Source organism: Thiomonas sp. 13-64-67, from assembly GCF_002282795.1.
Lineage (GTDB): Bacteria > Pseudomonadota > Gammaproteobacteria > Burkholderiales > Burkholderiaceae_C > Thiomonas > Thiomonas arsenitoxydans.
Window position 1 is genome coordinate 55,895 of the sequence record NZ_NCKP01000001.1, and the last position, 57,118, is coordinate 113,012.

Consider the following 57,118-nt stretch of genomic DNA (forward strand, 5'->3'; position numbering starts at 1 on the left):
CGGCCCGCCAGGGCGTGAGGGCGCCGGTCCATCTTGCGTAGGCAATGCGCTGATCGAGATGATTGGCGCGTTGGAGCACTTCGGCACGCGCCGGATGGGCGGCCTGCCAGGGTGTTTCGGCCATGGCCAGCGGTGCAGTGAGCAAGGCGCTGGCAGCCAGCATACCGAGCGCCAACGGCTTCCAGTGCCCGGCGTTTTCTTGAGAATGATGCAGAAAAGAGTGCATGATGGACTTCCTTTGAAATTCGACAAGAACAATGGCGGCCGTGTCGAATCAACGAAAGTCCTGCCTGCCCGGTGACAACTGCACCGCACGCAGTTGTCACCGCTTGTATCGCGTCAGCGGCTTGGTGCGGGCAGCCCCAGCACGCGCGCCCCCGGCCGGATGCCGTGCTGCGCAAACCAGTGCAGCGGGGTTTCCAGCGCATAGCGCACATCGGTCTGGCCGCAGTGCACGTCTTCGGTCTGGGGCTGCATGTCGGCGAGGTTGACAATGCGGCCGTCCGTGGTGATGAAGGCGACCGACAGGGGAATGAGCGTGTTTTTCATCCACATGCACACCGGCTGAGACTCGGCGAACACGAACACCATGCCGCGATTCGCGGGCAGACTGCGGCGGTTCATCAGCCCGGTCTGCTGCTGCTCGGGGGTAGAGGCCACTTCGGCGGTGAGGGTATGGCCGCCGATCTTTAGCTGCACGAGCGGCAGGCCGGTATTGACCTCGGGCTGCGCGGCCCAGGCCGCGCTGGAACTCGCCAGTACAAAAGCCAAGGCGATGCGGTGAATGAAACGAGACTTGTGCATGGTTCGGTCCTTGTTCGGTGGCGTTCGTCAATCGCGCTGCAGCAGGCACACCGCGCTGGCGGCGATGCCTTCGCCCCGGCCGACAAAGCCCAGACGCTCGGTGGTCTTGCCTTTGACGTTGACCTGCGCCGCGTCCAGTTCCAGCAGCGCGGCGATGCGCTGGCGGATGGCGTCGCGGTAGGGCGCGAGCTTGGGCGCCTGCGCGATCACGGTGCAGTCCACATTGCTGATCGCCCAGCCTTGTGCCAGCACGCTCTGGCGCGCCTGCCGCAGCAGTTCGCCCGAATCTGCGCCCTGGTAGCGCGCGTCGGTATCGGGGAAATGCTGGCCGATGTCGCCCAGCCCGGCCGCGCCCAGCAAGGCATCGGTGATGGCGTGCAGCAACACGTCGGCATCGGAATGGCCGAGCAGGCCGAGGGGATGGGGGATGGTCACGCCGCCGATGATGAGTTTGCGGCCGGGAACGAGAGCGTGGACGTCATAGCCCTCGCCGATGCGGATTTGCGTCATGTCGATACTCCTGCGCGCGCGGCGAGCAAGGCCTGCGCGAGTTCGAGGTCGGGGGAATAGGTGATCTTGAAATTCCACGACGCGCCAGGCACGAGCAGCGGTCGCGCGCCCTGGCGCTCCATCGCACCGGATTCGTCCGTAGGTGGCGCGTTGACAATGATCGCCGCCCGCAGCGCCTCGCGCAGCGCGCCGATGCGAAACATCTGCGGCGTCTGTGCCAGCCAACGGCCCTCGCGCGGCTCGGTGCAGGCCACGCGGCCTGCGGAATCGGCGGCCTTGAGGGTATCGGGCAGGGGCAGCGCCAGCAGGCCGCCGACGTCATCCTCCAGGCAGGCATCGATCAGGCGGTCGATCAGCTCGGGGGTGATGCAGCAGCGCGCGGCGTCGTGCACCAGCGCCCAGTCGCTCACGTCGGCGCCGGAAGCGAGCAAGGCCTCCAGCCCGCCGAGCACGCTGTGCGCCCGAGTCGCGCCGCCGCGTGGCAACAGATGCAGCCGGGGATCGGGCTGCAGGGCGTCGGCCGCCCAAACGTCGCCCTCCTGCACCACCACCGATACCGAGGCGATGCGCGGCGTCTGCAGAATAGCCCGCACCGTGTGCTGCACCACCGACTCGCCCAGCAGACGCCGGTATTGCTTGGGCGCATCGCCAGGCAGGCGCGAACCGCTGCCGGCGCTCGGAATCACGGCATGGCAACGGGAGGGTCGGGCGGGGGAGGCGGGCGGTATTTGCATCAAGACACACGGGCGCCCACGACTTTGGGCGAAAATTTGAACAATGTCTATTGTCCATGCCCTGCGCGCCCAAGTGCCCGCGCTCAAGCCCGGCCAGCGTGTGAGCTGGCCGCTTCCCGCCGGAAGTGCCGATGCCCTGCTGCTGGCCGAGTTGTGCGCGCCGCGCGATGAAGCCGCGCCTTGGCTCGTCGTCACCGCAGGCGCAGCCGATGCCCAGCGCCTGCTCGGCGAGTTGCAGTGGTTCGCCCCGCAGTTGCGCGTCGGCTTGCTGCCCGACTGGGAAACCCTGCCTTACGACAGCTTTTCGCCGCACCAGGATTTGATCTCCGAGCGGCTGGCCACCCTCTGGGCCATCCACAACCAGCAGATCGACGTGGTCATCGCCCCGGCCAATACCGCCATCCAGCGGCTGGCCCCGCCCGAGTTCCTCGCGGCCTACACCTTCGATTTCCGCCAGGGCGAGGCGCTCAACGAAGCCGCGCTGCGCGCCCAGCTGGTTCTGGCCGGGTACAACCACGTCAGCCAGGTGATGGCCCCGGGCGAATACGCGGTGCGCGGCGGTCTCATCGACCTGCATCCCATGGGCTCGCCCGTGCCCTACCGCGTGGACCTGTTCGGCGACACCATCGACGCCATCCAGGCCTTCGACCCCGACACCCAGCGCAGCCTCTACCCGGTCAAGGAGGTGCGGCTGCTGCCGGGCCGCGAATTTCCGCTCGACGATGCGGCGCAGAAGCGCTTTCGCGCCCGCTGGCGCGAGGTGTTCGAGGGCGACCCCAGCCGCAGCCCGCTCTACAAAGACATGGGAAGCGGCGTAGCCGGGCCCGGCATCGAGTACTACCTGCCGCTGTTCTTCGAGCACACCGCCACTCTGCCCGACTATCTGGGCGAACGTACCCGCGTGGTGCTGCATGGGGACATTTCCACCGCCATCCAGAAGTTCTGGGCCGATACCCAGGAGCGCCACCGTCTGTTGCGGCACGATCCGGAGCGCCCAGCCCTCGCTCCCGACCAGCTCTTCCTCAGTGAAGAAGCGTTTTTCAGCCGCATCAAGCCCCTCGCCCAGCTTGCGCTGCGGCCCAAGGCCGATGCGCCGCAGACCGACAAACCCTCCAGCGCCGAGCTGCCCGACATCAGCGCCGACCGCCGCGCCACCCGCCCGCTCGCGCGCCTGGCGCAATGGCTGGAAGAGGGCCGCCCGCAACACCGGCGCGCGCTGCTGCTGGCCGAATCCGCCGGACGTCGTGAAACCCTGCGCGAACTGCTGCAGGAGTCCGGCTTGTCGGCCCAGCCTGCGGAAAGCTGGGACGAATTCGTACAGGGCACCACCGGCTTCGCCCTGGCCGTCGGACCGCTGGCGCGGGGCTTCGCGCTGCCCGCCGACCGCTTGGCCGTGCTCACCGAGACCGAGCTGTTCGCCCTCAACCCGGCCCAGCGCAGGCGCCGCAAACAAGAGCAGGCCAGCAATGTCGATGCCCTGATCCACGACCTGGCCGAGCTGCAGCCCGGCGACCCGGTGGTGCATGCCAACCACGGCATCGGCCGCTATCAGGGCCTGGCCGAGCTCGATCTGGGCGACGGCCCGGCCGAATTCCTGCATCTGGTCTATGCGAACGATGCGGTGCTGTACGTGCCTGTGTCGCAACTGCATCTCATCGGCCGCTACAGCGGCGCGGCGCAGGAAGACGCGCCGCTGCACACCCTCGGCTCAGGCCAGTGGGACAAGGCCCGGCGCAAAGCCGCCGAACAGGTACGCGACGCCGCCGCCGAGCTGCTCAACATCTACGCCCGCCGCGCCGCGCATCAGGGCCATGCCTTCCGCTACTCGCCGCAGGACTATGAAGCCTTCGCCGCGAGTTTCGGTTTCGAGGAGACGCCCGATCAGGCCGCGGCCATCCATGCGGTGGTGCAGGACATGATCTCCCCCAAGCCGATGGATCGCCTGGTCTGCGGCGACGTCGGCTTCGGCAAGACCGAAGTCGCGCTGCGCGCCGCGTTCGTGGCGGTGATGGGCGGCAAGCAGGTGGCCGTGCTCGCCCCCACCACCCTGCTCGCCGAGCAGCACTGCGAGACCTTCCGCAACCGCTTCGCCGACTGGCCGGTGCGCATTGCCGAGATGTCGCGCTTTCGCAGCACCAAGGAGATCAGCGCCGCGCTCGACGGCCTGGCGCGCGGCACGGTGGACATCGTCATCGGCACCCATAAGCTGCTGTCGCCCACGGTCAAGTTCGACCGGCTCGGCTTGGTCATCGTCGATGAGGAGCACCGCTTCGGCGTGCGCCACAAAGAGGCGCTTAAGGCGTTGCGCGCCTCGGTCGATTTGCTCACCCTCACCGCCACACCCATTCCCCGCACCCTGGGCATGGCGCTCGAAGGGCTGCGCGATCTGAGCGTTATCGCCACCGCGCCGCAGAAGCGGCTGGCGATCAAGACCTTCGTGCGCAGCGAAAGCGGCGCGGTGATGCGCGAGGCCATCCTGCGCGAAATCAAGCGCGGCGGTCAGGTGTACTTCCTGCACAACGAAGTCGAGACCATCGAAAACCGCCGTCGTCAGCTCGAAGAACTGGTGCCCGAAGCGCGCATCGAAATCGCCCACGGCCAGATGCACGAGCGGGATCTGGAGCGGGTGATGCGCGACTTCCACGCCCAGCGCTTCAATATTCTGCTGTGCACCACCATTATCGAAACCGGCATCGACGTGCCCAGCGCCAACACCATCGTCATGGCGCGGGCCGACAAGTTCGGCCTGGCGCAGCTGCACCAGTTGCGCGGCCGCGTCGGGCGTTCGCATCACCAGGCCTACGCCTATCTACTGGTGCCCGATGTGCAGAGCCTGACCAAGCAGGCCGGACAGCGGCTCGAAGCCATTCAACAGATGGAAGAACTGGGCTCGGGCTTCTATCTGGCCATGCACGACCTGGAGATTCGCGGCGCCGGCGAAGTGCTTGGCGAGCAGCAATCGGGCAATATGCAGGAGATCGGCTTCCAGCTCTACAACGACATGCTGAGCGAGGCCGTGAAGGCGCTGCGCGCAGGCCGCGAGCCCGACCTGCTCAACCCGCTGGGCGTGACCACCGAGATCAATCTGCATGTGCCCGCCCTGCTGCCCAACGACTATTGCGGCGACGTGCATGCCCGGCTTTCGCTCTACAAGCGTCTGGCCAGCGCCACTACCAGCGCCCAACTCGACAGCGTGGCCGAGGAAATCGTCGATCGCTTCGGCCGCCTGCCGCCGCCCGCGCAGGCGCTGGTGGACACGCACCGTCTGCGGCTAATCGCGCAGGGCTACGGCATCACCAAGATCGATGCGGCCGAAGAAGTGGCCATCCTGCACTTCCGCAAGGACGCCCCGGTAGACGCCGCCCGCATCATCGACCTCATCCAGAAGAACCGCCACATCAAGCTCACCGGCAACGACCGACTGCGCATCGAACGCCCGACCAAAGACGCCATGCAGCGCGCCCAGCTCATCCGCGACACCCTCAAGCAACTCGGCGCGCCGCGGACCGAGGTGGCGATTGCCTGAGGCGCTGGCGTAAAGTCCGACGCAAACCTCCCAACAGCCCTATCGCATCCGCACACGCACACACCATGTACCACCTCGTCATTCAGCGCCACACCGCCCCGATCTCGCAAGAAAACCACGATCATCTCTGCCACATCGCCGCACCGATCAGTCTGGAAAAATTTGCCGACGACCACGGCCCCAACCGCGGCCATAACGGCGCGCGCCTGCGCGACATCCGCAGCGCCGGGCCCGGCATGCGCCGCGCACTCGATGCCTATTGCCGCGAGCACCATATCGACTGGGCCATTGTGCCCGCCGGGTTGCATCTGGGTGATTTCAAGCTGCTGGCGATGGACATGGACTCCACGCTGATCAACATCGAGACCGTCGATGAAATCGGCGCCGCCGTCGGCAAGAAAGACGAGATCGCCGCCATCACCGCGGCCGCCATGCGCGGCGAGATCGCCGACTACGCCACCAGCCTGCGCCAGCGCGTGGCCCTGCTCTCCGGGGTGCCGCTTGCCTCACTCGACAAGCTCTACACCGACACCCTGCTCCTGAACCCCGGCGCCGAAACCCTGCTGGCCGCCGCCAAGGCCGCCGGACTGAAAACCCAGCTCGTCACCGGCGGCTTCACCCACTTCACCGACCGGCTCAAACAGCGCCTAGGCTTCGACCGCGTTGCCGCCAATGTGCTGGGCGTGAAGGGCGAGGCGCTCGACGGCACACTCATCGGCGACATCATCGACGGCGAAGCCAAGAAAAAGGCCGTGCTCGCCTTCTGCGACGATCTGGGCTGCGATCCCGGCGAAGTGCTGGTGATCGGCGACGGCGCTAACGACCTGCCCATGATGAACGCGGTGGGCTTCAGCGTGGCTTACCACGCCAAACCCAAGGTGCGCGAAGCCGCCACCGCCGCCATCGACCATGGCGGCCTCGACAGTCTGCTGCACTGGTTCGAATAAACGGGCCTCAAAGCAGCATTACGGCAGCATCACGGCAGGCTGACTGCCGGATACTGCGATCCCGCCATCGCCCCCACGGCCGCGCCCAGCGCCGCCGCCGCCGTCTTGCCATTGCCGTGGCCGAAGCGTGATCCCACCAGCCCACCGACCACCCCGCCGATCACCGTACCCGGCGTGATCTGCGTGGCATAGGGATTGGCCGCATTGGCCCCCACCACAGCGCCCAGCGCCGCGCCCGTGGCGGCCATGGCCGTGCGGCCGTTGCCCGCGCCGAAGCGCGAACCGATCAGCCCGCCAGCCACCGCCCCCAGCGCCGCGCCCGGCAAAGCCGATTGCGCCACCGGCGCGGGTGCGTAGCCCGGCTGCGCCGCGTAGGCAGGCTGCTGCACATAGGCCGGTTGCTGCGCATACTCGGGCGGCGCCGACGCATAAGCCCCGGCATACCCCGGCTGGGCATACGGTGCGTAGCCCGGCTGCTGATAAACAGGTTGCTGATCGCTCGGCTGCTGCGCAGGCGCATACGCCGTGGAATAGGACGGCGGCACGACAGCGCAACCACCCAGTAATGACAACAACACTGCGCCGCTCATCAACAGACTTGGCCGAAACATGATGGGTTCCCCGTAAAGTTAGGTTATGGAGCCTCAACGGATTTTGGGCGCTGTTGGGTGACAACGTTCAGAACATTTGTTGCATCGCCTGCCGCAAGTCGTCGATCAGGTCTTGCGGGTCTTCGAGGCCGATGGCCAGGCGCACCAGGCCGCCTTGGTGCGGCCAGCGTCCCGCCGGACGCATGGCCTGCACGTCGTAGGGCACGGCCAGGCTCACCGGGCCGCCCCAGGAGTAGCCGATCTTGAAGAGCTGCAAGGCGTCGACGAAGGCATCGACCTGAGCGGAGGTGTAGCGCGCATCGAACACCACGCTGAACAGCCCGGCTGCGGCGGTGCAGTCGCGCTGCCAGTGCGCGTGGCCGGGGCTGCCGGGCAGCGCCGGGTGGAGCACCTGCGCCACCTGGGGCTGGTCTTGCATCCACAACGCGATGCGCCGCGCGCTGGCGTCGTGCGCGGCATAGCGCAGCGGCAGGGTATGCAGACCGCGCAGCACGCGGGCGACGTCGTCCGCGCCCACGCCCAGGCCGAGCCGCATGTGGGTGAGCAGCAGGCGTTCGTGCAGGGCATCGTCGCGGGTGGTCACGCTGCCCATGAGCAGGTCGGCGCCCCCGCTTTGGTATTTGGTAAGGGCCTGCATCACCACATCCACGCCGAGATCGAAGGGCTGCAGCGCGATGCCGGCAGCCCAAGTGGCGTCGATGGCGGTGAGGATGCCGTGCTGCCGTGCCACGGCAATGAGTCCGCGCAGATCGGGCATTTCCATCGTGACCGAACCGGGCGCTTCCAGCCAGAGGAGCTTGGTTTGCGGCGTGATCAGCTTGGCGAGTTCTTCAGGGGTGCAAGTGGCTTCGTAGATTTGGTGCTGAATGCCCCAGGCCCCGAGAAAGCGCTCGGCCAGTTCGCGGCTCGGGCCGTACACATTGCCCGGCAACAGCACCGTGTCGCCTTGCTTCAACAAAGCGAGATCGACCAAGGCGATGGCCGAAAGACCCGAGGGGCAGAGCACGCAGTGGCGCCCGCCATCGAGCGCGGCCAGACGCTCTTCCAGGATGAACGTTGTGGGGGTGCCGTGCAGCCCGTAGGTATAGCCGGCCTTGCTGCGCCAGTCGCGCGCGCGCATCGTCGCCACATCCGGGAAGATCACGGTGGAGGCATGGTGCACGCCGGGCTCCACCGCACCAAAACCGGCTGGAGGTTGATACGGGTGATGTTGCAAACGGGTGGACAAATGTTGCATTTCGGAGGGCGACTGGGGTTTTTGGTCTAATTGGGGCTCTTGTTGACTCGACATGGAATGGGCTCCGCGATGTTTGGATCTTGTTTTGCGGGTTTGCGTAGGCGATAAGCCCGCGGCGCAAACCAACGTGAAGCATAGGCCGAATGCCAGCCCGCTCCGACACCCACTCCTTGGATCCTGACCCTGCGTCTTTGTTACCCGGCCCTTTGTTCCCTAAGCTCTGTGCCGGGTTTGCAACCACCGCCCAGCGCTCTGCGCAGCCCTTGCGCACCCGCCGCCCCGCCTGCCCGATCTTGCCCGGTGCCTCTTTGCATCTTCGCTGGGCCGCAGCACAGGCGACTGCTTTTTTCCGTGTTTCGTCCGCTCTGGAGCGCCCGTCATGGAAGTGCTGATTCTGTTCGGTCTGATTCTGCTCAATGGTCTGTTCGCCATGTCGGAGATCGCGCTGGTCACGGCGCGCCGTGCTCGCCTGACCGCGCTGGCGGAGGCCGGCAATGAAAACGCCCGCACCGCGCTGCATCTGTCCGAGCAGCCCACGCGCTTGCTGTCCACGGTGCAGATCGGCATCACCTCCATCAGTGTGCTCAACGGTATTTTGGGCGAGGCGGCGTTTTCCGAGCCGGTGGCCAACTGGCTGATCTCGCTGGGTCTGCTGCCCAAGTTTGCCGGGGTGTCGGCCACGGCCATCGTGGTGCTGATCATCACCTTCGCCTCCATCGTCATTGGCGAGCTGGTGCCCAAGCGGCTGGGGCAACTCGCGCCCGAGCGCATCGCCATGGTGATGGCGCGGCCCATGACCTGGATCGCCCGCGGCGCGGCGCCCTTCGTCAAGCTGCTGTCCATTTCCACCGACCTGCTGCTGACCTTGCTACGCGTGCGCCACAACACCATGCCGCAGATGACCGAGGCCGAGATCAACGAGGTGCTCGAAGAAGGCTCGGACGCCGGGGTGATCGAGGAGCAGGAGCACGAGATGGTGCGCAATGTGTTCCGCCTTGACGACCGGCAGATCGCCTCGCTGATGACGCCGCGCAACGAGATCGAATATCTCGACGTCGATCAGCCGCTGAGCGAAAACCTGAACAAAATCGCGCAGTCGACTCATTCGCGCTTTCCGCTGGTCAAACGCGGGCTGGAGGAAGTGGTCGGCATCGTCTCGACCAAGGATTTGCTGGGCCGTTTCATCCGCCGCGAGGGTATCGACGATCTGAGCAAGGCCGCCGTACCCGCGACCTTCGTGCCCGAAAGCCTGACCGGGCTGGAGCTGCTGCAGACCTTCCGCCAGAGTCCCGAACACACCGCCGTGGTGATCGACGAATACGGCCAGACCATGGGCATCGTGACCGTGCAGGACTTGATGGAGGCCATTGCAGGCGAGTTCAAGTCGCATCCGTCCGAAGAACCTTGGGCGATACAGCGCGAAGACGGCTCTTGGCTGATGGACGGCCTCATCACCGTGGAAGACCTCAAGACCCGCCTGGGCCTGGCCCGTCTGCCCGACGAGGAAAAGCAGCGCTACAACACCCTATCGGGCATGCTCATGCTACTGCTCGCACGCCTGCCAGCCACTGGCGACATCGTGCACTGGGGCGACTGGACTTTCGAGATCGTCGATATGGACGGCAAGCGCATCGACAAGGTGCTGGTGCAGCGCCGCCCCACCGAAGCCGCAGACGAATTCTCCGATCCCGGCGAAGGACGCGACTCGCGGCTTTGAAAATAGGTGCGGCTCCCGCCGTCGTGGGCTGCCGCACCTGTGCTGCCTCTGACCCCACCCCATGCTGCACGACGCCCTGCTCCTGCTGCCGGACTTCATCCTGATCGTGCTGGGGCTGCTGCTCGTGCGCTTCACCGCGCTCAACCGCAACGTGTGGGACGGGGTGGAACGGCTGGTGTATTTCGTGCTGTTTCCGGCGCTGCTGTTTTCCACCACCAGCCGCGGCCATGCCAGTCTGGGCGACACGCGGGACTTCGTCATCGCCGGGGCGGCCATGCTGCTCATCGGCATCGGCCTGTCGTATCTGGCCTTCTGGTCGCGCAAGGCCGACCGGCGTTGCGTGGCCAGCGGCGTGCAGACCGCCTTTCGCTTCAATTCCTACATTGCCCTGGCCGTCGCCGATCGGGTGGGCGGCCCGCCCGCGGTGTCTTTGGTCGCGGTGCTCATCGCCGTGGGGGTGCCGCTGTGCAATGTCGCGGCGGTGTGGGCCCTGGCGCGTCATGCGCAAAGCAATGTCTGGCGCGAACTGTTGCGCACCCCCCTGCTCATCGCCACCGTCGCCGGGCTGACGGTACACAGCCTCGGCCTGTCGCTGCCCGAGCCCATCGTGCCCGCGCTGGATCGGCTCGGCCATGCCTCCATCGCACTAGGGCTGATGACCGTGGGCGCCGGTCTGCAATGGCGCGGCCTGCACCGGGAATTGCCGGTGGGCCTGTGGTTTTTGAGCATCCGGCACCTGCTGCTGCCCCTGTCTGCGATGGCGCTGGCTTGGGCGTTTGCACTGCCGCCGCTGCAGGCCTTGGTGCTGGTGCTGTTCGCCGCCATGCCCACAGCGTCGAGCGCCTACGTGCTGGCGGCCCGCATGGGCGGTGACGGCCCCTACGTGGCCGGCCTGGTCAGCCTGTCCACCGTACTCGGCGCCTTCTCCATTCCGGTCTTTCTCGCCGTGATGCAGCATTGATTTATTTCCGATTTTGAGCCTTGTGATGTAACGCATACTGAGTGTTTCAGTGTGGTTTACAGTGAGATGACATTTTTGCCATGTATCCTTCAAGGATTGAAATGACACTCACTTCCCTGTCTAACATGCCGAATTTCCACGTTATTTTCTGGAGACACGCCGAGGCCGAAGACGCCGCGGGCTCAGCGCAGGGCGACGAGGTCGATCTGCGCCGCAACCTCACCAAGCAAGGCCGACGCGACGCGGCCCAGGTCGCCGGGTGGATCAAATCGCAGTTGCCCAAACCCTGGACGGTGATTTCCAGCCCCGCCCAGCGAGCGCGCCAGACTGCGCAGCATCTCAACGACTATCCGGTGATCGACCTGCGCCTGCGCCCGGAATCGTCGATGGAGGAACTGCTCTCGGTCGTGTCCGAATTTCCGCGCGAAGGCGGTGCGCTGGTGCTCGTGGGCCATCAACCCATCCTCGGCCGCGCCGGGCTTTACTGGATCACCGGCTGCGACCAGCAGTTCTCATTGCGCAAAAGCGGCCTGCTCTGGGCGGTGGAACGCAGCCGCGAAGTCGGCATCCAGCGCAGTCTGCGCGCCTGCGTCAGCCCGGATTTGCTGGGCGATTGAGGCCCTGCTCACAACTCGTCAGCTTGCTTGCACTGTCACACCAAATTCACGAGACCTTCACTGAACTGTCACGGCGCGTTCTTATCTTTCACTCAAGAAAACGCAGGGCCGACCCAAGTTTTCTTGACCCCCACGGGGGGCGGGCTGGGCCTAGCCCTGCCCTGGGGGCTCCTATCCGATATGGAGGAAAGACCATGTTCGACGACGAACACGCGCGTCCGCTGGACAGGCGCACTGAGCACAACGCGGCGGGCCTGAACGCCGCAGCCGGACAAGCCTCGCAGAGTCTCAGCGTTGCCTGGGCGCGTCATGGCGATGAAGTGCGCGAGGCGCAGCGCCTACGCTACAAGGTGTTCGTCGAAGAAATGGGCGCGCAGATCAAAACGCCCGAGCCCGGCCTCGACATCGATCTGTTCGACGCCTACTGCGACCACCTGCTGGTACGCGACGGCGACGGACGCCTGATCGGCACCTACCGCGCCCTGCCGCCGCATCAGGCCAAGCGCGTGGGTACGCTCTACACCGAAACCGAATTCGATCTCACCCGCCTGTATCACCTCAAGCCCCGCCTGCTCGAAATCGGTCGCTCGTGTGTGCACCGCGACTATCGCACCGGCGCCGTCATCATGGCGCTGTGGGGCGGCATCGCCACCTATATGCAACGCCACGGGCTCGATGCCCTGATCGGCTGCGCCAGCATGTCGATGCACTGCGGCGGACACACCGCCGCCAGCCTCTGGGCGCAACTGCAGAAAAGCCATCTGGCCGCGATCGAAGACCGGGTGCACCCGCGTCTCGCCCTGCCGGTGCAGCACCTGCGGCAAGACCTCGCAGTAGAGCCGCCACCGCTGCTCAAGGGTTATCTGCGTGTCGGCGCCAAAGTGTGCGGCGCGCCCGCTTGGGACCCGGACTTCGGCGTGGCCGATTTCGCCTTACTGCTGCGTCTGAGCCAGGTCAACCGGCGCTACGCGCGGCATTTCCTCGGCGAGTAAGCGCCGCGTCAACTGGTTCTCACCATGTCCTGCGGCCGCACCCAGCGGTCGTAGTCTTCCGCACTCACAAGCCCCGAGGCCAGCGCTGCTTCGCGCAGGGTGCTGCCGCTGTGGTGGGCCGACTTGGCAATGGCCGCCGCCTGGTCGTAGCCGATGTGCGGCGCCAGCGCGGTAACAAGCATCAGCGAACGCTGCATCAACTCGGTGATGCGCGCCCGGTCGGCCTCGATGCCGCGCGCCAGATGATGATCGAAGCTGTTCATCGCATCGGCCAGCAGCCGCAGGCTTTGCAGCACGTTGTGCGCGATCAGCGGCTTGAATACATTGAGCTCGAAGTTGCCGGAAGCCCCGCCGATATTGATCGCCACATCGTTGCCGAACACCTGCGCGCACACCATGGTGAGCGCCTCGCACTGCGTGGGGTTGACCTTGCCCGGCATGATGGAACTGCCCGGCTCGTTCTCGGGAATGCGAATCTCGCCCAATCCGCTGCGCGGCCCAGACGCCAGCCAACGCACATCATTGGCGATCTTCATCAGCGCCGTCGCCAGCGTTTTGAGCGCGCCGTGCAGGAACACCAGCGCCTCGTGCCCGGCGAGCGCGGCGAACTTGTTCTCGGCGCTGGTGAACGGCAGCCCGGTCTGCCGCGCCAACTCGGTGGCCACGCGCACGCCGAACGACGCATGGGTGTTGAGCCCGGTGCCCACCGCGGTGCCACCCACGGCCAGTGCATAGACCGGCCCCAGCGCGGCGTCGACGGCGCGCCTTGCCAGATCGAGTTGGGCGACGTAGCCCGAAAATTCCTGCCCGAGGGTGAGAGGCGTGGCGTCCTGCAAATGGGTGCGGCCGATTTTGACGATGTCGGCGAAAGATTCCGCCTTGGTCTGCAGGGTGGTGCGCAGGGCGATGAGTGCGGGCAGCAGATATTGCACGGTCTGCGCAGCGGCGGCCACATGCATGGCCGTGGGGAAAATGTCATTCGACGACTGCCCCATATTGACCTGATCGTTGGGATGCACGCCGCGCGCCAGACCCACGCCTGCGCCCAGCAGCACCGAGGCGCGGTTGGCCAGCACCTCGTTCATGTTCATATTGGTCTGCGTGCCCGAGCCGGTCTGCCAGACCGCCAGCGGAAACTCGTCGGGATAGCGTTCGGCAATGACCTCGTCGGCCGCCTCGATAATGGCCTGCGCGGTGCGCAGATCGAGTTTGCCCAACTCGGCATTCACCCCAGCGCAGGCCCGCTTGACCAGCGCCAGGGCGCGGATGAACTCGCGCGGCATCTGCTCGGTGGATATGGCGAAATGCTGCAGCGAACGCTGCGTCTGCGCGCCCCACAGATGCGCCTCGGAGACTTCGATGGGACCGAACGAGTCGGTCTCGATGCGGTTGCCCTCGCTGGGTTCGATCAATTGCTGTGTGGTGTTGCCGTTACGGTTCATGCGTCGTCTCCCGCGTGTATTTCTAAGTTTGTAGCGCCTGCGGCCCAGCATTGCCAGTGGCGAGCTTGTGACCGCATCATTCAGCCATCTCGCTGGGGTAAAGTTTGGTCGTCCGATTTGCGTTTTGAAACGGATGTCAGCTTGACCCTTTTCGGTTTGAACTCCTAGACTGCACAGCAACTATTAAGGCGATGGAGTTCGCCAAAACCGCGTGGGGCTGCCCCCAAGCTAATGACTCCTACCTGCCGCAAGCCTTGCAATCGCTTGCGTTTCACGACAGGGAGGAGCCATGCGCGGTGACGTCATCTTGCAGCAAGTGTGCCAGGTACTGGCCATTGTGTTGCTCTCGCCTTTGCTGCACGGCTTCATCGTCACGATGGAAGAGAAGGTGCAGCGCGGCCGCGGCCCCAGCCTCTTTCAGCCTTACCGCGATCTGTTCAAGCTGCTGCGCAAAGAAATCGTGGTGCCGCAGACGGCTTCGTGGATTTTCTGGGCCGCGCCCATCGTGGCGTTCTCGGCCATGCTCACGGTGCCCATTCTCATTCCGGTGCTGACCAACTATCCGCTGCCGCTCTCCGACATGGGCGACATTCTCGGCGGCGGGCTCATTCTCACCCTGGGCAGCTTCGCCATCCTGCTCGCCGGGCTGGACAGCGGCCATCCCTACGGCGGACTGGGATCAAGCCGCGAAGCCATGCTCTCCATCCTGGCCGAGCCCACGCTGATCATGGTGTTCGTCGGCATCACCCTGCTTGCGCAGGCCATGCTGCCTTTCGTGGTCAACCATCTGCTGGTGGCCAGCCCGGCGGTGTTCTGGAGCCCGGCGCACTTATTCCTGGTTGCGGCCTTTTTCATTTTGCTGACGGTGGAAACCGAGCGCCTGCCCATCCATTCGAGCATCCACTACGAGATCTACATGATCGGCGAGGCCCGCATCCTCGAATACTCCGGCCCGCTGCTGGCGCTGCTGAAGTGGGCGTCGTGGATGAAGCAGGCCATTCTCTACACCATTTTTCTCAACGTGCTCACCATTCCCTGGGGCTTGTCCATCAAAGGCACGGCGCTGGGCATTCTGGGCGCCACCCTTGCGCTGCTGGCCAAATGGGCGGCGGTCGCGCTGATCATGGTGTTCGTCGATACCGCGCAGTCGCGCCTGCGCTTCTACCGCTATCAGGAGCCGCTGGCGCTGTCTTTCCTGATGGCGATTCTCGCCATCGTGGCGCGTCAGGTGTGAGGGCCCAACCATGCTGATCTTCCACCTAGGCGGCGTGCAGGCTTCGCTCTTCAGCCTGCTGACCATCGTCGCCCTCATCCTGGCTTTCGTCATGCTGGGCTCGCACTGGATCAAGAACCACATTCTGGCCTTTGCGGCCGAGTCGTGGGTGATCGCGGCGCTGTCGGCGGCCATCGGCATCAGCGGGCATTACCCGGAGTTGATCTTCATCGCCGCGCTCACCGCGCTGTTTCGCGGCACGTTGCTGCCTTATCTGCTGGTGCGCATCGTCAACGGGCTGGGGCAGAACCGCGAATTCACCCCGCTGCTGCAACCGGCATCGAGCATCGTGCTGGGCGGCTTTTTGGTGCTGTTTTCCTATGCGCTTGCTCACAAGCTGGGCGTGCGCATGAATCTGGTGGACAACATCGCGGTGCTGGCGCTCACCGCCATGTTCTCGCTCAAGCTCATCGGTTTTCTCATGCTGGTGCTGCGGGCAGAGGCGGTGAGTTCCATCCTCGGGCTGCTGGTGATCGAGAACGGCATCTTTCTCGGTTCGCAGATTCTGGTGCCGGGCATGCCCCTGCTGCTGGAAATGGTGATTCTGTTCGACTTGCTGATCATCGTCTCCACCTTCGGCATGCTGATCCGCTTCCTGCACAAGGAAATCGGCACCACGAGCAGCCGCGAACTCACGAGGCTGGTGGGGTGAGGCCATGATCTGGAACGCGTTATATGCCATCTGGATCGTCACCGCGCTGGCGATGGCGGGGAGCTGGGTGTCGCGTCGCAGTCGCGTGGCCGAAGCGCTCAACCTCGCCGCGGCCATCATCGATTTCGTGCTGGTCGTCGTGTTGCTCATTGCCACGCCGAGTCAGCCCATCACCGCGCTGAACCATTACCTGCTGCTCGACACCTTCGGCGTGTGGGTGATGTTCTGCCTGGCCATCGTGTATCTGCTGGCCAGCGTGTACGCCATCGGCTATATGCGCTGGATGCACGGCGAGCAGGCGCGGCTGCACCGCTTCTATTCGTTGTTTGCGGCGTTCGCGCTCACCATGTTCTTCGCCCCGGCGCAGAACAATCCGGGTCTGTACTGGATCGCCATCGACCTCACAACCATCGTCAGCGCCTTTCTGGTGGGCTTTCAACGCGCGCCCGAAAGCATCGAGGCGGCGTGGAAGTACATCGTCATCGTCTCCGCCGGGCTGGGTTTGGCGCTGCTGGGCACGGTGCTGTTTTACTGGGCCGGCACCTTCATCCTCGGCCCGGTGTACGACATGACCTGGGCCAATCTCGCCGCCATCGCCCCCAAGGCCGAGCCCTTGCTGCTGATGCTTTCCTTCCTGCTGGTGCTGGTGGGTTTTGGTACCAAGGTGGGCCTGGCGCCCATGCACACCTGGCTGCCGGATGCACACAGCGAAGGCCCGGCGCCTGTCTCGGCCATGCTCTCCGGCGCGCTGCTCAACTGCGCCATGCTGGGCATCGTGCGCTATCTGCACATTCTGCAAGCCACGTCCATTGAAACGATGGCGCGCACCGCCTTGGTGGTTCTGGGCGCCTTCAGCCTGCTGGTGGCGGCGCTGTTCATCAGCCGACAGACCATCATCAAACGGCTGGCGGCGTATTCGAGTGTGGAGCATATGGGCGTGATCGCGCTGGGCTTCGGCTTCGGCGGGCCGCTGGGCGTGATCGGCGCGCTCTATCACATGCTCAACCACTCGCTGACCAAATCGCTGGTGTTCTTCGGCGCGGGCAACATGATGCACGCCTACGAGAGCAAGGAGATCGCCAAGATTCGCCGCGTGCTGCGCTTTTTTCCGCGCAGCGGCGCCATCTGGCTGGCCGGGGCGGTGGCCATCACCGGCGCGCCGCCGTTCGGGCTGTTTCTGTCGGAACTCACCATCCTGCGCGGCGGCATGCAGAGCGCCAATCCCTGGGCGGTGTGGTGGATGGCGGTGCTGCTCATCGTCATTTTCATCGGCTTTCTCAACCACTTCCGCGCCATGTTCTTCGGCCCGCGCCCCGACCATGCGCCGCATCTGAAATTGAAATTCGTCCATGTAGCACCGATGGCGGTGGCGCTGGCCGCCATCCTGTTGCTCGGCCTGTGGTGGCTGCCGTCGATCTGGAATCATCTGGCCGGCATCGCCACGCAACTGGGAGGGGCGTGAGATGCGTTTTTGCGACACCACCCGCCTGAGCCCCGCCGAATTGCCGACGGCGGCCGATAGCCTGCTCACCGAACTGGGCGACACGCCCAGCGCCCACGGCCGCATGCAGATGGCCTACGCCTGTAGTTGCGCCAACGGCGGCATGGAAGTGATCTACGTCAGTAGCGCCCCCACGGCGCCGCAAGCGGCGCCTGCCCCCCAAGGGGGCGAGCAAACCTTGGGGCGGCCCGGCGGTTTGCTCAGCCAGGGCACGAACCAGCCCTACAAGATCTGGCGCGTGCGGCCGGAAGATCGCACCCTGCCGTCGCTGGCCAACAAGCTGCCGCTGCTGGGCTGGTACGAGCGCGAGATGATGGACTTATACGGCCTGCGCTTCGAAGGTCATCCCGAGCCGAACCCACTGGTTTTGCACGAGGGCGAGCCGCGCGATCCGGCGCCCCTGGCGTCTGGCTTCGACCCCGCGGCCCCGGCAAGAGACTATGCGTCGCTACCGCCCATCGTGCCGCAGGTGCAGGGGCCGGACATCCAGCGTCTGCCTTTCGGGCCGGTACGGGCCGACATTGTGGAGTCGGCGCAGTTTCTGTTTTTCTACATCGGCGAAGGCATCCTGCACTATCACCCGCGGCTGTTCTACAAGCACCGGGCGATGGAAGGGCGCTTTCAGGGCGCCACGCTGGCGACGGGCGCGGTGCTGGCCGAGCGCGTGAGCGGTATCGACTCGGTGGCGCATGCGCTGGCCTATGCCCAGGCCGTGGAGGGCGCCATGGGCTGGCGGGCTCCGCCGCGCGCCCGCTATCTGCGCGTCGTCCTGGCCGAACTGGAGCGTCTGTACAACCATCTGCATTACCTCGGCCATCTGTCCAAGACCACCACGCTCAAGGTCGGCGAGGCTGAAGGGCATCTGCTGGAAGAGCGGGTGAAGCAGATCAACGGCAGACTCACCGGCAGCCGCTTTCTGCGCGGGCTCATCACCCCCGGCGGCCTGCGCCGCGATCTCGATATAACCGGGCTGGACAAGGCGCTCGACAGCGTCAACGACGAGATCGACCGCTATCTGCAGCGCCTGGAAAACACCCGCAGCCACCTCGACCGGCTGATGACCACGGGCCGCTTGGAGCGCCAGGTGGCCTTCGACCAGGGCGCTTGCGGCCCGATCGAGCGCGCCAGCAACCTCGACCGCGATCTGCGCCGCGATCATCCCTACGCCAACTACGAGAAGGTGCGCTTCTCGGTGCCCGTGCAGCAAGGCGGCGACGCCCACGCGCGCTCGCTGGTGCGCATGGAAGAAATCCGCGAATCGCTGGCCATCATTCGTCAGACCATCGGCCGCACCAAGCCGGGCGCAGTGCTGCGCTTCGACGTGATGGAAGACGCCGATCCGCAGGGCGAAGGGTTGGGCTGGGCCGAGGCCACGCGCGGCGGTCTGCTTTACGCCGTGCACCTCAGCGAAGACCGCACCCGGCTGCAGCGCGTGAAAATCAAAGAGCCGTCGTTCTCGAACTGGCGGGTGTTTCCGTTCACTGTGGAGGACAGCAACATGATGGATTACGCCATCAACGAAGCCAGCTTCGGCCTGTCCATCGCGGGCGCTGATCGCTAAAAAGAGGAGCGCCACCATGCCTGTATGGACTTGGTTTGGCCTTCAAAAAGGCCGCGCCACCACCCCCTGGCCCGAGCGCCCCGGCCCCGACGGGCAGGAGGGCGTGCTCGGCCTGCCGCGCTTCGATGCCACGCGCTGCTCCAGCGAGCAAAGCGGGTGCAGCGATTGCGTCGCGGCCTGCCCGGCCTCGGCCATTACGCGCAGCGAAGCGGGCGCGATTCAGCTCGACTACGCCCGGTGCGTCGGCTGCCAGCTCTGCACCGAGGTCTGCCCGGAAGGCGCGTTCAGCGTCAGCCATGACTGGGCGTTTGGCGTGCGCGACAAGGCCGATCTGCTCAACCCCGACCAAGCCGCCCCCACGAACCCCGACGCCGCGAAAGAAGCCGAACTCGCGCAAGCGATGAAGGGTTTCGGCCGCAGCCTGCACATCCGCCATGTGGACGCCGGTTCGTGCAACGGTTGCGAAAGCGAGCTGCAGGCCCTGCTCAACCCCTTCTACAACCTGCATCGCCTGGGCATTTTTTTCACGCCCTCGCCGCGCTTTGCCGACCTGTTGCTGGTCACCGGCCCGGTGACTACCGCCATGCGCGAGCCGCTGCTACGCACCTATGAGGCCATGCCGCAGCCGCGCTGGGTCATGGCCGCTGGCACTTGCGCCACCGGCGGCGGCACCAATGGCGGCGGCTATGCCTGCCACGAGGGGCTGGACGGCATCCTGCCGGTGGACGTGTGGCTGCCCGGCTGCCCGCCCAATCCGGCGGCGCTGATCGAAGCCCTGCTTTTGCTGCTGCGGCGCAGCCCGCAGCGGGTGCACGGAGGCGTTTATGAATCTGCCTGATTCCGTCTCGTTGACCGCTTTCGGCCTCGCCGCGCTGGCCTGGTTGCTGGCGCTGCTCGCCGATCTGCTCATCGGCACCGCCCTGCCCCGTCTGCTGCTGGCTGCGGGCTGCGCGTTGGCGGCGCTGGGCGCACTGTGGGGTCTGCCCGAAGGCGGCGCCAGCCAGAACTTGCTGCTGCTGGGCAACTCGCCAGTGGTGTTTCAGCCCGATGCCGCCGCACTTTGGCTGATGCTGCCCGCGCTGCTGCCCGCCTTTTTTGCCAGCCTGCTTGGCGGCACGGGGCACGCGCGCGGCTGGGCCGCCGGTGCAGCGCTGTCGCTGCTCGGGGCGCTCGGGGTGTATGGCTTGCAGGACGGCGCGAGTTTTCTCATCGCTTGGGAAGTGATGGGCTTCGGCGGCGCGCTCATGCTGCTGGCCGACCATCGCAGCGTGCAGGCCGGGCGCGACAACCTATTCATGCTCGCGCTGCTCGAAGTGGGAGGCGTGGCGCTGCTGCTGGCCGTGCTCATGCTGGGCCCAAGCCTGGCCTTCGGCACCTACGCGCTGCAATGGACGCAGTGGGGCGTGGCTTCGGCCTTTTTCCTCGGCTTGCTGTGGCTGGCGGGCTTCGGCGCCAAGCTCGGCTTGCTGCCGTTTTACGAGTGGTACCCCGGTGCCTACGGTAGCGGCAGTGGCGCTAGCGGCGCGCTGATGTCGGGTGTGGTGATGAACGCGGCCTACTTCGCCCTCGGCCGTGCGCTGCTGCAGTGGATGAGCCATCCGCCCTGGCTGGCCGCGTTCGGCGTGGTGGTGCTGGCTGCGGGCACGTTCACCGCCATTCTGGCGATTCTCTATGCCTTCCAGCAGAGCGACTGGCGACGCTTGCTCGCGTTCTCTTCGGCCGAAAACGCCGGGGTCGCGGTCACCGCGCTAGGGGCGGCGCTCATCTTCAGCGCGGGCGGGCAAGACGCCCTCTCGGCCCTGGCCTGGACCGTGGGCATGCTGCACCTCATGGGCCACAGCCTGGCCAAGGGCACGCTGTTTCTCAGTGCCGATGCCGCTGCGTCGCTGCAGGGCGACCATCACCTGCGGCAAAGCGCCATCCTGCGTCATGCGCCGCTCACCCTCGGGCTGGGAGCAGTGTTCGGCGCGATGAGTCTGGCCGCCATGCCGCCCACCGCGGGCTTCGTCAGCGAGTGGTATCTGTTCCAGAGCCTGTTCCACGACTTCACCCTCAAGACCGATGGTTCGCGCATCGCCTTAGCGCTGGCTGGTGCCGGCATGGCGCTGACTGCGGCCATCGCGCTGGCGACCATGGTGAAGCTGTTCGGCGTCGGTCTGCTCGGGCAGAACGAGGAACACGCCGCGCAGCACCGCAAACACCAGACCACCCTCACCTCGCTGCAACGGGGAGCCGTGCTCATCACCGGCCTGGCCGTGCCCGCGTTCGCTGTCAGCCTGGTGTTCTGGCTGCCGCAGATGGCCGCCTCGGCCTGGCCCGCCGCGCAAGCCCCGCAGCAGATGACGCATGACCGGCTGCTGGTGCCGCTGTCGGCCGGGTTCGCCTTCATCTCCCCGGCCATGCTGGTAATCGTCGTGCCCTTGCTCGCCCTCATTCCGCTGGCCCTGGTATGGGGGCGGCGCCGTTATGCCGTGCGCCGTGCGCCGCTGTGGTGCGGCGGCGAGGACTACGCCGCGCACGCCGGGGCGACCACAGCGCTGTCGTTCTCCAACGCGCTGCGGGTGTTCTACAACTTCATCTACCGGCCGCAAAACGCGGTGGCGCGGCAGTTCGAGGGCAAGGCCTATTTCCTGAAAGAATTGCAGTTCGATTATTCGCAGGCGCCGCTGTTCGGCCCGCTGCTGTTCAACCCGGCGGTGCATGCGGTGCAATGGCTGGCGCGCAAATTGCGATTCCTGCAGAACGGGCTGATGAACGCCTATCTGGCTTATATCGGCGTGTTGTTGCTGGTGATTTTTGGCTTGGTGCTGGTGTGGAGTCCAGGCTGAGTCAGGCTTCTGCGGCGTTTCTTGGGCTGCGTCTCACGGCGTGGCAGTTCTTTCACTTCCAACCTTTTTTGGATGTTCCCTATGACTTACGTCTTCATCGCCCTCTTCGCCATCATCGGCGCGTTTGCGCGCTACGGCCAGAGCATCGTCGTTCAGGGCGTGCTGGGACGCTCGTTCCCTTTTGCCACGCTGTCGATCAACGTGCTCGGTTCGTTTCTGATGGGCTTTTTGTTTTTCGAAACCCTGGAGCGCATCAACGTCAGCCCTGAGTTGCGCACCGGCATTCTCACCGGCGGTCTCGGGGCTTACACGACCTTCTCGACCTTCTCGCTGGAATCGCTCAATCTGATCGAAAACGGCGAGATGGTGAAGGCCGGGTTGTATATCGGCGCCTCGGTCGTGCTGTCGATCGCAGCGGCCATTTTCGGCGCCTTTCTGTCACGCAATATGGGAGTCTCAGCATGAGCGCCAAATCCGTCACCATGGTTCGCGTCTATATCAAAGAAGGCGACAAGGACACCGATCACCACGACCTGATGCGCTCGATCTTCAAGCTATTGCACGAGCAGCATAAAGTCCACGGCGTCACGGTGTTTCGCGGCGTGGCCGGCTTCGGCAGCAAGGGCGAAGTGCATGCCGACGACCTGCTGCGGCTCAACGTCCATCTGCCGCTGGTACTGGAGTTTTTCGATGAGCCGGAAGTGGTCGAGTCGGTATTGCCGCGCATTCAGGAAATGGTGTCGCCGGGCCACATCGTCTATTGGTCGGCGCAGTGCGGCTGTCGATGAGGCGCCGAGTTCAGCCGCGAAAATTCAACGTCGTCGACCCTCATATCGCGTTCTGGCCTGGAGCGTTTTTCATGGGCGAGCGCAGCGCTTTTCAGTATTGCACCTGGTGCTTTCCCGAGATTCCGCTCGATGCCCAGGTCTGCCCCGACTGCGGCACCCATCTCGACGATTACGCGCGGCACACGTCCTACCCCGACCGCCTGATCCACGCCCTGCACCATCCGCTGAGCGAAACCCGCATGGGCGCCATCATCGCGCTGGGCAAACAGGCCGATCCGCACACCATCGGGGCGCTGGCCGACTGTGCACTGGAGCATGACGGCGATGTGATCGAGGGGCTGGAAATCCTGCATAGCCTGGCCGAGATGCCCGTGAGCGACCCGCTGCTCAAAGCCGCGTTGCAGCGGCTGGCTGAGCAGCATCCAGCGCACGCCGTGCGTACCCGCGCCCAGTCCCTGCTTCAAGCCCATTGCCAAGCGGACAAGGCCGATTGACAGGACGGTCCGGATTCATCCGGCCCGAAGACTTCGGCGTAAAGATCGGCGCCGAAGCTGGTCTGTAGCGCCTCACCCGCCTCAAGCCGGAAGCTGCGGCTGCCGTCGTCGCGGCGCTGCGCGCGCAGCATCAGCACCTGATCGGCGTTCTGGCCTTGCAGCCGTCTTGCGGCGTCGAACAGGTGCGTGACCACCCGAGTTCGACCTATTTTTTCGTAAGCCATTGATCCGCCTATGTTTCGGCAGTCTAAATTGGCACTACGCGGCGATGTCGAAGGGTGCTCTGGTCGGGGTGTCGAGTTGAAGTTGATCGAACAGGGCGAGCTGCTCGGGGTTGAGGTCGGTGAGGCCGCTGGCGGTGCCCTGGCCGGCGATGCGCACCTGGTGAAGCTGGATGTGGCGAGCGATCTCGAGCGCGCGCTCCGGGGAGTAGGCGCTACCGGATGCCTTGAGCTGCATGCGCAGCACGCGGTACAGCACCAGGGCCATGAAGCAGATCAGCGCATGGGCCCGAATGCGATCGGGCAGACGGTGGAACACCGGGGCAATCTCGATCTCGGACTTGAGCACCCGGAACCCGCGCTCGATGTCGGCCAGGCTTTTGTAGCGCGCGATCACCTCGGCGGGATCGAGGTCGGTGGTGTTGGTCACCAGCAGCAGCTTGCCGTCGTTGAGCTCGGCCCGCTTGAGCGCAGTCTCGTCGACGTTGTAGGCGAACAGGTCCGACTGCAGATCAACCTTGATGATCGAGCCCAGGTGCGCGTCGCTGACGGCGCGCAACAGCCAGGCCTTGGCGCCGGAGTCGCTCAGACGACGACCCTTGAAGCTCGATCCGGCGTCCTGTGCATCGAGCTTGCCGGCACGCCGTTCGGCCTGCTTCGTCAGTTCGTCGATGGTCTGGCGCCGCTCGGCGCCTTGCTCGGCAGCCGCCTGCGGGTCGTGCGCCCAGATCAGGCGCAGCCCCTGCCAGGCGGTCTCGCCGATGACCTCGGCCTTGGCCTGCGCGCAGTGCTCGGACTGCACGGCACCGAGAATCTCGGTGAACTCGCCGTACCGCCGCCCCGGCACGGCCAGAATGAACTCCAGCGGCTGCGCAGTCTTGCCGATGCGCACCGTCTGCAGCCACTCCAGGTTGTCCAGGCTGAGCAGCCCGCGGTCGGCCACCAGCACCACGCGCTTGACGGGGTACAGGGCCAGGATCTCGTCGACCACCGCGTGCAGCGTCGGCGCCTCGACCGTGTTGCCCTCCCAGACGCGGTGCGCGATGGGCAGTCCCTCGGCCGTCTGCACGACCCCGAGCATGATCTGGCGGCGGATGCCGCCGTCCTTGGACATGCCGAACTGGCGGATCTCGCCGGGCATCTCGCTGTGGCCCTCGACGCCGATGGTGGTCATGTCGTAGAACACGATCGACAGGTCCTGGTCGACGAGCGGCCGCAGCGCCGCCGCCAGGGCGCGCTGCATGGCGTCGCTGCGCTCGGCCAGCGTGTCCATGGTGCGCAGCAGCCGCTGGTGCGTGACCGAGGCGCTGTCGACGCCAGGCACTTGCGCACCTTCGAGCCAGCGCAGCACGCCGAGCTTGGACGTGGCGTCGCACAGGCGGTTGAACACCATCACCCGCAGCAGTCGCTCGGCGTCGAACGCGCCGTGGGCATTGCGCAGCACGCGGCGGAACGCCTCGTCCCAGCCCAGCTTGTGCCACAGCGCATGCAGCATCCAGGTGTCGCCCACCGCCAAGGACGGGGCGAATCGCACCGAGGGCGCCTTCGGATCCTCCCCGTCAATGACCCGGTGCAGGCCGCGCACCAGCGCGTCGGCGCCGCCGGTTCGCACCTGCTCCAGGCGCCCGAGGGTGGCGACCACGCGCTGGCGGGCCACGCCGGCGTCGTCGCGGTACGACTCCACGAGCTTGACGTAGGTGCGCGGGCCGGAGCGCGTGAGCTTGACGAACATGTCGCCACTATACCTCCGGCTATGCGTCAATTACGAATGTTCCAAGAAATGACGTGTCACTACAGCGTTCGCGCCCAAAAGAGGCCTAAGTTCCTGTCACGACACGACTTCCGGCCGAATTCGGGGCCCAAAGACGTCGAACTTGGGTGACCAGCGTCACCTTGATGCCGCGCTGACGCAGCGCATCGACCACCTGAAGCAGCAGTTCCGAGCCTTCGCGCTCGTTGGTCGAGGCAAACGACTCGTTCGACAGCCATAGCGCGCCGGGGCGAATCTGATCGGCGATAACGCTCATGCGGTCGAGCTCTTCGTCGAGCTTGCCGCCCTGCATGCCAGCGTCCTCCTCGCGCTTGTAGTGGCTGAACAGACCGCTGGCCAGCTCGCCGTCATACGATTCGGCCGCGACGAACAGACCGGCCTGCAGCATGAGCTGAGCCAGCCCGACGGAGCGCAAAAAGGTGGACTTGCCGCCCTGGTTCGCCCCGGTCACGGCGATCAGGTTCTTGCCGTTTGCATCGAGCGCATTGCCCACCGGGGCGCGCTGCAGGGTAAGTGCCAGAGTGGGGTCGCGCAGCGCCTGCGTGCGCAATTGCAAGGCGCCGATCGGCTTGAACGTGGGGATGCATACCGGCACGTCCAGCGCCGTCAACCGCTGTTGCAGATTGAGGCAGGCGACGTAAAAGCCCAGTTCGGCGCGCAGCAGCTCGAAGAAACTCAGTACATGATCGGTGGCCTGCGCCATGGCGTTGGCCACGTCGTTGATGCCGCGATCCACCAGTTCAGACAGCGCCTGCGCGCCCGCCTCGTCGCGCTCGGCCAGGCGGAAGGTGTATTGCGGCGGGGACTGGTGCAGCAGCCGCGCCAGCCAGCCGGCACGGCTGCCGTTGCCCGCATGCAGCACGTAGCCGCTGCCCGCATTGCCCGGGCCAAGGCCCGAGCTGAGCAGCACACCATGCCGGAATCGCAGCGTCTCCAGATGCTCCTGCACGGTGTCGAAATAGTCATCGCTGATGTCGCGCTTGAGGCTTTCGAACAGCGTGCCGAAGGCCTCGGAGCGGAAGCTGCCGCTCAGCGCATCAGCCTGCTGGCGCAGGCGGCGCAGGTATTGCACAAAGGTCTGCAGCAGTTCGACCGCGCCGCGCAGGTTGAAGCTGGGATAACGCCCGAACAGCCCCAGGCCGAACAGATGCTTCTTGCGGCAGTCGATGGCTTCAACTACCAGCGCGTAGAGCGCCCTCACCTGTTCGGGATGGTCGAGCGCATCCTGCAATGCCGCTTGCCGGTAGGCGATGACGCGGGCATCGCCTGCGCCGCTGGCGGCCATGAGGGTGCGTGCCGCCACATCAAGCAAAAAAGCGTCACCCTCGGTCATTGCGCCCAGCAGGGTATCGACCTCCAGGTCTTGCGCCAGCTCGGGCCATTGCGGCGGCGGATCGACCTTGGGATCGAAGTCGCGGTCGGGAAACAGCAAATGGGCTTTCATGCGGGAATGCGATCGAGCAGTTGCTGCCGGGTGACGCCGAATTTCTGCGCCAGCGCCAGCGCGTAAGACTTGCCATCGGCGGCGCGCCGCACCACTTTGAAGGTGCGCAAGGTCGGGTCTTGGGCATCGACCGTGCCAACCATGCTCACGGTGTGCGCATCAAAGGTGGAGAGCTCGTCGAGAAAGGTGACGAACACGCAGGCCGCGCCGATAGCCGCGAGCCGCGCCATGACGCGCCGCGCCAGCCAGAGCGCATCATCGAGCGTGGTGGACGAAAAGATCTCGTTCATCAGCACCAGGCTGTGCGGCGTGGCCGCGGCCAGAATGCGGTGCATGCGCACCAGATCGTCCTGCAGCTTGCCGCGCTGATTGTTGATGTCTTCGACCCGCTCGAAGTGAGTGAACATCTGGTCGGGCAGCAACAGGCTGGCGCTGTGCGCGGCCACGGTCAAACCCAGCGAGGCGATGTGGTGCAACTGGCCGACGGTGCGCGCCAGCGTGGTCTTGCCGCCGTGGTTGGGGCCGGTGACGACCAGCATGCGCTCGTCGCCCTGCAGCGCCATGTCGTTGCACACCATCGGTTTTTGCGCATCGAGACATTGCCAGGCCAGCGCCATGTCGTAGGCCTCGCGGGCGTCGATATGGCCCTGTTCGAGGTTGAGGGCGGGAAAGCACAGCGGTAGTCCGGCGCGCTCGAAGCGCTGGGTGTAATCGATCCAGGACAGATACCAGGCCAGCTCGCGGTCCAGCCGCACGATGCGGGCCTCGGCAAAACCTTCCTGCGCGCTGCGAAACTGCGCCAGCCGCTCGAACACCTCCGGGTGCAGCAGGGCGACACGGTCGAGGATCTGCCCTTCCACATGGTTCAACCGCGAGGCCGGGTTGAACTGCACCCGGTAGTCTTTGACCTCGCCCTGGCGAAAGCGCGCGAAAGTATCGGCGATGGTGGCGCTGTAGTCCGGCTCCTGCGGGTCTTGCAGCACGGTGACTGCGGAGCCGTCCACGCGAAAGGCGTAGCGCACCTGCGCCAGCGCTTGGGTCAAAGCCTGAGCTTCTTTCATGCGCTCGGTGTGTGCGGGCGAGGCCAGCAAGTCGGCGACATGACCCTGCAAGGATTGCAGCGCCTGCGACTGCAGCTCCGCGTCGGCCAGCGTCTGATGCAGGGCTTGCAGCGCATGGCCGTAAACCAGCGCGGCGTCCACAAACCAGCGCTGCCCCTCGGCGGCGTAATCCGCTTTTTCTGCGCGACGCAGCGAGGCGCGCAACTCTTGCATGCCGCGCTGAAACGCCCGCATGCCCTTGAGCAGCGGCGCCTGTTTCAGGTCGCATAGTGCGGCCTGACGGTACTGCACCACGCTCAGCTCATGCAAGGGCGTGCCAAACAGCGCCTGCAGCAAAGCCAGCACCTCGGCACGATACGGCGCTTCGTCATCTCCCTGATGGACCACATAGAGCGACGGCTTTTCGCGCGGGGCAAAGCTGCCGTAAGCCCCCATGAAAATCGCCTCTAAGAACAGGTCGTGGAACACATCACGAAGATCGGGGCGAGACTGCGCGGCCTCCTGCTCCGGGGAGGGATAGACGATGCTGTGAAACGCCGGTGCACCCGTCATGCCAGACCTCAACGGTAGGGGTTGACGAACTCGGCCCGATCACCCAATTCCGCCTCAATCTCCGTCAGCCGGTTGTACTTGGCCAGCCGCTCGCTGCGCGCCGGCGCGCCCGACTTCATCTGCCCCGCGCCCACGGCCACGGCAAAGTCGGACAGGAAGGCGTCTTCGGTCTCACCGCTGCGGTGCGACATCACCGAGCCCCAGCCCACTTTCTGGCACAGGCGCACCGCGGCGATGGTCTCGCTCACCGTGCCGATCTGATTGAGTTTGATGAGCGAGGCATTGGCCGTACCTTCGTCGATGCCGCGCTGGATGATGCGGGTATTGGTGACGAAGTTGTCATCACCGACGATCTGAATCTGACCGCCGAGTTGGCGCGTCATCGCAGCAAAGCCAGCCCAGTCGTCCTCGGCATGGCCGTCTTCGATCGAGACAATCGGAAAGACGTTGAGCCAACCTTGATACAGCTCGACCACATCTTGGCTGTCGAGCACCTGATTGCCGCTGCGGCTCAGGTGGTAGCGGCCATTTTTATAGAACGAGGTCGAGGCCGGGTCGAGCGCAATGGCGAGATCTTCTCCCGGCCGATAGCCCGCGCGCTCCATGCTCACCGCCAGCAGTGCATTGGCGCCCAGACGCGCCTTGTTGGGCGTGCCGTCGAGCGCGATGAGCGCCGCGTCGATCGCGGCCTGATCGCACACGTCGCGCCCCTTGAACGCCTCGGCGATTTCGCCCTCGATGTGAGCAATCACCTTGCGCACCCCTTTGCCGAAATAGCGCTTCGGGTCGCCGTCACGCAGTTCCACCGCCTCGTTGCTGCCGGTGGAAGCGCCCGAAGGCACCGCCGCCGAGGCGCGCGCCCCCGACTGCAGGGTGATCGTGGCCTTGACGGTCGGCGTGCCGCGGGAATCGAGAATTTCCTGCGCGCGAATCGAAGAAATAAGAGCGTCTGAAGCAGGCATGGCCTCTCCTTGAAGGGTGGACATCGACGGCGCGAAACCGCGCCGCCGCACTCGCAAAATGACGCGCAACTACGCCGTCTGCGCTTCGACCGGCGCCGCAACGACTTGCGGCTTCTCCGCGACTGCCGAGCCTGCGCTTGCCTTGCCCGCATACTGGTAGCTACGGTTGAACGGATACTCGGACTGCCGGGCCCGCAGCAGGCGGTCGCAGTCGATGCGGTCTTCCACCACGCCATCCGGACGGCTTCCAAGAATCTGGAACAGCGAAATCCACCCCTGCTCAAAGCCCATGGCCGATCCCGCGAGGTACAGCCGGTAAGCGCGCAAGGTCTTCTCCGCATGCTCGCCCAGCACGCGGCGAGCTTCGTCGAGATGGCCTTCGAGCGCATCGACCCAGTACCACAGCGTTTTGGCGTAATGCGGCCGCAGACACTCCAGGTCAAGCGGCTCCAGGCCGCCGCGCGTCATGGTCTCCGCCATTACGCTGACATGCACGAGCTGCCCGCCGGGGAAGATGTATTTCTCGATGAAGTCGCCCATGCCGCCGGCGAGCTGGCTGTTGTCCACGCCTCCGGCTGTGATGCCGTGATTCATCACCAGCCCGCCCGGCTTGAGCAGGCGGCGGATTTTGCTGAAATACAGCGGCAGATTCGGGCGGCCGACGTGTTCGCACATGCCCACCGAAGCGACCTTGTCGAAGGGCTGCGATTCGTTCACATCGCGGTAGTCCTGCAGCAACATGCGCACCCGTCCCTGCAAGCCTTTTTCGACGATCAGCCGGTTCACATGGTTGTACTGATTCTTCGACAGGGTGATGCCGGTCGCGTCCACGCCGTAGTGCTCGGCGGCCCACAGCAGCAGCCCGCCCCACCCTGCGCCGATGTCGATGAAGCGCTCGCCCGGCTTGAGCATGAGCTTGGTACAGATGTGATCGAGCTTGGCTTCCTGCGCCTGCGCCAGGGTCATCGACGGCTCGGCGAAATAGGCGCAGGAATACACCCGGCGCGGGTCGAGCCACAGGGCATAAAAATCGTCGGACACGTCGTAATGGCTCTGAATCTGCGCGGCATCCTTTTCGCGGCTGTGGTGGCTGTGCTCCCACAGGGTGCGGCGCAAGCCGTGCCACATCCGCGCGGTGGCGGCCGAAGGCTCGTTGCGAGGGTCGTCGTCGAGCAGCACCGGGGCGATGCGCATGAGGTCGCGCAGATTGCCCAGAATGTCCACCATCCCCTCGACATAATCTTCAGCCAGTTTGCCGATCTGCCCGGTGGTGATGTGCCATAGCGCCCGCTTGTCGCGCAGGCGCATTTCGATTTGCGCGTTGCTCGGGCCCACGCGCTGCCCGCCCGGCAGCACCACACTGCAGGGCAGCGGAAGATGGGACAGACGCGCGTCAACCCGGCCAAGAAGAGAAGATGAGATCGAAGACATACGGAACTCCTTTCAGATGTTGGCAAGCACGAACCGACGCACCAGCAGACACAGGCGCTGCGAACAAAGCGGAAGCACAAGTTGTTTTTGCGCTGGCCGAGGGCGCTGGGCGGAAGCCCCGTCTTGCGCCTGCGGCAAGACACTCCTGATCAATGGGGATGTAAACATCCGCAACTCCTCCCTGAAGGCGGCGCCCGCTGCACGGGCAGCGGGTCAACCGGAACATGGGTAGGAGTCATCAGCCTGGGGCGAAACCCCTATTGAGGCAATTGCACGGCGAACTCCATCGCCGTTTGTTGATTTGAATTTAGGCCATGAAATGCGCAGGGTCAATGTCCGGGGCGCTCAAGGTTGCTTCGAAATGCAATCGCTCAATACTTCTGCCGCGCCGGAATCACGCCGCGCACACCGCCCAGCGGCTCGTCCATGTCGCCGTCGTAACGCGGGATGAGGTGCAGATGCACATGGAAAATGCTCTGCCCGGCCGCGCGGCCGCAATTCACGCCCAGATTGAAACCATCCGGCCGGTGCTCGCGCAGCAGCAGAGCGCGGCCTTGAGCAGCTAGTTCGAGCAGCGCCTGATGTTCCTGCGGGGTGCAGTCGAACCAGTCGGCCACATGGCGAAAGGGAATGAGCAGCAGATGCCCCGGGTTGACCGGCGTGCGGTCATACACCGCAAAGCCCAGTTCGTTGTGCAGCACCCAGGGCATGTCCTGGCAAAACGGGCACTGCGGATCGCCCCCGGATTTCATGCCAAACCTCGCAGATGCGTGGTGTCGTTGACGAGTTGCAGCGCGACCTTGCCTTGTGCATCTACGCTGAACAGATTGAGGCAGCAAGGCTTTTGCGTAATGCGCCAGTAGCCCGATAGCGGCAGATCGAGCGCGTACAGCAGCAGCGCGCGGTTGACGCTGTCGTGCCCGACCAGCACCACGGTGTGCTCGGCATGACGCTGCAAAAGCGCCCTCAGGCCGTCGGCAGTGCGCAGCGCCAAGTCCTGCAGCGACTCGCCGCCGGGAAAGCGCACCCACTGCGGCGCGCTTTTCCATAAGGCGTAGGTCTGCGGATGCGCTGCCTTCACCTCCTCGTGCGTCTTCCACTGCCACTGGCCGTAGTCGAGATCGTTCATCCCTTCGAGCACCTGCGCGCTCAGGCCGCAGGCTGCGGCAATGTCGGCGCCGGTTTCGCGGCAGCGTCCCATCGGGCTGGTGTAAACCGCCTGCGGAGAAAACTCGGCCGCGATGCGCTGCGCCACCGCCTTGGCCTGCTGGCGACCGAGTGCGGTCAACTCCAGTTCCATACGCCCGCGAAAACGCTCGGGATGAATGCCTTCAACTTCACCATGCCGTGTGAGGATGATCTGCATCGTCAGCTCCAGTCTGTAGCTCAGTACCGCTTTTGCGGCTTCTGCTCAAACATTACGCGGCAGGCATGACGCGATCAAGAAGGACTTTGTAACGCGACGTTCCAGTTCAGCCGCGTCCACTCGGCGGCCTCTTGCCGCAGGCTGTATTCGGTCAGCGGATTGCCTTTGAGCCAGGGCTCCGGGGCGACGATATCGAGCGGCGGCCGCAGGCCCGAGAGCTTCACTCCAGCCGGTTGGTAACGCAGATGCAGTCCATCGATGTCAACCGCGGTGCGGTTGCGCGCCAGAATGACCGCCAGACGCAGCGCCAAGACGGCATCGAGATCAATGTTTTCAAGATCAGTGGCGCTGAGTTTTTTCAGTTTGCCGGTGTGAGTCAACACCAGTTGCGCCAGCGCCGCCTGCTCGCCGCGCGAGAAACCCGGCATATCGGCGTTGGCCGCGATATAGGCCGAATGCTTGTGATAGGCGCTGTGCGAAATCGACAGGCCGATTTCGTGCAACTGAGCGGCCCAGCGCAGCAGGCGCTGATCGGCTTCGGTGGCGTTGGGGCGCAACTGCGCATAGAGCCGCAGGGCCAGTTCCGAGACCCGTCGCGCCTGTTGGGCATCGGCGCCGTAGCGCTGCGTGAACTGCAGGGCGGTGACTTCGCGCATGTCTTGCGACTGCTCGCGCCCGAGCAGGTCGTAGAGCACGCCCAAGCGCAGCGCGGCATCCGTCACTTCCATCGACTGTATGCCCAATTCCTCGAAGACGCCGAGCATGATGGCCAGCCCGCCGGCCGCCACCGGCACGCGGTCGGGTTTGAGCCCCTCCATGCGCAGCTTGTTGAGATTGCCCGCCCGCACGAAGGTGCGGCGCAGTTCGCGCAGCCCTTGCAAGGTGATGTCGCCCGGCTGGTCGGGCGGGTTGAAGCCACTGCCGCCGATCATGTCGGCCAGAGCGCGCGCCGTACCGCTGGAACCCACCGCATGGTTCCAGCCATTGCGCTTGAAGTCGGCGGCGATGATCTGAATCTCCTTGCGCGCCGCAATCTCGGCCGCGCGCATGGTGGTCTCGTCCACCTGATTGCCCGGAAAGAAACGCTGGCTCATCGACACGCAGCCGATGTAGAGCGACTCCATCATCCCCGGCTCATAGCCCTGGCCGATGATGAACTCGGTAGAACCCCCGCCGATATCGACCACCAGGCGTTTGCCCTGCACCACCGAGACCGAATGCGCCGCACCGATATAGACCAGCCGCGCCTCTTCCCGCCCGGCAATGACCTCGATCGGAAACCCCAGCGCCGCCTGCGCGCGCTGCAGAAACTGCGGCGCATTCTTGGCCACGCGCACCGTGTTGGTGGCCACGGCCCGCACCCGGTCCGGGTGAAACTGGCGCAGGCGCTCGCCGAAGCGCTGCAGGGTTTGCAACGCGATTTGCTGCGCGGCTTCCGACAGATACTTCCTGTCGTCCAGCCCCGCTGCCAGACGTACCGGCTCGCGCAAGGAGTCGATGGCATAGACCTGCACCCCCGCCGCACTGTCCTGCGCCCGTCCGATGAGCATGCGAAAACTGTTCGATCCAAGATCGACGGCGGCAAGGTGTTGATTGAGCAGGTTGGGCATAAGCAGCAATTGAACGTTGGTTTGATGACAGGTTTTTGAAAAATGTCATCAAGATTTCATGCTAAACCGTCATTCTCGCTCGGTTTGTTCCCGGCACTGGCAAAATGCCAGTCGCTTCTCCGCCAGAGTCATTCATGTCCCATCCCGCCACCGCACCTCGCCTGCTCAATCGTGAGCTGGGCACTCTCGAATTCAATCGCCGCGTGCTGTTTCAGGCGCTCGACGACACCAATCCCCTGCTCGAACGGTTGCGTTTTCTCAGCATCGTGTCGAGCAATATGGACGAGTTTTTTGAAACCCGCGTCGCCACACTGCAAGACATGCTGGAAGCCGACCCGGCTTCACGCACTCCTGATGGCATGCTCGTCAGCAAAGCCCTGACCGAGATTTCCGAACGCGCCCACGCCCTGATTGCCGACCAGTACCGCGTGCTGCAACAGGCCGTGCTGCCGGCACTCGACAAGCAGGGCATCCGCCTGTACCGCCTGCCCGACTGGACCGATGCGCAGCGCGCCTGGGCGCAGCATTATTTCGAGACCGAAGTTTCGCCCTTGCTCACGCCGATCGGCCTCGATCCGGCGCATCCCTTCCCCCGCGTCATCAACAAGAACCTGGTGTTCGCCGTGCAACTCGGCGGCACCGACGCCTTCGGCCGCAATATCGAGCTGGGCGTGGTGCAAACCCCGCGCACCTTGCCCCGGGTCGTGCCCCTGCCGCCGGAGTTGTGCGACGCGCGATACGGGTTCATGCTGCTGTCGTCGTGCATGCAGGCGTTTGCCGGGCAACTGTTTCCGGGACTCGAAGTGCTCGGCGTGCATCAGTTTCGCGTCACCCGCAACAGCGAACTGTTCATCGACGACGACGACATCACCAATCTGCGCGCCGCACTGCAAGGCGAATTGCGCGCCCGGCACTTCGGCGATGCGGTGCGGCTGGAAGTGGCGGCCGATTGCCCGCACGCCGTCATCGACCGCCTGCTGCGCGAAAACAATATCGTGCCGCAAGACTGCTACCGGGTGGACGGTCCGGTGAACCTGGTGCGACTGCAGGAAATTCTTGACTACGTCAACGAGCCGCAACTGCTGTTCAGCCCCTATCTGCCCGCCCTGCCGCGAGACTGGCCCGGCGTGGATACCGAGATCTTCGACCGCATCCGGGCGCGCGACATCCTGCTGCACCATCCCTACGATGCCTTCGCTCCGGTGGTCGATCTGGTGAAGACGGCCGCGCGCGATCCGTTCGTGGTCGCCATCAAGCAGACCATCTACCGCACCGGCGGCAATTCCGAGCTGATGGACGCCCTCATCGAAGCGGCGCGTAATGGCAAGGAAGTCACCGTGGTGCTGGAACTGATGGCGCGGCTAGACGAAGAAACCAACATCAACTGGTCGTCGCGGCTGGAGGCGGCGGGCGCGCATGTGGTCTTCGGCGTGGTCGGCTTCAAGTGCCATGCCAAGATGCTGCTCATCGTCCGCCGCGAAGCCGCCGAGGGCACCGGCCGCAAGGTGCTGCGCATGTACGCGCATCTGGGCACCGGCAACTATCACGCCCGCACCGCGCGGCTTTACACCGACTTCGGTCTGATGACCGCCAACCCGGAAATCTGCGAAGACGCGCGCCGCGTGTTTCTGCAAATCACCGGCTCCAGCCAGGCGCAGGAACTCAGGCGGCTGTGGCAGGCCCCGTTCACTCTGCATGCCAATGTGCTGGCCGCCATCGCACGAGAGGCCGACCACGCGCGCAGCGGCAAGCCCGCGCGCGTCTGGGCGCGCATTAACGCGCTGCTCGAACCCACGGTGATCGAGGCGCTTTATGCCGCCTCGCAGGCCGGTGTGGAGGTGCGTCTGCTGGTGCGCGGCGCCTGCATGCTGCGCCCGGGCGTGGAAGGTTTGTCCGACAACATCCGGGTGCGCTCGACCATCGGCCGCTTTCTCGAACATTCGCGGGTGTTCTACTTCCACAACGGTGGCGAAGCCGAGGTCTATATCTCCTCAGCCGACTGGATGGAGCGCAATCTGCTTCGCCGGGTCGAAATCGCCGTGCCCTTGCTCGACAACAAGATCAAGGCGCAGGTCATCCGCGAGGGTCTGCGCATGCAGTGGCAACACCCGGGCAACGCCTGGGAGATGGACAGCGAGGGCAATTACCACCGCCCGCGCGGCTCACGCAGCCGCCTGAGCTGCCATCAGGTGCTGATGCACTCGCGGATGGAACGCAAAAATTAGACGGCGTTTCAAGCGGCCTTGAGCGCGCCGTCTTTAGGTGAAACCTCCGCGGCACGTCCTGCAGAGGGTGTGCCTGCGGGGGCCAGCCGGGCGGCCGGGAAGCGCACCACAAACCGGCTGCCCTTGCCGGGGGTGCTGTGCACCAGCAGTTCGGCCTGATGCCGCACCAGCACATGCTTGGCGATCGCCAGCCCCAGCCCGGTACCGCCAGACTCGCGCGAACGTCCACGATCGACACGGTAGAAGCGCTCGGTCAGCCTCGGAATATGCTCCGCGGCAATGCCGATGCCGGTGTCGCTCACGCTGAATTCTGCGTAGCGGGGCTGGCCGTCGATCAAAACGGCGTCCCATGCCAGACTGATGGCGCCGCCGTCCGGCGTGTAGCGCACCGCATTGCTGACCAGATTGGAGAGCGCGGAATGCAGCTCTTGCGGGCTGCCGCGCACCCACAGATCGGTGCGCGCTTCCATCTTGATCTGATGCCTTCCGCCGGACAGCGCCAGCGCCTCGTTCTGGTACTGCGTCATCATCGACGGCATGTCGATGACCATTTCGGTCGGAGGATAGGGATCGCCCTCCAGCCGCGCCAGCGCAAGCAGATCGTCCACCAGATGCCGCATGCGGTCGGACTGGGTCTGCATCATGTCGAGTACGCGCAGGCGCTGGGTTTCGTCGAGCGGCATGTCGCGCATGGTTTCGACGAACCCCCCCAGCACGGTCAGCGGGGTTTTGATCTCATGCGACACATTGGCCACGAAATCGCGGCGCATCGACTCGGTGCGCTCGAGCTGCGTGATGTCTTGCGACAGCAGCAGTTTCTGCTGATCGCCATAGGGAAAGACCTGCACGCTCAGCGTGAATTGCGACCGAGAACCTGCGCGGTGCATGTGCAAGGGCTCGTGAAAGTGCGCCGCCTGGAGATAGGCGACAAACTCGGGGGTGCGAATCAGGTGCACCGCATGTTGGCGAAGATCGCGCTGCGCGTCCAGACCGAAGTGCTGCGCCGCAGTGGCGTTGCACCAGTCGATCTGGTTGTTTTCATCGAGCAGAATCACCCCGTTGGGCGAGACCTGCAGCGCCTCGATGAAGCGGTGCAGCTTGGACTCCTCGTAGCCCAGACGCCCCGTCCACAGCCGCAATTGACGCGATGCCCGGTAAAACACTTCGGCCCAGGCGCCAGAGCCATTGGGCACCGGTGTCACTTCGGGCGCCTTGAGCCAGCGGATCAATCGCGACAGCGCGATGGAATCACGCGCCACCGCGCCGATGAGCACCAGCAGCGCCGCCACCATGGCGCCAGAGCGCCCGTCGATCAAAGCCCCAACCCCTGCGGCCACCAGAACCAGCAGCAGAATAAGGGAGATGCGCCAGGCGACAGAGATCATGGGGAAATGAGCGAAAGGCTGCGCTCAGGTGTCGTACTTGTATCGAATCACACTGTAAAGCAGACGAAGCCCGTTTCGGCCGAGCGGCATCAAGCGGCGACCTGGGCGGGCTACCTCAGTGGGGAACCTGAGTGCGGCTATCTCAGGCAGCCGAGACCTGCGGTGAGCGCGACTGTGCGGTAAAGCGATAGCCCGCTCCGCGCACCGTTTCCACCATCTCGGCGCATTGCACCGGAGACAGCGCTTCGCGCAAACGCTTGATGTGCACGTCCACCGTGCGCTCTTCGATGAACACGTGGTCGCCCCACACCTTGTCGAGCAGCGCGCCTCGGCTGTGCACTCGCTCGGGATGCGCCATGAGGTAGTGCAATAACTTGAACTCGGTGGGCCCCAACCGGATTTCCAGAGGCTCGCTTCCCGGCTTCTTGAACAAGGCGCGACGGCTGGACGGATCGACAGACAACCCGCCGATCTGCACCTGCTCGGCAGTGAGCTGCGGCGCGCGACGGCGCAGCACCGCGCGAATGCGAGCCAGCAGCTCCTTGGGTGAGAACGGCTTAGTGATGTAGTCGTCCGCCCCGGCGTCGAGCCCTTGCACTTTGTCGCCCTCTTCGCTGCGGGCGGTGAGCATAATGATGGGAATGGCCTTGGTGCGCGCATCGGTGCGCAAGGCCCGCGCCAACGCCACGCCCGACATGCCCGGAAGCATCCAGTCGATCAGCAGCACGTCGGGCAACACGTCGCGAATGACCCGCAGCGCCTCTTCGGCACTGCCAGCGCGAATGGGGCAATGGCCGGCATGCTGCAAATTCATCGCCAGCAATTCAGCGATGGCGGGCTCGTCTTCGACGATCAGAATATTGCTCGACAGACTCATGGCAGGGTGCTTTTCAGAACAAAACGCTGAATCAAAGCGCGGATCCAAGCGAGCCCGCCACTTCGCGGAAGGCTTCCTTGTTGTGCCGCACATCGGTGCCGCGCACGATATAGATCACCAACTCGGCGATGTTCTTGGCATGGTCGCCAATGCGCTCGATGGCCTTGGCCACGAACATCAGATCGAGCATGGTGGAAATGGCGCGCGGGTCTTCCATCACATAGGTGATGACCTTGCGGGTGAAGCCATCAAACTCCTCGTCGATGCGGAAGTCGGATTCGACGATGTCAACCGCCGCCTTCTCGTCAAGACGCGCGAAGGCGTCGAGCGATTTGCGCATTTGCTCGATGGCGAGATCAGACGCATGCTGCAGATCGCTGATGCCGATGGTCATGGGCGTACCCGATTCGACAATGTCGCGCGCCATGCGGGCGATGCGGGCCGCCTCGTCACCAGCCCGCTCCAGATTGGCGATGGCCTTGGAGATGGCCACCAGCAAACGCAGATCACGCGCCGTGGGCTGGCGCTTGGCGATGATTTGCGTGATGTCGGCGTCAATATCCACCTCCATCTGGTTCACCCGCTTCTCGACCTGCAGTACGGTGCGCGCGGCCTCGACATCGAGGTGGCGCAGTGAATAGATAGCCTGCGCCAGTTGCGATTCAACCTGTCCGCCCATTTCAAGCACACGGGTGGATACAGCGTTGATTTCAGCGTCGAACTGTGTCGACAGATGGGGTTTGTCATCCATGGTACGAAGTCCTTTATTGGAACTATCTGGGCTTGAGGCAAGGGTTCTGCCGAAGTATGGAAGTACTTTTAGTACCACATCATCCGAAACGACCGGTTATGTAGTCCTCGGTCTCCTGCTTCTTGGGTTTCAGGAAAATCTGATCGGTTTGCCCGAATTCAACAAGCTCCCCAAGATACATATAAGCCGTGTAATCTGAAACACGGGCCGCCTGCTGCATATTATGCGTCACAATAACGACCGTGTAGTCCTTCTTCAGTTCGGTGACCAACTCTTCGATCTTACCCGTTGATATCGGATCGAGCGCGGAAGTCGGTTCATCAAGCAGCAAGACCTCCGGTTTAATCGCAATACCCCGTGCAATGCAAAGCCGCTGCTGCTGCCCGCCGGACAGTCCCATGCCGCTTTGCTGCAATTTATCCTTCACTTCATTCCACAAACCGGCCCTGGTCAAACTTGTCTCGACTCGTTCATCCATCTCCGAACGAGACATACTTTCATAAAGTCGGACGCCAAACGCGATGTTTTCATAGATTGACATCGGAAATGGCGTAGGTTTTTGGAACACCATACCGATTTTCGCGCGAATCAGCGAAACATTTTTTTTGCTGGTGAGGATATTTTCGCCATCAATATTAATTTCACCCTCTGCGCGTTGACCCGGATAGAGTTCATACATCCGGTTGAACATACGAAGCAGGGTTGATTTTCCACAGCCAGACGGCCCGATAAATGCCGTAACTTGATTGCCTGGAATATCAAGTTCGACGTTGTTGATGGCCTTAAAGTTGCCGTAGTAAAAACATAGCTTCCTGGTCTGAATCTTGACGGGGTTATCTGACGGGCCAGATTGGCGGGTCGGAGTAACGGAAGGGCGAGGAGGGGCGATAGTCGTTTCCATAATTAATTCCAATATGATAGTTTCAGGTCAGGATTTCACACCGCCGCGGCTGATCAACCACCGTGAACCCAGGCTGAGAATCAGGATGAACACCACCGCCACAAACGCACCAGCCCAAGCCATTTGTTGCCAGTTCGCATAAGGACTCATAGCAAACTGAAAAATAACTACAGGCAAATTCGCCATCGGATGCCACACATCTGAACTAAAGTACTGATTGTTTAGCGCTGTGAAGAGCAGAGGTGCCGTTTCACCACTGATTCGCGCTACCCCAAGAATCACACCCGTCAAAATGCCGGTAGAGGCGGCCTTCCAGGTGATCTTGGTCACCATTTTCCAATAGGGCGTGCCAAGGGCTATGGCCGCTTCACGTAATGAACCGGGCACAAGACGCAACATTTCATCTGTCGTGCGCACCACAACCGGGATCAGAATCAGTGCGAGAGCAACACCGCCTGAAAACGCCGAGAAATGGCCTAACGGATCGACCAAAATTGCATAAGCGAACAAACCAACGACGATGGAGGGTGCGCTCAGCAGAATGTCATTAAGAAATCGCACTACCCCACCGAGCTTGCGCTTGACGGCAAACTCGCCCAGCCAAGTTCCCGCCAGAATGCCGATAGGCGTTCCGATCACTAAAGCAATACCTAGAAGAATGAAACTCCCGACAAAGGCATTGCGCAATCCGCCACCTTCTGCGCCCGGAGGAGGCGTATCCTGCGTAAAAAGGTGAAGATTTAGTGCTGGCGAACCATACCGTGCGGTGGTCCAGAGAATCCAGATCACCCAAAAAATTCCGAATGCCGTCATCAATACGGCAATAATCATGTTGATTTTATTGATCAATTGGCGGCGTGTGTAAAGCGACATCATGATTTTTTGCCTTCTTGGCTGGACTCAAGACGCATCAGCAGTAGCTTTGCCAAAGCGAGCACAATAACGGTGATCACAAAAAGTACCAAACCCAAGGCGAGCAGTGATGACTTATATAAGCTTGTGGTCGCCTCGGTGAATTCGTTTGCAATAACCGAAGCAATCGATGCACCGGGCATCAAAAGACTAGCGCTCAGGTTATTGGCATTGCCGATGATGAAGGTGACCGCCATGGTTTCGCCCAGCGCCCGACCTAGGCCGAGAAAAATTCCGCCCGTCACCGCCGTGCGTGTGTAAGGGAGAATGACATTACGGGCGACCTCCCAAGTCGTCGCACCCAGCGCATAAGCGGACTCTTTCAAGGGCGGTGGAGTAATCAGAAAAACATCGCGCATAATCGAGGCGATGAACGGAATGATCATGATGGCAAGTACGATACCCGCCGTCAACATACCAATGCCCATGGGCGGGCCCTGAAACAAAATACCAATTCCAGGTACTGCACCTAGATTATTGTTGATCCAAGGCTCTATATTTGCAAACCGGGGTGCAAAAACGAGTAAGCCCCACATACCGTAAATAATACTGGGAATGGCGGCCAGCAGTTCAATCGTTGCAGAAATCGGACCGCGCATCCAGTTTGGCGACAGCTCAGAAATAAACAGCGCAATACCGAAACTCACCGGAACTGCGATCACCATGGCGATCGCCGAACTGACCAGCGTGCCCACAATAAACACCAGCGCGCCGTATTCATTGGTCACGGGGTCCCAGGTTGAAGTGACAAGGAACTTCCAACCGAAGGTGTGGATGGCTTGCCAGCCCTCGATAATGAGGGAAATCATGATGGCGATCAAAGCGATCGCTACGATGAAGGCAATGAAACCCGTCCCCTTGCGGAACAAAATATCTGCAAAAGAAGAGCCAATCTTCTTCGCAGGATTTTGCTCCGAAGTGTTTTGGTCAAGTGATTTGTTTGCCACCGCTCCGGATGCGCTCATGTCATTTCACTTTCTGATCTCTTATAAAACAAACCAGGCACTCCAAAGCTTTTTCGCTTGAAAGTGCCTGGTTCACAGCCATCACGCTGAAGACAACCTCAGGCGAACTCAGATGCCGAGGTTTTTCTTCCAGTAAGTCTTGATGACATCAACCGTGCTAGTCGGCAATGGGCCAAAGGCAATCGACTCGGCCATTTTCTGACCATGTTCGAAGCCCCAAGTGAAGAATTTGGTGACTTCCTCATTGGTCGCCTTGGGAGCCTTCTTGCTCAGGATCTGCCAGGTGCAGCCCGAAATCGGCCAGGTGTCCGGGCCAGTGTGATCAGTCAAAATGACGTAGAAGTCTTGCGCCTTGTTGAAATCAACGTGGGCAGCGGCATCCTGAAAGCCCTTGAGGCTAGGGCTCACGACCTTGCCATCGCGATTGATCATGCGGGCATAGGACATCTTGTTTTCGAGAATGTAAGCATATTCAACGTAACCGATGGAGCCGGAAATGCGCTGCACATAAGCTGCCACACCCTCGTTGCCCTTACCGCCTACCCCGGTGGGCCAGTTCAGCGAGGTGTTGGCACCGACTTTTTGTTTCCACTCAGGGCTGACCTTGGAGAGGTAGTCAGCAAAAGTGAACGTGGTACCGGAACCGTCCGAGCGGTGCACCACGGTGATATCCATGCTGGGGAGCTTGAGGCCGGGGTTGAGCTTTTCGATCGCCGGATCATTCCACTTCTTGATCTTGCCAAGATAGATGTCAGCAACGACGGGGCCGCTAAGAATCAACTCACCCGGCTTAATGCCCGGCAGGTTGTACACCAGGTCTTCGCCTGCAACCGCCGTAGGGAACTGAATCAGTCCATCTTTTTCCAGTTCTTCAGGTTTGAGGGGCATATCGCTGGCGCCAAACGCCACCGTGCCGGCCTTGATCTGAGCAATACCGCCACCAGACCCGATGCCTTGATAGTTGACCTTGGTGCCAGTCTCTTTCTCATAGACGACGGACCATTTCACCACCAAGGGGTACACCCAGGTGCTGCCCGCGCCAGTCAGGCTGGTAGCGGCAAAAGCCGTGGTCATGATGCCGGTGCTCAATGCACCAGAGACGGCAATGGCCAGCGCAGCCTTGCCAAAAGATCGACGATTCCAGTTCATGTGTCATTCTCCTTGTGAGGGTTTCAGAAATGGCTTTCTGCCACACAATGGATCGTAGAAATTGATTGTGACAATCATATGACGTTGTCAAGCATGCTGGAACAGACCCAATCAACCAAGAGACTGGGCAAGTTCTCTAGCGATGCGCTCCCCTGCCTGTGCGTCGCGGTGTTCGACCATGATGCGCAACACGGGCTCGGTGCCTGATGGGCGGATGAGCAGCCTGCCACTCCCATTGAGCTGAGTCTCAGCGGCAGCGCGCGCACTCGCAAACTTGGCATGTGTTTTCCAGTCGAGCCCGGGCGGCAGCTTGACGTTGAGCAGCGTCTGCGAAAACAGTTGGACGGCCTGCAATTGCTCACCCAGGCTGCGACCGGTTCGCACGACAAGCTCAAGCATCTGCAGCGCGGCGACGATACCGTCGCCTGTCGTATGCCGATCGAGCAGCAGCATGTGACCAGAGCCTTCGCCGCCAAGCTGCCAGCCGCGTGCGAGCAGTTCTTCGAGCACATAGCGATCGCCAACGGCCGCGCGCACGAATTCCATGCCCTGCTGCTCAAGCGCTTTTTCCACCGCGAGATTGGTCATCAGCGTGCCAACTACTCCAGCGGGCTTGCGATCCATCGCCAGCAGATAAAGCAACTCGTCACCGTTGAACAGGCGACCGTGACGGTCGACGAGTTGCAGGCGGTCGGCGTCGCCATCAAGGGCGATGCCGTAGTCGGCCTGGTTGGCGCGCACCGCGCGAATCAGCGCATCCGGCGCCGTTGCGCCGACCTCTTTGTTGATATTGAAACCATCAGGCTGCGCCCCGATGGAAATGACCTCGGCCCCCAGTTCATGAAACACCGCGGGCGCGATGTGATAGGCCGCGCCATGCGCACAGTCCACCACGAGCCGCAGGCCCTTGAGGGTGAGGTGATTGGGAAACGTGCTTTTGCAAAACTCGATGTAGCGCCCCGCGGCATCATCGAGTCGGCGGGCCTTGCCGAGTTGCTCGGAGGGCACGCAGCCCTCGGCCTCGGGCAGGGTTGCTTCCACTTCCAGCTCCCAGACATCGGGCAACTTGCTGCCGCCCGCCGAGAAAAACTTGATGCCATTGTCGGCAAACGGATTGTGCGAGGCACTGATGACCACGCCCAGATCAAGGCGCAGTGCGCGGGTCAGATAGGCCACTCCGGGCGTGGGCAATGGGCCAACCAGCACCACATCGCAACCGGCGGCAATGAAGCCGCACTCCAGCGCAGCTTCGAGCATGTAGCCCGAGATGCGTGTGTCCTTGCCGATCAACACCGTCGGCCGGCCGACACCCTGGCTGCGCAACACCTTGCCCGCGGCATGCCCCAGGCGCATGCCGAACTCTGGCACGATCGGGCTTTTGCCCACATGGCCACGGACGCCATCGGTCCCGAAATACTGTCTGCTCATTCCTTCTCCCAAAGGTTGTAATGCGGTTGTTGTGCGCGTTTGAGCAAGCCCGAACTCAGGCGCGCATGGCGCTCCACACTTTAATCGCGTCGCATGTCGGGCCAACGTCGTGGACGCGCACGATCTGCGCACCGGCCGCCAAGCAAGCCAGCACTGCGGCCAAGCTGCCCGGCAGGCGCTGCCCGACATCGCGCCCCGTCAGTGCGCCGATCATCGATTTACGCGAAAGTCCCACCAGCACCGGATAACCCGATTGCACGAGAGCAGGCAAACCTTTCGCAAGAGTCAGATTGTGTTCCAGCGTTTTGCCAAAGCCAAACCCCGGATCGAGGGCGATGCGGGATCGGTCGATACCCATCGACTCGGCGGCAGCGGCACGGCTCCACAGAAATTCCCTGACTTCGCCTAAAACGTCCGCATAGTGCGGCGCCTGCTGCATGCTGGCGGGATCGCCCTGCATGTGCATGAGACAGACCCCGGCCTTTGAAGCGGCGACCACTTCAAGGGCGCCCGGCCGCTGCAAAGCGTGAATGTCGTTGATGATGTCCGCGCCCAGATCGAGTGCACGGCGCATGGTTTCGGGTTGGTAAGTATCCACCGAAACCGGGACGTTCCAGCGCACGGCCTCCTGTAAAACCGGGGCGATGCGCGCCCATTCCTGCGCATGGCTCAGCCGCGGAGAGCCCGGGCGGGACGACTCGCCGCCAATATCCAGAATATCGGCCCCCTGCTCCACCAAAGTCTGTGCATGTCGCAAGGCGAGCACCGCATCCGCATGCTGCCCGCCATCGGAAAATGAATCCGGCGTGACGTTGACGATGCCCATGACCAGGGGCCGATGCAATTGCAGGGTGAAGCGCCCTGCTTGCCAATGACTTGCCATCGGAGATGATTCCTAAAAAAAACGGCCCGGTTTTAGACCGGGCCGTTGCTGAACTCGCTGTAGCGAGCTGAATATGAATACCGCCAGTGAAGCCCGAAAATCAGGCCGCCGTCGCCGAAGGGGCGTCAGGCGCAGCGCCGGTTGCGGGCGCCGAGGGCGTACGCGGGGCGGACGTCGGGCCGCTGCTGGGCGGCAGCTTGGGCGGACGGGGCTCGCGGCCCGCCATGATGTCGGCCAGTTGATCGGAGTCGATGGTTTCCCATTCGAGCAAGGCTGCCGCCATTGCGTGCATCTTATCCTGGTTTTCCTCGATCAGCCGACGAGCCAACGCGTACTGCTCGTCGATGATGCGACGGATCTCCGAATCGACCTTCTGCATGGTCTGCTCAGACACATGCGTGGTCTTGGTAATCGACCGTCCGAGGAACACCTCGCCTTCGTTCTCCGCGTAAACCATGGGGCCCAGCGACTCGGTCATTCCGTAGCGCGTGACCATGTCGCGTGCCAGCTGCGTGGCGCGTTCGAAGTCATTGGAAGCGCCCGTGGTCATCTGATTCATGAACACTTCTTCGGCAATGCGGCCGCCGAACAGCACGGAGATCATGTTGAGCATGCGGTCACGATCCATGCTGTAGCGATCGGTCTCAGGCAACTGCATGGTGACGCCCAGTGCGCGGCCGCGCGGAATGATGGTGACCTTGTGCACCGGATCGGTCTTGGGCAGCATCATGGCAACCAGCGCGTGGCCCGACTCGTGATAAGCCGTATTGCGGCGCTCTTCTTCCGGCATGACCATGCCCTTGCGCTCCGCACCCATCATGATCTTGTCTTTGGCGCGTTCGAAGTCTTCCATTTCAACCACGCGCGCACTGCGGCGAGCGGCGAACAGAGCGGCTTCGTTGACCAGATTGGCCAGATCGGCGCCGGAGAATCCGGGAGTGCCTCGCGCCAGAATGTCGGCCCGGATATCGGTGCCCACGGGAATCTTGCGCATATGCACTTGCAGAATCTGCTCGCGACCGCGGATATCCGGCAGCGTGACATAGACCTGCCGGTCGAAGCGGCCAGGACGCAGCAGCGCCGGGTCGAGAATGTCGGGCCGGTTGGTCGCTGCGATCACGATCACCCCGAGATTGGTCTCGAAGCCGTCCATCTCCACCAGCATCTGGTTGAGGGTCTGCTCGCGTTCATCGTTGCCGCCGCCCAGACCAGCGCCACGATGGCGACCCACGGCGTCGATTTCATCGACGAAGATGATGCAAGGAGCGTGCTTTTTCGCGTTCTCGAACATGTCGCGCACACGAGCCGCACCCACGCCGACGAACATTTCGACAAAGTCAGAACCCGAGATGGTAAAAAACGGCACTTTTGCTTCGCCCGCAATACTCTTGGCTAGCAGCGTCTTGCCGGTACCGGGCGGGCCGACAAGCAGCACGCCCCGAGGAATGCGCCCACCGAGTTTCTGGAATTTCTGCGGATCTTTGAGAAAGTCCACCAGTTCCTTCACGTCTTCCTTGGCTTCGTCGCAACCGGCGACGTCGGCAAAGGTTACGTTGTTGCTCGATTCATCGAGCAGACGGGCCTTGGACTTGCCGAAGCTGAACGCACCGCCGCGGCCACCGCCCTGCATCTGGCGCATGAAGTACACCCAGACGCCGATCAGCAACAGCATCGGGAACCAGGAAATGAAGATCTGCGTCAGGAACGATTGCTCTTGGCGCGGCGCGCCGACGACATCGACACCGTCTTTCACCAGATCGCCCACCATCCACAGGTCGCCGGGCGAGGTGAGATTGAAACGACGCCCTTCCGTGGTCGTGACGTCCAGAATGCCGCTCTGGTGCACGATGACTTTTTTGATGCGCCCGGCTTTCGCGTCTTGCATGAACTGGGTGTAGCTCACGGCATCTGCGGTCTGCTGGGGACGATCGAACTGCTTGAACACGGTGAACAGTACGAGACCGATCACCAGCCAGATCGCAATTTTGGAAAACCATTGATTATTCAAAACCAACCTCCTGAAACAGGGCAAGCGCAGATGCAAGACATGCAGCGCATTTTAGGCATTTCAAGAGGCGGGGCGCAGCGATTGTGGAAAACCGATCCGACAAAATGGGCTATTGATTCTGTCAATCTGATCGAATTTGACAAATAGCAAGTCTGTCGCGGTTGCTGCAATCATGTTGAGCGCTTACGCAACCGACTTTTTCAGCGTGCGCGCCAGGATGAAAGTTTCCGCCGACTTGTCGCGCGATGCTTGCGGCTTGACCGCCTTCACCTGCTGGAATACCAGCTTGAAAGCCTTCACGATCTGACTGTAGTAACTGCCGTGAAAGGTCTTGATCACCATCGCGCCCTGGGGTTGCAGCCAGCGCTGGGCAAAGTCCAGGGCGAGTTCGCTCAGATGTTCGATTCGGGCCGCATCAGCCGACGGAATGCCGGTGAGATTGGGCGCCATATCGGACAACACCACGTCGACCTTGCGCCCTTCGAGAAGCGCCTCCAACTGATTCACCACCGCCTCTTCGCGGAAGTCACCCAGCAGAAAATGCACATCGGGCACGGGCTCCATGGGCAGCAAATCCAGCGACAAAATTGTGCCCTGAACCGCGCCGCCACGCATCAGCCGGTTGCGCGCATATTGCGACCACGAGCCCGGCGTGCTGCCCAGATCGACCACGATCTGCCCGGGCCGCAACAGCCCCTCGGCCTCGTCGATTTCCTTGAGTTTGTAGGCGGCGCGGGCTCGATAGCCCTCACGCTGCGCCAGCTTCACATAGGGATCGTTGAGATGATCCTGCAGCCAGGCTTTGCTGAATTTGTTTTTCTTCGCACTCGACATGGGTTCTTCAAGGACAATAGCGGATTAAGACTTCAAAATGCGCGCGCAGAGATGACGCGACGCGCTTGGCAATCATGACCCCATTGGAACTCACTCCGCCCTTTCGCAGCAGCCTGCGCGCCCAGGCACATGGGCTCAAACCCGTCGTGATGATCGGCGAGCAAGGGCTCACTCCGGCCAATCTGGCGGAAATCGACGTGGCGCTCAAGGCGCACGAACTCATCAAGGTGCGCGTGTTCGGTGACGATGCCGCGGCGCGCCTGGCCATGCAACACACCATCTGCGACACGTTGGGCGCCGCTCCTGTGCAGGCGATTGGCAAACTGCTGGTGTTGTACCGGCCACGCCCGAAAGAAACCCGGCAGGCGCCTGGAGAAGAAACTCTAGTTGCCAAGCGCGGCAAATCGCCACGCACCGTCAAAGTGGTCGTGCCTGCCAGCAGCCCGACACACCGGGCCAAGGTCAAGCGTGTCACCCTGCTGGGCAATCAGCGCCTTTCGGCCACGGGCAAGGTCAAGCGCGCCAAGCCGCGCCAGAGCAGCGTGAAAAAATCGTCTCGCGGCTGAAACGCATTCAAAAGAGGTTTCAGGCCGTTTTGCGGCGTGTTGGCAGCCGCCACACATACGCCGCCACACACAGGGCCTGCAGGGCGAACACCAAACTGGCAATACCGTGCCACATGCCTGCTTGTGGCGAATGGCTATAGGCGGCCTGCAGCAACCGAGGCACCACGCCGAACTCGCCCAGGACGGCAAAAAACACGCCACCCAGCGGCAGCAGCAGATCCGCCGACATCGCCTTTTTGTCGGCAAACCGTTCGAGCGCGGCAATCAGCACGCCGAAAACGATGGCGGCCAGCGCCATGAGGTAGAACATGCGACTGGCCACGGCGGCGGCGATCATTTTCTCGGGCACCGTGGCGAACGCCGTAGGTGCGCCGATAAGGCCGACGGCCACCATGCCGCCCAGCCAGAGCGCGGCGAGAAACCAGCGGGTGCGCAGACTGCTCATCGGTAGTGCACGGCAAGGATTTCGTAGTGGCGCACGCCACCCGGCGCGGCGACCTGCGCAACTTCACCGGACTCTTTGCCGATCAGCGCCCGAGCGATGGGGGAGTTGATGGAAATGCGTCCCTGCTTGAGATCGGCCTCGTCGTCACCCACGATCTGGTAGGTGATTTCATCGCCGCTGGATTCGTCGCTTAGTTCCACCGTAGCGCCGAACACCACGCGGCCGTCGGCCTGCAGTTCGCTCGGATCGATGATCTGCGCTGTGCCGAGCTTGCCCTCGATATCGGCAATGCGGCCTTCGATAAAGCCCTGCTTGTCGCGGGCCGCGTCGTATTCGGCGTTTTCAGACAAATCGCCTTGCGCGCGCGCTTCGGCTATGGCCTGGATCACCGCGGGTCGTTCGATGGTCTTGAGACGATGCAGTTCTTGCTTGAGTTGTTCCGCGCCTTTGCGCGTCATGGGGGTCGCCATGATTGGGCCTCCGTTAAACCAGGAAAAAAACGAGCACCGCAGCCTGCGGCGTCGAATCGCCTGGGTGCGGTGCTCAGATGGAACAGATTTTACGCGTTTGCGAATGATTGCAAGGGGTAAACCGCGATTTTCTGCAGTTGTTTCATCCCCTCGACCGCGGCAAGTGCGCCGGAAATGGTGGTGTAGGTCGTAACCCGCGCGGCCAGCGCCGAAGTGCGGATGGCGCGCGAGTCGGTGATGGCATTGCGGCGCTCTTCCACCGTGTTGATCACCAGCACGATCTCGTTGCTCTTGAGCATGTCCACGATATTCGGGCGCCCCTCGGTGACCTTGTTGATCACCTGCACTTCCACCCCCGCCTCGGCGATGGCGGCCGCGGTTCCGCGGGTAGCCACCACGCCAAAACCCATGGCCACCAACTGACGCGCGACTTCAACGGCGTCCGGCTTGTCGCTTTGCTTGACCGACAAAAACACCTTGCCACCGGCCTGCGGATCGGGCAGGCGGGTACCGGCCGCGAGCTGCGACTTGACGAAGGCCTCGCCAAAGGTTCGGCCCACACCCATGACTTCGCCCGTCGATTTCATTTCAGGCCCGAGGATGGGATCGACGCCCGGGAATTTATTGAACGGAAACACCGCCTCTTTCACGCAGTAGTAGGGCGGCGTGATTTCCTTGGTGATGCCTTGCTGCGCCAGCGTCTGTCCGGCCATGCAGCGTGCGGCGATTTTGGCGAGTTGCAATCCCGTGGCCTTGGAGACAAAGGGCACGGTGCGCGAAGCCCGCGGGTTCACTTCCAGCAGGAAGATGCGATCTTTGCCGTCGAGTTGCTGAATGGCGAACTGCACATTCATCAGGCCGACGACCTTGAGGCCATGCGCGAGCTTGACGGTCTGCTCCTTGATGCGTGCCACTGTGGCCGCTGACAGCGAATATGGCGGCAGCGAGCAGGCCGAGTCGCCGCTGTGCACGCCGGCCTGCTCGATGTGTTCCATCACCCCGCCGATGAACACCTCAGTGCCGTCGCAGATGGCATCGACATCGCATTCGATGGCGTCATTCAAAAAACGGTCGAGCAGCACCGGCGAATCGTGACTCACCTTCACTGCTTCGCGCATATAGCGTTCGAGGTCGCGCTGTTCGTGCACGATTTCCATGGCGCGGCCGCCCAGCACATAGCTGGGACGCACCACCAGCGGGTAGCCGATTTCCTCGGCCTTGGTCAGCGCTTCGGCTTCCGAGCGCGCGGTGCGGTTGGGCGGCTGCAGCAGGCCGAGTTGTTCGACCAAGTGCTGGAAGCGCTCGCGGTCTTCGGCCATGTCGATCATGTCCGGGCTGGTGCCGATGATGGGCACGCCGTTGGCTTCAAGATCGAGTGCGAGCTTGAGCGGCGTCTGCCCGCCATACTGCACGATCACACCCGTCGGCCGCTCCTTATCGACGACTTCCAGCACGTCTTCCAGCGTGAGCGGCTCGAAATACAGTCGGTCGGAGGTGTCGTAATCGGTCGACACCGTCTCCGGGTTGCAATTGACCATGATGGTTTCATAGCCGTCGGCCCGCATGGCCAGTGCGGCGTGCACGCAGCAATAGTCGAACTCGATGCCCTGGCCGATGCGGTTGGGCCCGCCGCCGAGCACCATGATTTTTTTGCGCGTGGTGGGCGCGGCTTCGCACTCTTCGTCGTAGGACGAGTAGAGATAGGCCGTCTGCGTGCCGAACTCGGCCGCGCAGGTATCGACCCGCTTGAACACCGGCCGCACCTGCAGCGAACGGCGGCGGTTGCGCACCGCCGTCTCGGTGGTGTGCAGCAGCTTGGCAAGCCGGCGATCAGAGAAGCCCTTCTGCTTGAGCGCGTAGAGATGCTCGCGATCGAGCTGATCGAGGGTGAAGTTGCGCTCCAGCTCCAGCTCGGTCTGCACGATGTCTTGAATCTGCGCCAGAAACCACGGGTCGATGCGGGTGAGCTGGTGCACTTCGTCCAGGCTCATGCCCTGCGCGAACGCGTCGCCGACATACCAGATGCGCTCGGGGCCGGGCTCGCCCAGCTCCTTCTCCAGCACCTCGCGGTCTTGCGTCTTTTCGTTCATGCCATCGACGCCCACTTCGAGCCCGCGCAGCGCCTTCTGGAAACTCTCTTGAAACGTGCGGCCCATGGCCATCACTTCGCCGACCGACTTCATCTGCGTGGTCAGACGTGAGTCGGCTTGCGGGAATTTTTCAAAGGCAAAGCGCGGCACCTTGGTGACCACGTAGTCGATGGTCGGCTCGAACGAGGCCGGGGTGACGCCGCCGGTGATGTCGTTACGCAGTTCGTCGAGGGTGTAGCCGACCGCCAGCTTGGCGGCGATCTTGGCGATCGGAAAGCCCGTGGCCTTGGACGCCAGCGCCGAAGACCGGCTCACCCGCGGATTCATCTCGATGACGATGAGGCGGCCGTCAGCGGGATTCACCGCGAACTGCACATTGGAGCCACCGGTATCGACCCCGATCTCGCGCAGCACCGCGATGCTGGCGTTGCGCATGATCTGGTATTCCTTGTCGGTCAGCGTCTGCGCCGGGGCGACGGTGATCGAGTCGCCGGTGTGCACGCCCATCGGGTCGAGGTTTTCGATCGAGCAGACGATGATGCAGTTATCGGCGCTGTCGGGCGACGCTTCGATGCCGCGCTTGCAGATGGTCTCGAATTCCTCAGGGTTGTAGGCGATGCCGCCCCCAGTTCCGCCCAGGGTGAAGCTGGGTCGGATGATGACCGGAAATCCAATGGTCTTCTGCACGCCCCAGGCTTCTTCGAGGGTATGCGCAATGCCCGAACGCGCCGAACCCAGACCGATGCGCGTCATGGCCTGCTTGAACTTCTGACGGTCTTCGGCCATGTCGATGGCTGCGGGCTTGGCGCCGATCAGTTCCACCCCGTACTTGCCTAGCACCCCGTTGCGGTGCAGATCGAGCGCGCAGTTCAGCGCGGTCTGCCCGCCCATGGTCGGCAGGATGGCGTCGGGCCGTTCTTTCTCGATGATGGTCTCGACCACCTGCCAGGTGATGGGCTCGATATAGGTGACATCGGCCGTTTCCGGGTCGGTCATGATGGTCGCCGGATTGCTGTTGACCAGAATGACCTTGTAGCCCTCTTCGCGCAGCGCCTTGCAGGCCTGGGCGCCGGAGTAGTCGAACTCGCAGGCCTGGCCGATGACGATGGGGCCGGCCCCGATGATCAGAATGCTTTTAATGTCGCTGCGCTTGGGCATGGGCGAGTCTCTTTATGCGGTTGAATCAGGTGAAAAATCAGTGTGTTCTTGCGGTAGCCGCCAGCGCCAGTTTCACGCCGAAGCCAAAAAATCCGGCCCCGGTCGCGCCCATCGTCAGCGCGGAAAGGCGTCGGCGGCGGCGGAAGGCATCCGCCACACGCACGCCGCCAAAGATCAGCACCGACAGATAGAGCAGGCTGAAGAACTGGACGATAAGGCCCAGCAGCAGAAACGACAGTGCCGGATGCGGGTAATGCGGATCGACGAACTGGATGAAAAACGACACAAAAAACAAAATCGCCTTGGGGTTGAGCAGACTGATGAACAAGGCTTTTTGAAACGGGTTTTCCAGCCTCTTTCCGGCCTGCGCGGGGTGGGCATGAGGCTGCGGCGCCTGGGCATGCAGGCCGGTGTCAGGCGTATGCCAGCGCTTCCAGGCCGCGCGCAGCATATTGATGCCCAGCCAACCCAAATACAGCGCTCCCGCCGCCTGAACCAGGTGATACAGGGCCAGATTGGTTTCCAGCAACGAGGCTGCCCCGGCTGCGGCCAGCACCATCAACACCGTGTCGCCCAGAAACACCCCGAACGCGCCCCGATAGCCTTGGCGCACCCCGCGCTGCGCCGCAACACTCAGCACATAGAGCGAGTTCGGCCCCGGCAGCAGGACGATGAAGATCACCCCGAGCACATAGGTCCACAGATTGACGACGCCGAACATGTGATCCATGGGCAGTCTCAGGCGCGATCCATCAGAGCGACAAAACGGTCGAACAGGTAACCGATGTCATGCGGCCCGGGACTAGCTTCCGGGTGGCCCTGAAAGCAGAATGCCGGTTTGTTTTTCCAGGCCAGCCCTTGCAGCGTGCCGTCGAACAGCGAGACATGCGTGGTGCGCACGGTGTCGGGCAGGCTGGCCGCGTCTACCGCAAAACCGTGGTTCTGGCTGGTGATGGACACGCGGCCGCTATCGAGGTCTTTGACCGGGTGATTGGCGCCGTGATGGCCGAATTTCATCTTGAAGCTCTTGCCGCCAGCGGCCAGCCCCATGATCTGATGACCGAGGCAAATGCCGAAGGTCGGCATGTCGGCGGCGATGATGCTCTGGGTCGCGGCAATGGCGTAATCGCAGGGTTCGGGGTCGCCCGGGCCGTTGGAGAGGAACACGCCGTTGGGCCGCAGCGCCAGCACGTCAGCGGCAGAGGTTTGCGCGGGCACCACGGTGACGCGGCAGCCGCGTGCCGCCAGCAGGCGCAGGATGTTGAACTTCACGCCGAAGTCGTAGGCCACGACATGACGCAGGGGTTGGGCCATTTCGCCATAACCTCGCTCCAGCGACCAGTCGGTCTGCGTCCACTCGTAGGGTTGCGGCGTGGTGACGACGCGGGCCAGATCCATTCCGGCCAGACCGGCAAAGCCGCGCGCGCCATCGAGCGCCGTCTGAATCACGGTATCGGTGATGTCTTGCCCCGCCTCCAGCCCAATGACGCAGCCGCTCTGCGCGCCCTCGGTGCGCAAGTGGCGCGTCAGCCTGCGGGTGTCGATGCCGGCGATGGCGACCGTCCCGTTTTGACGCAGATAGGCGTCGAGCGTCTGTTCGCCGCGATAGTTCGACATCTGCAGCGGCAGATCCTTGATGATCAGCCCGGCGGCATGCACCTGGGCCGCTTCCACGTCCTGTGCGTTGGCGCCGACGTTGCCGATATGCGGATAAGTCAGGGTGACGATCTGGCGGCAGTAGCTGGGATCGGTCAGGATTTCCTGATAGCCGGTCATCGCGGTGTTGAACACCACTTCGCCAACCGTCTGTCCACTCGCGCCAATGGAGAGGCCGCGAAAGATCGAGCCGTCGGCGAGAACCAGAACGGCTTTGGGCAGCATGGACAGCATGAGAATTCTCCGGTGAGCGCCCGGATATTGGAATGGATCGCCAGCCTGGCCGACAATCTGGGGCGCGGCGCGCAAATAGCTGTGAGGCCAATTTGCCCGAACATCACGCCCCTTGGGGGTCACCGCAGGGCGGCAACACTTCAGGCGCACAAAATTTGTCAGATTATATTCATGAGGTTTGTCTGCGCAGCGTCTCAAGGAAACGCTGGGCCGCCCCAAGTTCCCTTGACCCCCACGGGGGGCGGGCTGGGCCTAGCCCGGCCCAGGGGCCGCTCAAAGCGCCCGGACACGCCGACTTGCCGTAATGAATACCCTTCCCTCTCTGACGCCCCCGCCTCGGCCCATCCCTCTGCTCGCCCTCGCGTTCGGCGTTCTGCTCGCGCACGCCTTGCTGCTCGCCTGGCTGGTGTTCACGCCCACCCAGGCGCCCAACAAGCCAGAACAGCGGATTGAATGGATCACCTTGCAGAAAGCGCCGCTGCCTGCCGCGCGGCCCCCTGCGCCACCCCAGGCGACAGCGGTCGTGCCGCCACCCGAAAAAACGCAGCCCGCCCCCCCGAAAAAGCACTTCACCCGACCCGCTCCGCCGCATCCGACCTCGCAGATTCCAACGATATCCCAGCGCCCGCAGCCGCCGAAGCCAGTGTTGCCACGCGCGAACACGCCGTCGATCGAGCCGACCGTAGCGCCTGCGGTCCCTCCTGCCCCCGACCTCCCGGCGAAAACTGCCGCGCCCAGTGCGGCCCCGCAGGTCGCCACGTCCATAGCGGCGCCCAACCCGCCCCGCCCCGCGGCGGCGGCCTCCGCTGCGCCCGAGCCCGTCGTGGAGACTGCGGCCTCGTACAAGGCTGAGTATCTCGACAATCCGCCGCCGCCTTATCCCCGGCTGTCGCGCCAATTGGGTGAGGAGGGCACGGCCCTGCTCAAGGTGCAGGTTGGCCCGAATGGGCGCCCGCTGCAGATCAAGCTCATGTCGTCCAGCGGCTATTCGCGGCTGGACGAAGCCGCCGAAACCACCGTGGCGCAATGGCGCTTTGTGGCCGCCACGCGCAACGGTCAGTCGGTCGCATCCTGGGTGCTAGTGCCGATCAAGTTCCGTATTTTGAATTGAGACCACCCCGAAAACCTTCGCTTCGCTCAGCTCTCCCCTCAAGGGGCAAGAAGCTCTAGGGGCGGCCCGGCGAGCTTCTTGAGATCTCTGCTCACGCCGTTTGCAGCGCCCGACTGAGCAGCAGATCGAAATCCGTCGCCTTACTCAAGGTGCCGAAGCCCCCACCCCACTCACCCCCGAGCCGGGATGCGCAGAAGGCCTGGGCGATCGGCTCCGGTGCGTGCCGCAGCAGCAAAGCGGCCTGCAGAGCCAGCACGAGGTCGTGTGTCAGCGCCCGGGCGCGCGATTGCTGCGCGTCGGTATCTCGCAGAGCCGCCGAGAAGCGCTGCAGGTGCGCGTCGAAATGGGCGTTGCGCCCCTGCGCCGGGGCGAGTTCAGCCATCAGGGCGTCGGCGGTGCGCGGGTTTTTGCCCAGAGCGCGCAGCACGTCCAAGCACATCACATTGCCCGAACCTTCCCAGATGGAGTTCACCGGCATCTCGCGGTAGATGCGCGCCTGCACGTCGTTTTCGACATAGCCGTTGCCGCCCAGCACCTCCATCGCCTCGGCGGCGAGTTCGGCGCCGCGTTTGCAGATGCGAAACTTGCCCGCCGGCGTGAGCAGGCGCCGCAGCAGCAACTGCGCCTCGTCGTGCTGCGAGTCGAAGGCCTGCGCCAGCCGCAGGGCCAGCGCGATCGCGGCTTCGACCTCCAGCGCCATGTCGGCCAGCACATTGCGCATCAGCGGCTGGTCGATCAGCGCGGCGCCGAAAGCCAGGCGGTGCCGCGCGTAGTGCACCGCCTGGCTCAGGGCCTGGCGCATCAGCCCGGTGGTGCCGAGCACGCAATCCAGCCGGGTATAGGTGCCCATTTCGAGAATGGTCGGCACGCCGCGCCCTTCTTCGCCGAGCAGATGCCCCCAAGCCCCCTGAAATTCCACTTCGGACGAAGCGTTGGAACGGTTGCCCAACTTGTCTTTGAGCCGCTGGATCAGCACCGGGTTCTTGCTGCCGTCCGGCGCCCAGCGGGGCACGAAAAAGCAGCTCAGGCCGCCCGCGGTCTGCGCCAGTACGAGATGGGCATCGCATTGCGGCGCGGAGAAAAACCACTTGTGCCCAGTCAGGCGGTAGCCGCCTGCGCCATCGGGTTCGGCGCGGGTGGTGTTGCTGCGCAAGTCCGACCCGCCCTGCTTTTCGGTCATGCCCATACCGATCAGGCCGCCTCGTTTTTGCGCCAGAGGCAGATCGCGCGGATCGTATTCCGGGCGCATCAGCGTAGGCAGCCAGTCGCGCGCCAGCAGGGCGTCGCGCGACATCGCGGGAATCGCGCCGTAGGTCATGGTGGTGGGACACATCGACCCGGCTTCGATCTGCGTTTGCAAAATGAAGCCCGCCGCCCGCGCCACATGCGCGCCCGGCTGCGGCCGCGCCCAAGGGCCGGTGTGCAGGCCGCGCCGGGCGATGTCGCTCATCAGCGCA

General features: G+C 63.4%; 51 protein-coding genes and 2 riboswitches (2 of these 53 cut by a window edge). Of the genes, 18 read left to right on the forward strand and 33 right to left on the reverse strand.

Annotated elements, in window-relative coordinates; translation table 11 throughout:
* The 4 genes from B7X30_RS00280 to ispD form a co-directional block, all read right to left on the reverse strand.
* Nucleotides 1-226 carry the 5' portion of a hypothetical protein gene (locus tag B7X30_RS00280; RefSeq protein ID WP_286728501.1) on the reverse strand. It extends 140 nt beyond the left edge of the window, so 226 of the gene's 366 nt are visible here — the first part of the coding sequence; the start codon lies at nucleotides 224-226; the stop codon falls past the left edge of the window.
* A gap of 113 nt (nucleotides 227-339) precedes the next feature.
* Nucleotides 340-804, reverse strand: coding sequence for a DUF192 domain-containing protein (locus tag B7X30_RS00285; RefSeq protein ID WP_286728502.1), 465 nt, complete (start codon nucleotides 802-804; stop codon nucleotides 340-342).
* 27 nt (nucleotides 805-831) lie between these two features.
* A complete protein-coding gene (gene ispF, locus B7X30_RS00290) occupies nucleotides 832-1,314 on the reverse strand; it encodes a 2-C-methyl-D-erythritol 2,4-cyclodiphosphate synthase (RefSeq protein ID WP_013123306.1) in 483 nt (160 codons plus the stop codon).
* A complete protein-coding gene (gene ispD / locus B7X30_RS00295; RefSeq protein ID WP_286728503.1) occupies nucleotides 1,311-2,000 on the reverse strand; it encodes a 2-C-methyl-D-erythritol 4-phosphate cytidylyltransferase in 690 nt (229 codons plus the stop codon). The genes ispF and ispD overlap by 4 nt, the downstream gene beginning before the upstream one ends.
* Nucleotides 2,001-2,091: 91 nt before the next feature.
* On the opposite strand from ispD, the gene mfd reads away from it, so the two are divergent.
* Both mfd and serB read left to right on the forward strand, forming a co-directional pair.
* A complete protein-coding gene (gene mfd / locus B7X30_RS00300; RefSeq protein ID WP_286728504.1) occupies nucleotides 2,092-5,574 on the forward strand; it encodes a transcription-repair coupling factor in 3,483 nt (1,160 codons plus the stop codon).
* Between the two features lie 65 nt (nucleotides 5,575-5,639).
* A complete protein-coding gene (gene serB, locus B7X30_RS00305; RefSeq protein ID WP_286728505.1) occupies nucleotides 5,640-6,521 on the forward strand; it encodes a phosphoserine phosphatase SerB in 882 nt (293 codons plus the stop codon).
* Between the two features lie 29 nt (nucleotides 6,522-6,550).
* Here the strand turns inward: serB and B7X30_RS00310 are convergent, their stop codons facing one another.
* The gene (locus B7X30_RS00310; protein ID WP_286728506.1) at nucleotides 6,551-7,132 is read right to left on the reverse strand and encodes a glycine zipper 2TM domain-containing protein; all 582 of its coding nucleotides are present in this window, start codon (nucleotides 7,130-7,132) and stop codon (nucleotides 6,551-6,553) included.
* A 67-nt stretch (nucleotides 7,133-7,199) separates the two neighbouring features.
* A complete protein-coding gene (locus tag B7X30_RS00315) occupies nucleotides 7,200-8,369 on the reverse strand; it encodes a cystathionine beta-lyase (RefSeq protein ID WP_286728507.1) in 1,170 nt (389 codons plus the stop codon).
* Between the two features lie 379 nt (nucleotides 8,370-8,748).
* Here B7X30_RS00315 and B7X30_RS00320 point away from each other — a divergent pair, with 379 nt between their 5' ends.
* From B7X30_RS00320 to B7X30_RS00335, 4 genes are all read left to right on the forward strand, one after another.
* Entirely contained in the window at nucleotides 8,749-10,086 is a 1,338-nt protein-coding gene (locus B7X30_RS00320) for a hemolysin family protein (RefSeq protein ID WP_286728508.1), read from the forward strand.
* A 61-nt stretch (nucleotides 10,087-10,147) separates the two neighbouring features.
* Complete coding sequence (locus B7X30_RS00325) at nucleotides 10,148-11,047, forward strand: AEC family transporter (protein WP_286728509.1); 900 nt, start codon at nucleotides 10,148-10,150, stop codon at nucleotides 11,045-11,047.
* A 101-nt stretch (nucleotides 11,048-11,148) separates the two neighbouring features.
* A complete protein-coding gene (locus tag B7X30_RS00330) occupies nucleotides 11,149-11,664 on the forward strand; it encodes a SixA phosphatase family protein (RefSeq protein WP_013123313.1) in 516 nt (171 codons plus the stop codon).
* Between the two features lie 194 nt (nucleotides 11,665-11,858).
* Nucleotides 11,859-12,656: a GNAT family N-acetyltransferase gene (locus B7X30_RS00335; RefSeq protein ID WP_286728510.1), complete on the forward strand. Its 798-nt coding sequence runs from the start codon at nucleotides 11,859-11,861 to the stop codon at nucleotides 12,654-12,656.
* Between the two features lie 8 nt (nucleotides 12,657-12,664).
* Here B7X30_RS00335 and fumC read toward each other — a convergent pair whose 3' ends face one another.
* A complete protein-coding gene (gene fumC, locus B7X30_RS00340) occupies nucleotides 12,665-14,098 on the reverse strand; it encodes a class II fumarate hydratase (protein ID WP_286728511.1) in 1,434 nt (477 codons plus the stop codon).
* Between the two features lie 178 nt (nucleotides 14,099-14,276).
* A riboswitch (Fluoride riboswitch) is annotated at nucleotides 14,277-14,346 on the forward strand.
* Between the two features lie 41 nt (nucleotides 14,347-14,387).
* Here fumC and B7X30_RS00345 point away from each other — a divergent pair.
* The 9 genes from B7X30_RS00345 (at nucleotide 14,388) to B7X30_RS00385 (ending at nucleotide 23,195) form a co-directional block, all read left to right on the forward strand.
* Complete coding sequence (locus tag B7X30_RS00345) at nucleotides 14,388-15,332, forward strand: respiratory chain complex I subunit 1 family protein (RefSeq protein WP_286728512.1); 945 nt, start codon at nucleotides 14,388-14,390, stop codon at nucleotides 15,330-15,332.
* A gap of 10 nt (nucleotides 15,333-15,342) precedes the next feature.
* Entirely contained in the window at nucleotides 15,343-16,023 is a 681-nt protein-coding gene (locus tag B7X30_RS00350) for a hydrogenase (RefSeq protein WP_286728513.1), read from the forward strand.
* Between the two features lie 4 nt (nucleotides 16,024-16,027).
* Nucleotides 16,028-17,485 carry a proton-conducting transporter transmembrane domain-containing protein gene (locus B7X30_RS00355; RefSeq protein ID WP_286728514.1) on the forward strand — a complete coding sequence of 486 codons (1,458 nt, stop codon included), beginning with the start codon at nucleotides 16,028-16,030 and terminating at the stop codon, nucleotides 17,483-17,485.
* A 1-nt stretch (nucleotide 17,486) separates the two neighbouring features.
* Nucleotides 17,487-19,085, forward strand: a complete 1,599-nt coding sequence (locus tag B7X30_RS00360; RefSeq protein ID WP_286728515.1) for a hydrogenase large subunit — start codon at nucleotides 17,487-17,489, stop codon at nucleotides 19,083-19,085.
* Nucleotides 19,086-19,101: 16 nt separating this feature from the next.
* Nucleotides 19,102-19,923 (forward strand): NADH-quinone oxidoreductase subunit B family protein, encoded by an 822-nt coding sequence (locus tag B7X30_RS00365; RefSeq protein ID WP_276731626.1) that lies wholly within the window; start codon nucleotides 19,102-19,104, stop codon nucleotides 19,921-19,923.
* Nucleotides 19,910-21,913: a proton-conducting transporter transmembrane domain-containing protein gene (locus tag B7X30_RS00370; protein WP_286728517.1), complete on the forward strand. Its 2,004-nt coding sequence runs from the start codon at nucleotides 19,910-19,912 to the stop codon at nucleotides 21,911-21,913. Before B7X30_RS00365 ends, B7X30_RS00370 begins: the two co-directional genes overlap by 14 nt.
* Before the next feature lie 81 nt (nucleotides 21,914-21,994).
* Nucleotides 21,995-22,378 carry a fluoride efflux transporter CrcB gene (crcB, locus tag B7X30_RS00375; RefSeq protein WP_286728518.1) on the forward strand — a complete coding sequence of 128 codons (384 nt, stop codon included), beginning with the start codon at nucleotides 21,995-21,997 and terminating at the stop codon, nucleotides 22,376-22,378.
* Nucleotides 22,375-22,701, forward strand: coding sequence for a DUF190 domain-containing protein (locus B7X30_RS00380; protein WP_286728519.1), 327 nt, complete (start codon nucleotides 22,375-22,377; stop codon nucleotides 22,699-22,701). Before crcB ends, B7X30_RS00380 begins: the two co-directional genes overlap by 4 nt.
* Nucleotides 22,702-22,772: 71 nt before the next feature.
* A complete protein-coding gene (locus B7X30_RS00385; RefSeq protein WP_286728520.1) occupies nucleotides 22,773-23,195 on the forward strand; it encodes a HEAT repeat domain-containing protein in 423 nt (140 codons plus the stop codon).
* Here B7X30_RS00385 and B7X30_RS00390 read toward each other — a convergent pair.
* The 9 genes from B7X30_RS00390 to B7X30_RS00430 form a co-directional block, all read right to left on the reverse strand.
* Nucleotides 23,162-23,419: a hypothetical protein gene (locus tag B7X30_RS00390; RefSeq protein WP_286728521.1), complete on the reverse strand. Its 258-nt coding sequence runs from the start codon at nucleotides 23,417-23,419 to the stop codon at nucleotides 23,162-23,164. The two genes, B7X30_RS00385 and B7X30_RS00390, sit on opposite strands and share 34 nt — an antisense overlap.
* A gap of 34 nt (nucleotides 23,420-23,453) precedes the next feature.
* Nucleotides 23,454-25,148, reverse strand: coding sequence for an IS1634 family transposase (locus tag B7X30_RS00395; RefSeq protein WP_286728577.1), 1,695 nt, complete (start codon nucleotides 25,146-25,148; stop codon nucleotides 23,454-23,456).
* Nucleotides 25,149-25,233: 85 nt separating this feature from the next.
* A complete protein-coding gene (locus B7X30_RS00400; RefSeq protein ID WP_286728523.1) occupies nucleotides 25,234-26,631 on the reverse strand; it encodes a MutS-related protein in 1,398 nt (465 codons plus the stop codon).
* The gene (locus B7X30_RS00405; protein ID WP_286728524.1) at nucleotides 26,628-28,244 is read right to left on the reverse strand and encodes a MutS-related protein; all 1,617 of its coding nucleotides are present in this window, start codon (nucleotides 28,242-28,244) and stop codon (nucleotides 26,628-26,630) included. The genes B7X30_RS00400 and B7X30_RS00405 overlap by 4 nt, the downstream gene beginning before the upstream one ends.
* A gap of 8 nt (nucleotides 28,245-28,252) precedes the next feature.
* A complete protein-coding gene (locus tag B7X30_RS00410) occupies nucleotides 28,253-29,206 on the reverse strand; it encodes a phosphopyruvate hydratase (protein WP_286728525.1) in 954 nt (317 codons plus the stop codon).
* A 69-nt stretch (nucleotides 29,207-29,275) separates the two neighbouring features.
* Nucleotides 29,276-30,637, reverse strand: coding sequence for a class I SAM-dependent methyltransferase (locus tag B7X30_RS00415; RefSeq protein WP_286728526.1), 1,362 nt, complete (start codon nucleotides 30,635-30,637; stop codon nucleotides 29,276-29,278).
* A 222-nt stretch (nucleotides 30,638-30,859) separates the two neighbouring features.
* Nucleotides 30,860-30,937, reverse strand: a riboswitch (Fluoride riboswitch).
* A gap of 71 nt (nucleotides 30,938-31,008) precedes the next feature.
* Nucleotides 31,009-31,389, reverse strand: a complete 381-nt coding sequence (locus B7X30_RS00420) for an HIT family protein (RefSeq protein ID WP_286728528.1) — start codon at nucleotides 31,387-31,389, stop codon at nucleotides 31,009-31,011.
* Entirely contained in the window at nucleotides 31,386-32,003 is a 618-nt protein-coding gene (locus tag B7X30_RS00425) for a histidine phosphatase family protein (protein WP_286728529.1), read from the reverse strand. Before B7X30_RS00425 ends, B7X30_RS00420 begins: the two co-directional genes overlap by 4 nt.
* A 74-nt stretch (nucleotides 32,004-32,077) precedes the next feature.
* Complete coding sequence (locus tag B7X30_RS00430) at nucleotides 32,078-33,622, reverse strand: Ppx/GppA phosphatase family protein (RefSeq protein WP_465020106.1); 1,545 nt, start codon at nucleotides 33,620-33,622, stop codon at nucleotides 32,078-32,080.
* Between the two features lie 125 nt (nucleotides 33,623-33,747).
* Here B7X30_RS00430 and ppk1 point away from each other — a divergent pair, with 125 nt between their 5' ends.
* The gene (gene ppk1 / locus B7X30_RS00435) at nucleotides 33,748-35,838 is read left to right on the forward strand and encodes a polyphosphate kinase 1 (RefSeq protein ID WP_013106096.1); all 2,091 of its coding nucleotides are present in this window, start codon (nucleotides 33,748-33,750) and stop codon (nucleotides 35,836-35,838) included.
* A gap of 8 nt (nucleotides 35,839-35,846) precedes the next feature.
* On the opposite strand, the gene phoR is transcribed toward ppk1, so the two are convergent.
* From phoR to B7X30_RS00490, 11 genes are all read right to left on the reverse strand, one after another.
* Nucleotides 35,847-37,223, reverse strand: coding sequence for a phosphate regulon sensor histidine kinase PhoR (gene phoR / locus B7X30_RS00440; protein ID WP_276731022.1), 1,377 nt, complete (start codon nucleotides 37,221-37,223; stop codon nucleotides 35,847-35,849).
* Nucleotides 37,224-37,365: 142 nt separating this feature from the next.
* Nucleotides 37,366-38,094, reverse strand: coding sequence for a phosphate regulon transcriptional regulator PhoB (gene phoB, locus B7X30_RS00445; protein WP_172979069.1), 729 nt, complete (start codon nucleotides 38,092-38,094; stop codon nucleotides 37,366-37,368).
* Between the two features lie 37 nt (nucleotides 38,095-38,131).
* Nucleotides 38,132-38,851, reverse strand: a complete 720-nt coding sequence (phoU, locus tag B7X30_RS00450) for a phosphate signaling complex protein PhoU (RefSeq protein ID WP_013106099.1) — start codon at nucleotides 38,849-38,851, stop codon at nucleotides 38,132-38,134.
* A 79-nt stretch (nucleotides 38,852-38,930) separates the two neighbouring features.
* Nucleotides 38,931-39,752 carry a phosphate ABC transporter ATP-binding protein PstB gene (gene pstB / locus B7X30_RS00455; RefSeq protein WP_041608978.1) on the reverse strand — a complete coding sequence of 274 codons (822 nt, stop codon included), beginning with the start codon at nucleotides 39,750-39,752 and terminating at the stop codon, nucleotides 38,931-38,933.
* 27 nt (nucleotides 39,753-39,779) lie between these two features.
* Nucleotides 39,780-40,628 (reverse strand): phosphate ABC transporter permease PstA, encoded by an 849-nt coding sequence (pstA, locus tag B7X30_RS00460; protein WP_013106101.1) that lies wholly within the window; start codon nucleotides 40,626-40,628, stop codon nucleotides 39,780-39,782.
* Nucleotides 40,625-41,629: a phosphate ABC transporter permease subunit PstC gene (pstC, locus tag B7X30_RS00465; protein WP_286728531.1), complete on the reverse strand. Its 1,005-nt coding sequence runs from the start codon at nucleotides 41,627-41,629 to the stop codon at nucleotides 40,625-40,627. Before pstC ends, pstA begins: the two co-directional genes overlap by 4 nt.
* Nucleotides 41,630-41,737: 108 nt before the next feature.
* Nucleotides 41,738-42,778 (reverse strand): phosphate ABC transporter substrate-binding protein PstS, encoded by a 1,041-nt coding sequence (gene pstS / locus B7X30_RS00470; RefSeq protein WP_013106103.1) that lies wholly within the window; start codon nucleotides 42,776-42,778, stop codon nucleotides 41,738-41,740.
* A 111-nt stretch (nucleotides 42,779-42,889) separates the two neighbouring features.
* Nucleotides 42,890-44,206, reverse strand: a complete 1,317-nt coding sequence (gene glmM / locus B7X30_RS00475) for a phosphoglucosamine mutase (protein ID WP_013106104.1) — start codon at nucleotides 44,204-44,206, stop codon at nucleotides 42,890-42,892.
* Nucleotides 44,207-44,261: 55 nt separating this feature from the next.
* Entirely contained in the window at nucleotides 44,262-45,089 is an 828-nt protein-coding gene (gene folP / locus B7X30_RS00480) for a dihydropteroate synthase (protein WP_013106105.1), read from the reverse strand.
* Between the two features lie 100 nt (nucleotides 45,090-45,189).
* Entirely contained in the window at nucleotides 45,190-47,097 is a 1,908-nt protein-coding gene (ftsH, locus tag B7X30_RS00485) for an ATP-dependent zinc metalloprotease FtsH (RefSeq protein ID WP_013106106.1), read from the reverse strand.
* Between the two features lie 183 nt (nucleotides 47,098-47,280).
* A complete protein-coding gene (locus B7X30_RS00490) occupies nucleotides 47,281-47,931 on the reverse strand; it encodes an RlmE family RNA methyltransferase (protein ID WP_286728532.1) in 651 nt (216 codons plus the stop codon).
* Nucleotides 47,932-48,005: 74 nt separating this feature from the next.
* On the opposite strand from B7X30_RS00490, the gene B7X30_RS00495 reads away from it, so the two are divergent.
* The gene (locus B7X30_RS00495) at nucleotides 48,006-48,497 is read left to right on the forward strand and encodes a YhbY family RNA-binding protein (RefSeq protein WP_286728533.1); all 492 of its coding nucleotides are present in this window, start codon (nucleotides 48,006-48,008) and stop codon (nucleotides 48,495-48,497) included.
* Nucleotides 48,498-48,516: 19 nt separating this feature from the next.
* On the opposite strand, the gene B7X30_RS00500 is transcribed toward B7X30_RS00495, so the two are convergent.
* From B7X30_RS00500 to carA, 5 genes are all read right to left on the reverse strand, one after another.
* Nucleotides 48,517-48,942 (reverse strand): DUF4149 domain-containing protein, encoded by a 426-nt coding sequence (locus tag B7X30_RS00500; protein ID WP_286728534.1) that lies wholly within the window; start codon nucleotides 48,940-48,942, stop codon nucleotides 48,517-48,519.
* Nucleotides 48,939-49,412, reverse strand: coding sequence for a transcription elongation factor GreA (gene greA / locus B7X30_RS00505; protein ID WP_013106110.1), 474 nt, complete (start codon nucleotides 49,410-49,412; stop codon nucleotides 48,939-48,941). Before greA ends, B7X30_RS00500 begins: the two co-directional genes overlap by 4 nt.
* Nucleotides 49,413-49,501: 89 nt before the next feature.
* Nucleotides 49,502-52,660, reverse strand: a complete 3,159-nt coding sequence (carB, locus tag B7X30_RS00510) for a carbamoyl-phosphate synthase large subunit (protein ID WP_286728535.1) — start codon at nucleotides 52,658-52,660, stop codon at nucleotides 49,502-49,504.
* A gap of 37 nt (nucleotides 52,661-52,697) precedes the next feature.
* On the reverse strand, nucleotides 52,698-53,390 hold the full coding sequence (gene leuE / locus B7X30_RS00515; RefSeq protein ID WP_156055085.1) for a leucine efflux protein LeuE: 693 nt from the start codon (nucleotides 53,388-53,390) through the stop codon (nucleotides 52,698-52,700).
* 8 nt (nucleotides 53,391-53,398) lie between these two features.
* Nucleotides 53,399-54,550 carry a glutamine-hydrolyzing carbamoyl-phosphate synthase small subunit gene (gene carA, locus B7X30_RS00520; protein ID WP_276731046.1) on the reverse strand — a complete coding sequence of 384 codons (1,152 nt, stop codon included), beginning with the start codon at nucleotides 54,548-54,550 and terminating at the stop codon, nucleotides 53,399-53,401.
* Between the two features lie 304 nt (nucleotides 54,551-54,854).
* Between carA and B7X30_RS00525 the strand changes: the two genes are divergently transcribed.
* Nucleotides 54,855-55,661: an energy transducer TonB gene (locus B7X30_RS00525; protein ID WP_286728536.1), complete on the forward strand. Its 807-nt coding sequence runs from the start codon at nucleotides 54,855-54,857 to the stop codon at nucleotides 55,659-55,661.
* A 91-nt stretch (nucleotides 55,662-55,752) separates the two neighbouring features.
* Here B7X30_RS00525 and B7X30_RS00530 read toward each other — a convergent pair whose 3' ends face one another.
* A protein-coding gene (locus tag B7X30_RS00530; RefSeq protein WP_286728537.1) for an isovaleryl-CoA dehydrogenase crosses the window boundary here: on the reverse strand, nucleotides 55,753-57,118 show its 3' portion. Its footprint extends 266 nt past the window's final position; only the last 1,366 of its 1,632 coding nucleotides appear in the window; its start codon lies beyond the right edge, outside the window; its stop codon occupies nucleotides 55,753-55,755.

Bases quoted from the DNA above. Each gene is read 5' to 3' on its own strand.
- B7X30_RS00285 (WP_286728502.1), bottom strand. From the start codon at position 804: ATGCACAAGTCTCGTTTCATTCACCGCATCGCCTTGGCTTTTGTACTG.
- ispF (WP_013123306.1), bottom strand. From the start codon at position 1,314: ATGACGCAAATCCGCATCGGCGAGGGCTATGACGTCCACGCTCTCGTT.
- mfd (WP_286728504.1), top strand. From the start codon at position 2,092: ATGTCTATTGTCCATGCCCTGCGCGCCCAAGTGCCCGCGCTCAAGCCC.
- serB (WP_286728505.1), top strand. From the start codon at position 5,640: ATGTACCACCTCGTCATTCAGCGCCACACCGCCCCGATCTCGCAAGAA.
- B7X30_RS00310 (WP_286728506.1), bottom strand. From the start codon at position 7,132: ATGTTTCGGCCAAGTCTGTTGATGAGCGGCGCAGTGTTGTTGTCATTA.
- B7X30_RS00315 (WP_286728507.1), bottom strand. From the start codon at position 8,369: ATGCAACATTTGTCCACCCGTTTGCAACATCACCCGTATCAACCTCCA.
- B7X30_RS00320 (WP_286728508.1), top strand. From the start codon at position 8,749: ATGGAAGTGCTGATTCTGTTCGGTCTGATTCTGCTCAATGGTCTGTTC.
- B7X30_RS00325 (WP_286728509.1), top strand. From the start codon at position 10,148: ATGCTGCACGACGCCCTGCTCCTGCTGCCGGACTTCATCCTGATCGTG.
- B7X30_RS00330 (WP_013123313.1), top strand. From the start codon at position 11,149: ATGACACTCACTTCCCTGTCTAACATGCCGAATTTCCACGTTATTTTC.
- B7X30_RS00335 (WP_286728510.1), top strand. From the start codon at position 11,859: ATGTTCGACGACGAACACGCGCGTCCGCTGGACAGGCGCACTGAGCAC.
- fumC (WP_286728511.1), bottom strand. From the start codon at position 14,098: ATGAACCGTAACGGCAACACCACACAGCAATTGATCGAACCCAGCGAG.
- B7X30_RS00345 (WP_286728512.1), top strand. From the start codon at position 14,388: ATGCGCGGTGACGTCATCTTGCAGCAAGTGTGCCAGGTACTGGCCATT.
- B7X30_RS00350 (WP_286728513.1), top strand. From the start codon at position 15,343: ATGCTGATCTTCCACCTAGGCGGCGTGCAGGCTTCGCTCTTCAGCCTG.
- B7X30_RS00355 (WP_286728514.1), top strand. From the start codon at position 16,028: ATGATCTGGAACGCGTTATATGCCATCTGGATCGTCACCGCGCTGGCG.
- B7X30_RS00360 (WP_286728515.1), top strand. From the start codon at position 17,487: ATGCGTTTTTGCGACACCACCCGCCTGAGCCCCGCCGAATTGCCGACG.
- B7X30_RS00365 (WP_276731626.1), top strand. From the start codon at position 19,102: ATGCCTGTATGGACTTGGTTTGGCCTTCAAAAAGGCCGCGCCACCACC.
- B7X30_RS00370 (WP_286728517.1), top strand. From the start codon at position 19,910: ATGAATCTGCCTGATTCCGTCTCGTTGACCGCTTTCGGCCTCGCCGCG.
- crcB (WP_286728518.1), top strand. From the start codon at position 21,995: ATGACTTACGTCTTCATCGCCCTCTTCGCCATCATCGGCGCGTTTGCG.
- B7X30_RS00380 (WP_286728519.1), top strand. From the start codon at position 22,375: ATGAGCGCCAAATCCGTCACCATGGTTCGCGTCTATATCAAAGAAGGC.
- B7X30_RS00385 (WP_286728520.1), top strand. From the start codon at position 22,773: ATGGGCGAGCGCAGCGCTTTTCAGTATTGCACCTGGTGCTTTCCCGAG.
- B7X30_RS00390 (WP_286728521.1), bottom strand. From the start codon at position 23,419: ATGGCTTACGAAAAAATAGGTCGAACTCGGGTGGTCACGCACCTGTTC.
- B7X30_RS00395 (WP_286728577.1), bottom strand. From the start codon at position 25,148: ATGTTCGTCAAGCTCACGCGCTCCGGCCCGCGCACCTACGTCAAGCTC.
- B7X30_RS00400 (WP_286728523.1), bottom strand. From the start codon at position 26,631: ATGAAAGCCCATTTGCTGTTTCCCGACCGCGACTTCGATCCCAAGGTC.
- B7X30_RS00405 (WP_286728524.1), bottom strand. From the start codon at position 28,244: ATGACGGGTGCACCGGCGTTTCACAGCATCGTCTATCCCTCCCCGGAG.
- B7X30_RS00410 (WP_286728525.1), bottom strand. From the start codon at position 29,206: ATGCCTGCTTCAGACGCTCTTATTTCTTCGATTCGCGCGCAGGAAATT.
- B7X30_RS00415 (WP_286728526.1), bottom strand. From the start codon at position 30,637: ATGTCTTCGATCTCATCTTCTCTTCTTGGCCGGGTTGACGCGCGTCTG.
- B7X30_RS00420 (WP_286728528.1), bottom strand. From the start codon at position 31,389: ATGAAATCCGGGGGCGATCCGCAGTGCCCGTTTTGCCAGGACATGCCC.
- B7X30_RS00425 (WP_286728529.1), bottom strand. From the start codon at position 32,003: ATGCAGATCATCCTCACACGGCATGGTGAAGTTGAAGGCATTCATCCC.
- ppk1 (WP_013106096.1), top strand. From the start codon at position 33,748: ATGTCCCATCCCGCCACCGCACCTCGCCTGCTCAATCGTGAGCTGGGC.
- phoR (WP_276731022.1), bottom strand. From the start codon at position 37,223: ATGATCTCTGTCGCCTGGCGCATCTCCCTTATTCTGCTGCTGGTTCTG.
- phoU (WP_013106099.1), bottom strand. From the start codon at position 38,851: ATGGATGACAAACCCCATCTGTCGACACAGTTCGACGCTGAAATCAAC.
- pstB (WP_041608978.1), bottom strand. From the start codon at position 39,752: ATGGAAACGACTATCGCCCCTCCTCGCCCTTCCGTTACTCCGACCCGC.
- pstA (WP_013106101.1), bottom strand. From the start codon at position 40,628: ATGATGTCGCTTTACACACGCCGCCAATTGATCAATAAAATCAACATG.
- pstC (WP_286728531.1), bottom strand. From the start codon at position 41,629: ATGAGCGCATCCGGAGCGGTGGCAAACAAATCACTTGACCAAAACACT.
- pstS (WP_013106103.1), bottom strand. From the start codon at position 42,778: ATGAACTGGAATCGTCGATCTTTTGGCAAGGCTGCGCTGGCCATTGCC.
- glmM (WP_013106104.1), bottom strand. From the start codon at position 44,206: ATGAGCAGACAGTATTTCGGGACCGATGGCGTCCGTGGCCATGTGGGC.
- folP (WP_013106105.1), bottom strand. From the start codon at position 45,089: ATGGCAAGTCATTGGCAAGCAGGGCGCTTCACCCTGCAATTGCATCGG.
- B7X30_RS00490 (WP_286728532.1), bottom strand. From the start codon at position 47,931: ATGTCGAGTGCGAAGAAAAACAAATTCAGCAAAGCCTGGCTGCAGGAT.
- B7X30_RS00495 (WP_286728533.1), top strand. From the start codon at position 48,006: ATGACCCCATTGGAACTCACTCCGCCCTTTCGCAGCAGCCTGCGCGCC.
- B7X30_RS00500 (WP_286728534.1), bottom strand. From the start codon at position 48,942: ATGAGCAGTCTGCGCACCCGCTGGTTTCTCGCCGCGCTCTGGCTGGGC.
- greA (WP_013106110.1), bottom strand. From the start codon at position 49,412: ATGGCGACCCCCATGACGCGCAAAGGCGCGGAACAACTCAAGCAAGAA.
- carB (WP_286728535.1), bottom strand. From the start codon at position 52,660: ATGCCCAAGCGCAGCGACATTAAAAGCATTCTGATCATCGGGGCCGGC.
- leuE (WP_156055085.1), bottom strand. From the start codon at position 53,390: ATGGATCACATGTTCGGCGTCGTCAATCTGTGGACCTATGTGCTCGGG.
- carA (WP_276731046.1), bottom strand. From the start codon at position 54,550: ATGCTGTCCATGCTGCCCAAAGCCGTTCTGGTTCTCGCCGACGGCTCG.
- B7X30_RS00525 (WP_286728536.1), top strand. From the start codon at position 54,855: ATGAATACCCTTCCCTCTCTGACGCCCCCGCCTCGGCCCATCCCTCTG.